Genomic DNA, 55,920 nt, shown 5'->3' with positions numbered 1-55,920 from the left:
GCAAGCTCACCGCCCGCCTGGACGCCGACCCCGAGTTCGCCGCCCTGTGGGAGGCCATCACCGCCCGGCGCAACACCCTGCGCCTGACCTGGCCGCAGTTCACCCCCGGCGCCTCGGTGGCCACGCGCAAGGCCTGGGGCGCGGCGCTGAACGAGATCATGCACCAGCTCCCGCTGCTGGCGGGCGGCTCCGCCGACCTGGACCCCTCCAACCAGACCGTGAAATTCCGCGAGACGGTGGGCGTGTTCGGGCCGGACAACCCCGGCGGGCGCAACCTGTCCTTCGGCGTGCGCGAATTCCCCATGGGCGCCGTGCTCAACGGCATGGCCCTGCACGGCGGGGTCGTGCCCTTCGGCGCCACGTTCCTGACCTTCTCGGACTACGAGCGCAACGCCCTGCGCATGTCCGCGCTGCAAAAGCTGCCGGTGCTGCACGTCTTCACCCACGATTCGTTCTACGTGGGCGAGGACGGGCCGACCCACCAGCCCATCGAGCACGTCAGCTCCCTGCGGCTGATCCCCGACATGCTCGTGCTGCGCCCGGCGGACGCCAACGAGACCAACGCCTGCCTGAACATCGCCCTGACCCAGACCGCGCGGCCCACCTGCCTGATGCTCACCCGCCAGGGCCTGCCGGTCATCGACCCTGCGGCGCATCCGGCGGTGCTGGACGGCCCGGCCCGGGGCGGCTACGTGCTGGCCGACTGCCAGGGCGAGCCCGAGGTGGTCCTGCTGGCCTCGGGCTCCGAGGTCCAGCTGGCCATGCGCGCGGCGGCCCTGCTTACGGGCCTGCGCTGCCGGGTGGTCAGCGTGCCGAGTTTCGAGCTGTTCGACGAGCAGCCCGCGGCGTACCGCGCCGCCGTACTGCCCGCCGGGGCGCTCAAGGTGGCCGTGGAAGCGGGCCGCCCCGATCTGTGGTACAAGTACGTCGGAACCGACGGCATCGCCTTCGGCATCAGCCACTTCGGGGCCTCGGCCCCGGGCAAGGTGCTCGAGGAGCGCTACGGGTTCACCCCCGAGAACATCGCGGGCCTGGTCCGCGCGCGCCTCGGGTAGCTTCACGCACAGCAAGCAAAGGAGTCCCACCGTGGAAGCCCCGGAAAGAAACCTCGCACTGGACCTGGTGCGCGTTACGGAAGCCGCCGCCCTGGCCTCGGGCCGCTGGCTCGGCAGGGGGAACAAGGACGCGGGCGACAAGGCCGCCGTGGACGCCATGCGCCTGTCCTTCAACGCCCTGGACATCAAGGGCCACGTAGTCATCGGCGAGGGCGAAAAGGACGAGGCGCCCATGCTCTTCAACGGCGAGAAGCTCGGCACCGGCCAGGGCCCCGCCGTGGACGTGGCCGTGGACCCCGTGGAAGGCACCAATCTGCTGGCCTTCGGGCGGCCCAACGCCATCTCCGTGGTCGGCGTGGCCCCGGCGGGGACGATGTACGACCCCGGGCCCAGCTTCTACATGCAAAAGCTCGTGGTGCCCGCCGAGGCCAAGGATGTTGTCCACCTCGACGCCCCGGTGAAGGAAAACCTGACGCGCATCGCCAAGGCCCTGGACAAGGACGTGGACGACCTGGTGGTCTTCGTGCTCGACAAGCCGCGCCACAAGCAGCTCATCCAGGAAATCCGCGAGGCCGGGGCGCGCATTGAGCTGCACACCGACGGCGACGTGGCCGGTTCGCTCATGGCCATCGACCCGCGCTCCAAGGTGGACGTGATGATGGGCACCGGCGGCACCCCCGAGGGAGTGCTCTCGGCCTGCGCCATCCGCGCCATGGGCGGCGAGATCCTGGCCCGCCTGGACCCGCGCTCCAAGAAGGAGGAGCACGCGCTCATCGACGCCGGGCGCGACCTGCGCGAAATCCTCACCGTCAAGACCCTGGTGCGCACCGACGACGTGTACTTCGCGGCCACGGGCATCTCGGGCGGCACCTTCCTGGCTGGCGTGCGCTACACCGGCCACGGCGCCACCACCCACTCGCTGGTCATGCGCGGCAAGACCGGCAGCATCCGCTACGTCGAGGCGCGCCACGCCTTCGACAAGCTGATGCAGTTCTCCTCCGTGAAGTACGACTAGCGGGCACCGGGCCCAACCGGGCCCCCGCCCCGGGCGCGAAAAGGCCGCGTCCTGCTTCGGCAGGGCGCGGCCTTTCACATGGCGCGCCCAGCGGCGCCCCCGGCCCTGCATGCGGTACGAACATGACGCCCCCGCCGCCGCCCGCTGCCCGAAGCGCCGGACTGCGCCGCCCGCGCCGCCCAACACCCGTCCGCCGCGCGCCCTGCCGAAACACGGGCCTGGGCCCCCCTTGCGAAAAACCGGGTTTCGGATTATGCGTATAGAATGGCGCAAAAACCCCAACGACGGGAGGGGGATACCATGCGCGCAACCCTTGCGGCCAGCCTGCTGGGTCTGGCCCTGCTGCTGGCGGCCTGCCAGCCCGCCAGCACCATCACCACCCTGCACGGCGTGACCACCGAGAGCAACGCCCTGGGCCCAAGGTTCAGCAGGGTGTTCTGGGGCACGCAGTGGGAGTCCGTTTCGCTGCTGGGGCTCCTACCCGCGCGCCAGCCCGGCGCCCTGCACTGCTACAACCCCCGGCACGGGCCCAATGCGGCCATCGGCGTCAGCCAGGGCCAAAGCTACATCCTTACGCGCACCGTGGGCGACGACGTGACCCTGGAGGAGGTGCTGGCCCTGCGCGATGCCCTGCTCCAGGCCCAGGACAGCGCCCTGGACGCCGCCCGGGCCCGGCTGGGGGCCTTGCGCACGGCCCTGACCGCGCGCGGGGCTGCGCAGGCGGACGGCGCCAGCCCGCAGGCCGCGCCCGGCGCCCTGGCCGAACAGGCCACCCAAGGCGCGCGCAAGGCCGACCGCCAGCTCGACCAGGCCGAGCGCGACGTGCGCATGGCCCTGCGCAGGCCCGGGCTGCTCGTGGTGCGCTGGTCCATGGCCCGCGAGTCGGAGCACGGCGCCAGCGTGGGCGAGGCCGCCAGCGTCTCGGGTGGCTCCGGGGCGACGCGCTCGGGGCTGGCCGTGCTGGGCGGCATCCGCGTCTCGCGGCTCTACCTGGGCGACGATATCCTGGGCCAATGGTCCGGCGTGCGCAACATCGGCGCCTTCACCCACTGGCCGCAGGTGACCACCCTGCTCATCCAGGCCCGGCATGTGGCCTTCCTGTCCGACGTGGGCATGGAGCGCGTGTTCCGGGCGGAGCTGGAAATCGACGCCCGGGACGCGGCCCTGGCCGCCACGGACTGGAAGGCCCTGGCCAGCCTGGAGCTGGCCGCCTACCGCGCGCGGGTGGAGAACCTCGGCGGCATGGGCCTGCTGGGCGACGGCGGCAGCGTGACCCTGGCCCCGCCGCCCTGGGCAACCCAGGGCGCGGGCACCGCCCCCGATGACTGGCACACCCTCTACCAGGTGACCACGCCCCTCAAGGCGCTGCGCGAGATGTGGACGCAGTAGCCGCAGGCGGCCCCAGGCGGCCAAGGGCCGAAGCGAAGGCCGGGGATCAAGGCAGCCAAGGGCCGGGCGAACGCCCTACCCCAGGACGCCCACCAGCAGTTCGTAGGGCACGTCCAGGCTCGACAGGGGGAAGGCGCGGGTTTCCAGGGCGAAGCCGGCCTGCGCGAACAGCCGCGCCCAGGTCGCCCGGGGGAAGAGCCCCGTCACGTGCCGGTCCAGCTCCACGCGCGTTCCGGACCGGTCGGTGACGAACAGGGCGATGAGCGTTTCCACGCTCGTGTCGGCGGGGTCGGGGTCGTGGGTGTATTCCGTGTAGTGGACGAGTATGCCGTCCGCGTGGCGCGTGATGGCGTGGCTCTGCGGGGGCTGGAAGGTCTCCGCGAAGCGGTCCGGGGCGGCGACCAGCACGCCCCCGGGCTCCAGGTGGGCCGCCGCCGTTTCCAGGGTCCGCAGCAGGTCGTGCTCCGTGATCATGTAGCTGATGGCGTCGTGGATGAGCACCGCCCGGAAGGTCCGCCCCAGGCGCACGGAGCGCATGTCGCCCTGGTGCAGCTCCACCCCGGGGTTCAGCCTGCGGCACAGCGCCAGCATATCCGGCGAAAGGTCCACGGCAGTGGCGCGAAACTCGTTCGCGAGGTGGGACAGGTTGTGCCCGCCGCCCACGCCCAGCTCCAGCACTGCGTGGCGCCCGGGCCCCAGCCGCTCCCGCAGCACGGAGCGCCAGCAGACGGCTTCCTCGGCGTAATCTTCCGGCGGGGTGAACAGCGGCAGCAGCCAGGCCAGCTCGCCATACAGCCGCCCCGGGGCGATGTCTTCGGATCGCATGGGCTCCTCCTGTGCGCTGCCGCCGGGCGCCCTAGCCCGCCGCCTGCGGGAACCGGTCCAGAAAGCGGCGCTCGGAGGCCGAGGTGCCGATGAGGATCAGCTCGTCGCCCGCAGCCAGGACGCGCGCCGGGTCGGGGTTGATTTCCAGGCCCTGGGCCGAGCCCACGGCCACCACGCTGCACCCCGTCGCGGCGCGGATGTCGCTGCCCATGAGCGTCGTGCCTTCGAGCTGCGGCGGCAGGGGCATGCGGAAGATGTTCAGCCCCTCGGTGAGCATGAGCACCTTGCCCGGCGAGAGCAGGTTGACCACCGTGTTGGCCACCAGCGAGGCGTGGGAGATGACCAGATCCGCCCCGGCGCTGTGCAGGATGCCGATGTTGCGGTCCAGGGTGGCGCGGCTGATGATCTGGATGTCCGGGCGCAGCCTGCGGCAGTAGATGGTCAGGTAGGTGTTCATGTCGTCGTCGTGGGTGGTGATGAACACCGAGGGCGCCTCGCGGATGCCCGCGCGCTCGAGCACGTCCAGGTCCGCCGCGTTGCCCGCCACGAGGTGCTCCCCGTCGCCGGTCTGGCGGGGCTTCTTTTCCACCACGCGGTAGGCCAGGCCCAGCCGGTGGAGCTGCTCCGCCGCCGCCTGGCCCACCCGGCCCCCGCCCAGGATGACCACCGGCCCGTCCTTGGTGGAGGTCACGCCCGCGAAGCTGTCGAAGGTCTCGATCTGCCCCAGGGTGCCTGCCAGCACCAGGACCATGGCCCCGGTCAGCGGCAGGTCGGGATCGGGCAGGGTGAAGCGCCCGCGCTCCCACACGCCGACCACGTTCACGCCCACGGCCTCGCGCAGGCCGCACTGGCGCAGGGTGCGGCCCACGAGGTTGGAGCGCATCACCGGCGTCTCGGCCACCATCAGCTCGTCGAAACGGCCGATGATGCCCGAGCGCATGTTGGCGCCCAGGGTCCGCCGGGCCAGAGTCTGGCCGAGCATGCGCGTGAATTGGAAGACATGCGTGCTGCCCGCCAGGGTCAGGATGTCCACGGACTCCTCCTGGTCGGCCTTGGCCACGATGGGCACTGCGGCGCACGCCTCGCGCACGGTGAAGGTGATGCTCGTGTTGCGCACGTCGCTGTCCAGAGCCACGACCATGGCCGCGCCTTCCACGCGCAGCTTGCGGTAGGTCTGGGAGTCATCGTGGTCGCCCACGGCCACGCTGTAGCCCTGGTCGTGCAGGGCCAGGGCCGTCTGGGCGTCGGGGCACAGCAGCACATGCTCGTGGCCGTACTGGCGCAGGCGCTGGGCCAGGTTCAGGGCCGTGGAGTCCGGCCCGATGATGATGACGTGGCCGTGCGTGCCCGGAGGCAGCTCGCGCGGGGCCAGGGCCTTGTTCTGGGCCTCCAGCCAGGGGGCGTAGAAGAACTGGATGAAGGTGAACGGCAGCATCACCAGAAGGAAAATGATGCCCGACATCAGCACGACGATGGAGAACACGCGCCCCAGGTCGCCGCTGAAGGTGATGTCGCCAAAGCCCAGGGTGGACATGACGGTGAGCGTCCAATAGACGCCGGTGATCCACGAATGCGCCTGGCCCTCCTGCTCCATGATGAAATGGAACAGCACGCTGTACAGGGCGATCACGCCCACGAGCAGCAGCACGAACTTGAGCAGGAAGCCGATGTTGCGCCGGGCGGTGCGGTCCTGGAGCAGGTAGGTGATCTGGGCGGCGAGGAACTTCACGCAAGGCCTTTCCCGGCTGGCCGGGCGCTAGAAGGTGATGACCTCGTATCCGCGGTCCAGATAGTCGCCCATGGCCGGGTGCCCGCTCATGGAGCCGATGAGCGTGATGCCCTCGGCGCGCAGGGCGTCGGCCACGCCGAGCTTGGTCGCGCAGGCCTTGCAGGCCCCGTCCAGCACGCCCGAGGCCTTGAGCCGGACGTACAGGCCGTGGAAGGCGTTGCCCGGGGCGGCCAGCTCCGGCACCAGCGTCACCGAGGCGCCCTCGAGCACCAGGTGCACGTCATGACCGCGCTCCTGCATGTCCAGGGCGTTGAGCATCACGTGGACGAAGCACAGGGCCTCGCCGCGAAACGGAAACAGCACGATCTTCTTCATGGCTCCCCCTCCTGCGGCTGGTGCGGCGCCCGGGCCGGGCGCAAAAACGGGCACCGCCCGGGTCCGGCCCGGACGGTGCCCCTGTCGTATCAGAGCCCTGCGGGCTAGGCAAACGCTTCCAGGACCCGGGCCACGGCCGCCAGATCGCGCCCGCGCGCGGCCAGGGGCGGCCCGGCAAGCTGCGGCAGGCGGGTCTCGAAGCCCGGCTTGTCCTCGCGGTAGATGACGCCCACGGGGATCTCCTCGCCAAAGGTGGCCGCCGTGGTCATGGCCGTCTGCCAGTCCGTGGGGTCGTAGCTCTCGGGCAGCGGGCGGCAGCGCTCCTTGTACCAGGCGTAGGTGTTGACCTTGTTGAAGGACACGCAGGGCTGGAGGATGTCCACCAGGGCGAAGCCCTCGTGCTGCATGGCGGCCACGATGAGCCCGGCCAGGTGCTCCTTGTCGCCCGCAAAACCCCGGGCCACGAAGCCGCAGCGCATGGCCACGGCCACGGCCACGGGGTTGAAGGCCGCCGAGGGCGCGCCCAGGGGCTGGGCCTTGGTCACATGGCCCTGCATGGTGGTCGGGCTGGCCTGGCCCTTGGTCAGGCCGTAGATCTGGTTGTCGTGGGCCAGCAGCGTGATGTTCACGTTGCGCCGGATGGCCGCCAGGAAGTGGTTGCCGCCCTCGCCGTAGCTGCATCCGTCGCCGCTGGACACCAGCACCGGCAGGCCCGTGTTGGCCAGGCGGATGGCCTGGGCCGCAGGCAGGGAACGGCCATGCAGGCCGTTGAAGCCATTGCAGCGGATGTAGTGCGGGGCCTTGGCCGCCTGGCCGATGCCCGAGACGTACACGAACTGGTGCGGGGCGATGCCCTGGCGCGACAGCGCCGCGCGCACGGCGTCCATGATGCCGAAGTTGCCGCAGCCCGGGCACCAGGAGGTGTTGAACTCGCCGTATTCCTTGATGTCGATCATGGCAGTGGCCTCCCTATGCCAGCCCGAGGGCGCCAAGGGCCCGCAGGATGTATTCCGGGGTGAATGTCCGGCCGTCGTACTTGCGGATGTGCCCGTCCATGCGCAGGCAGCTCTGCTGGCGCAGGAGCTGCTCGAACTGCCCGGTGCTGTTGCCCTCGACGCAGACCACGCGCCCGGCGGCCTGGAAATAGCCCAGATACTGCTCCTCGTTGAGCGGCCAGACCTGGCTGAAATGCAAGACGCCCACGGCCCGGCCCTGCCCGCGCAGGTCGCGCGCGGCATCCAGGGCCGCGCCCCGGGTGGAGCCCCAGCACACGAGCATGAGCTCCGGGGCCTGCGGCCCGTCCCAGGTCGGCGCCACGGCCTCGGCCAGCAGGCCCGCGCCCTTGCGCAGGCGCTTGTCCTGCATGGTGTTGCGCACCTCAATGGCCTCGCTCATGTGCCCGCTTTCCACGTGCTCGTGGGAGTCGGCCAGCACCAATTGGTCCGTGAATCCGGGCAGCAGGCGCGGCGACACGCCGCTGTCGGTCACGGCGTAGCGCGCGTAGGGCTCTTTGCCCGTCCACTGGCGCAGCGGCGCGGCGGGCTCGGGCAGCGCCTCCAGGTCGAAAGGCGCCACGCTGCGGTAGGAATTGGCCATGTACTGGTCCGAGAGCACGAACACTGGGGACTGGAAGCGCTCGGCCAGGTCAAAGGCGCGGTGGGTCAGGTGGAAGAATTCCTCCACCGTGCCCGGGGCGAAGACCGCCCGGGGGAACTCGCCGTGCCCGGCGTGGAGCACGAGGTTCAGGTCGGCCTGCTCGGTGCGCGTGGCCAGCCCCGTGGCCGGGCCGGGCCGCTGGGCCACGGCGCAGACGATGGGCGTTTCCGTGACCCCGGCCAGGCTCACGGCCTCGGTCATCAGCGCGAAGCCGCCGCCTGCGGTGGGCACCAGGGCGCGCGCCCCCGCATAGGCCGCGCCCAGGCCCATGTTCATGGCCGCGATCTCGTCCTCGGCCTGCTCCACCACCACCCCCAGGGCGCGGCCATGGGCCACCAGGGTCTGGGCGATGGAAGTGCCCGGGGTCATGGGGTAGTAGGAGCAGAAATTGACCCCGGCGGCCAGGGCGCCCAGGGCCAGGGCCTCGTTGCCCGTGAGCATCAGCCGCCGGGGCGGGTCGGCCACGGGCGGCAGCGGGTCCACGGGCATTTTTTCGCCGCGCACCCAGGCGTAGGCCGCGTCCAGCACCTCGTGGTTCTGGGCCACCACGGCCTGACCCTTCTTGGCGAAGGTCTCGCCCAGCAGGGCCTTGGGGATGGCGGGGTCCAGGCCCAGGGCGCCCGCCAGCACGCCCAGGGCGGCCACGTTGTTGAAAATGGGCTTGGGCGCCAGCTCGGCGAAGGGCACGCCCCGGCCCGGCGCGCCCCGCCGGTCCAGCCCGGCGTCGGCGAACACCGCCCCGCCCGGGGCCAGCTCGCCCAGGTGCAGGTCCACGCTCTCCTGGTTCAGGGCCATGAGCAGGTCCACGGCCTCGCGCGGGGCGTCCAGGGGAAAGGTGGCGGCGCGGATGAGGAAGGTGTTGTGCCCGCCGCGCACGCGGGACATGAAATCCTGGCGCACCAGGACCTCGTAGCCGCCGCGCACCAGGCTTTTGGCCAGCAGCTGGCCCACGGTGGACAGCCCCTGGCCTGCGGCGCCGCCGATCATCAGATTGACACAGTGTTCTGGCATGACTGGACTCTCCTTGCCCTGGCAATGGGGAGGGGTTGGGGCCTGCGCACGAACGCGGCGGGCATCGGCCCGCCGGGCCGCAGGACGCGAGGCATGAACCATCCTTACACGAAAACAGCCCGGGAATAAACCGCAAATCCCCCGGGCCCGGGCATATTTCCCACCATGACAGGAGGGACTTGCCCGGGCGGATGAAATGGGGCATTATCCGGCGGCGCGGCGCCCCCCGCCCCGCCGCTTCCGCCAATCGACAACCCGGAGGGCTTCCCCCACCATGTGGAACACACCCACCCTGTTCGGCGGGCCCCGCCAGGCCGACGCCAGGATGGCCTGCAAAGAGTGCCAGGGCTCCCTGCGCGTGATCCGCTCCTGCCGGGAGGTCTACCTCTTCTGCGGCCAGTGCGGCGGCAAGTTCCAGCTCGACGCCTACGCCGAATACCTCGACCAGATCGAGGAATTCATGCTCAACATCCCCTGCGACCGCATCTAGCCCAGCCCTCCCCGCCTTCCGTCCAGCCCGCACCGGGCGCCGCCCCGGCCCCGTTTTTTGCCGCCCGCCCGGCCCCGCCGCCCCGGCCCGCGCACAGCGCGTGCGGGGTGTAAAGGATTTCCCCGCGCCGGCCGATAGGACCCGCAGAAGCATCCTCGCAACGCCCTCCGGGGAGAGAATCATGCGCATCGCACCCCTGCTGACCGCCCTGCTGGCCGCCCTGCTGGCCCTGCCCGCCCTGCCCGCCGGGGCCGACGACGCCACCGCCGCCCGCCTGGCCCGGCGCAACGCCGACGCCGCAGGCCAGCAGGCCACCTTCGACCCCGGCGCCGGAACCACGGCCACGCCCATGGGCAAGGCCCATGTGGACGGCGCGCGCCGCCCCATCTACGGCACCCCCGGCGTCAACGCGGGCGTCCTGGCGCCCGACGGCGCCGGAGGCTACGTCTGGGTCGGCACCAGCGCGCCCGTGCCCATGCCCGCCGAGGAGCACGCCGCCGCCCGCGAAATCCGCCTGCAGATCCGCGAGATGGCCGCCCAGCTCTTCGAGCGCGGCACCCAGGGCCTGGGCGGCGGCGTGGCCCTGCCCGCGTCCTTCGTGAACCAGGACAACCTGGACAGCTCGTCGGCCTTCGGGCGCTACATCGCCGAGCAGATGTTCTACGAGCTGAACCAGCTGGGCGTCCCGGTACGCGAATACCGCACCATGGCGCACATCAAGACCCGCCCCGAGGAGGGCGAGTTCGTCATGACGCGCGACATGGCCCAGGCCGCGCGCCCGCGCCCCTCGGGGCTGGCCCTGTCGGGCACCTACTATTTCGACAAGCACAACGTGTTCGTCAACGCGCGGCTGTTCCGCACCCAGGACGGGCTGGTCCTGCGCACGGCCAACATGGTCTTCCCCCAGACGCCGGTGACCAAGGCCATGCTGGCCCGGGGCACCGGGATGCGCCTGCGGGCCGCCCAGACCGACGTCAAGGCCCTGGCCGACGTGAAGGACGACACCAGCCTGCAGTTCATGTTCCAGCAGAACACGCTCCACTAGGCCCACGCCAAGGACGCCCCATGCGCACCAAGACCGCAACCACCGCCCTGGCCGCCCTGCTGGCCGCCCTCTTGCTCGCGAGCTGCTCCCTGTGGCCCGGGCTGGGCTCCGGCCCGCGCAGCGCCCCGCACCCGGTGCCCTACAACGAGCACTCCCTGCGCTGCCTGGCCCTGGGCCGCCAGTACCAGGCCCAGGGGCGCTTCGAGCTGGCGCGCGAGACCTTCATGCACGGTCTGGCCGCAGCCCGCGACGACGACATGCGCGAATCCCTGGCCCAGGAGCTGGAAGCCACGGACCGCATCATCCTGAGCAACAGGTAGGAGACCGCCATGCCCAAGGCGTCAACGCCCCTCGTGACCCTGGCCCCCGTTCTGGTTCTGGCCCTGACCCTGACCCTGGCCCTGGGCACCCCGGCCCGGGCCAGCCAGAGCGTGCCCGAAACCGCCGCCGGAATCGCCGCGCAGCTCGACGCCCAGCTCGTGGATCGCCTGCAACTGGTGGAAGGCCCGGCCCGGGGCACCTCGCTCATCCTCTCCACCCCCGTGGACCTGGGCGACCTGGAAAAAAGCTCGCCCCTGGCCCGGCTCATGGGCGAAGAGCTGGCGGCCTGGTTCGTGGCCAACGGCTACCGCGTGCAGGAGGTGCGCAAGGCCAAGAGCCTGATGCTCGACCCCGCCACCGGCGAGCTGGCCCTGTCGCGCGACGTGCGCCTGCTGGACAGCCGCTCCCAGCAGAGCGAAGTCACCCTCACCGGCACCTACAGCCAGACCTCGCGCAACGTGCGCTTCAACATCCGCCTGCTGCACGCGCCCACGGGCGAGGTGCTGGCCATGGCCGCAGGCACCGTCCGCCTGACGCCGGAGACCAGCGAGCTGCTGGACACGGACGCCCGGGCCCAGGCCGCGCGAATCCGCCCCAGCGTGGACACCGCCTGGGTGCCGCGCACGGCCCAGACCCTGGGCATGTCCCAGTGGAGCCTGCCCGCGCCGGTGCGCGCCATGACCCCCCCGGTCCAGGACCCGATGGTCCTCGACTTCACGGAATAGCCCGCGCCCCTGCGGGCCCGCCGCCGGGCCCCGGCGAAGGACGCAGGACGCAAGAAAGGCCGGAGCGCATCGCGCCCCGGCCTTTTCGTTTGCTTGTGCGGCGGTGCCGCTGGCCGGCCCGCCCTAGTGGGTCGGGCCCTCCACGGCTTCCTTGGCCAGGGAGGCCGCCACGGGGCACAGGTCCGCCCCGCGGCCGGAGAAGATCTTCTCCGGGTCCGCGCAGACCAGGGCGTGGGCGAGCACCTCGTCCATGTTGGCGACCTCGACGATGGTCAGGTCGCGCAGGATGGCGGCGGGCACGTCCTTCAGGTCCTTGGCGTTCTCCTTGGGGATGAGCACCTTCTTGATCAGCCCCCGGTGGGCGGCCAGCAGCTTCTCGCGCAGGCCGCCGATGGGCAGCACGCGCCCGCGCAGGGTGATCTCGCCGGTCATGGCCAGCTCGTTGTCCACGGGCAGGTTGAGCAGCGCCGAGGCCAGGGTGGTGGCCAGGGTGATGCCCGCGCTGGGCCCGTCCTTGGGGATGGCGCCCTCGGGCACGTGGACGTGGATGTCGATCTCCTTGTGGAAGTCGCGCTTGAGGCCGAAGAGGTCCGAACGCGAGCGGATGTAGGACAGGGCGGCCTTGGCCGACTCCTGCATCACCTCGCCGAGCTTGCCGGTGATCTCCACCCGCCCGGTGCCGGGCATGAGCGCGGTTTCCACCAGCAGCAGTTCGCCGCCCAGCTCGGTGTAGGCCAGCCCGGTGGTCACGCCCACCTGCGGGGCGTCCTCCTTCTCGCCGTAGCTGTGCTTGGGCACGCCGAGCAGCTGCGGCAGCTGCTGCTTGGTGATCTTGACCGTCCGCTCCATGTCGCCCTCTTCCACCAGCTTCATGGCCGACTTGCGGCACACGGCGGCCACCTCGCGCTCCAGGCTACGCACGCCCGCCTCGCGGGTGTAGCGGCGGATGATCTCCGTCACGGCGCTGTCGGAGAACGAAAGGTTCTCGGGCTTGAGGCCGTGCTCGCGGATCTGCTTGGGCACCAGGAAGTTGCGGGCGATCTGCATCTTCTCCGTCTCCAGGTAGCCGGGCAGCTTGATGATCTCCATGCGGTCCTGCAACGGCAGGGGGATGGAGTGCAGGCTGTTGGCCGTGGTGATGAAGAAGACCTTGGACAGGTCGTAGTCCATGTCCAGGTAGTGGTCGTTGAAGGTGGAGTTCTGCTCGGGGTCCAGGACTTCGAGCAGCGCCGCCGACGGGTCGCCCCGGAAATCCATGGACATCTTGTCCACTTCGTCCAGGCAGAACACGGGGTTGTTGAACTTCACGCGCTTCAAGGCCTGGATGATCTTGCCGGGCAGCGCGCCCACGTAGGTGCGCCGGTGGCCGCGAATCTCGGCCTCGTCGCGCACCCCGCCCAGGGACAGGCGCACGAATTCGCGCCCCGTGGCGCGCGCCACGGACTTGGAGATGGAGGTCTTGCCCACGCCGGGAGGGCCCACCAGGCACAGGATGGGGCCCTTCATGGTCTCCACCAGGCTCTGCACGGCCAGATATTCGAGGATGCGCTCCTTGGGCTTTTCCAGGCCGTAGTGGTCCTCGTCGAGGATGGTCCGGGCCTGCTCGATGTTCAGGTCCGTTTCCTTGTGGACGTTCCAGGGCAGGTCGAGGATCCAGTCCACATAATTGCGCACCACGGTGTATTCCGCCGAGGACGGCGGAATCTGCTTGAGCTTTTTCAGCTCGCGCAGGGCCTTCTCGCGGTTCTCGTCGGGCATGACCTTCTCGGCCAGGCGCTTTTCCAGCTCGGCGACCTCGACGTTGGGGTCATCCTCGCGGCCCATCTCCTTGTTGATGGCCTTAAGCTGCTCGTTCAGGTAGTACTCGCGCTGGTTGCGCTCCATCTGGTCCTTGACGCGCGACTTGATCTTCTTTTCCAGCGAGGCGATCTCGATCTCGCTTTGCAGCAGCGCGTAGGTCTCTTCCAGGCGGCGCAGGGGGTCGGCCTGCTCGAGGATCTCCTGCTTGCGGGTGTAGTCCACCTTGAGATGAGGCATCACCGCGTCGGCCAGCCGGCCCGCGTTGGTCAGCGACGAGATGGCCACGATGGTCTCGGCGGCCATTTTCTTGTTGACCTTGCCGTACTCCTCCAGGGCCTCGTGGGTGGCGCGCACCAGGGCCTCGGCGTCGGCGGAGTCGGCCTCGAAGTCGGGCACGCGGCGCACCACGGCCATGGGGAACTCGGCCTTGGCGTCCTTGGGGCCCTTGAGGTCCAGGGGCACCAGGCCCTCGGCGGGCGTCCAGCGCGCGCGGTACAGGCCCTCGAAGAGCACCTTGATGGTGCCGTCGGGCAGGCGCAGGAGCTGGAGAATCTTGCTGACGGTGCCAATATCGAAGAGGTCGTCGGGGGTGGGGCGCTCCTGCTCGGGGCTGCGCTGGGCGACGAGGAAGATCTTCTTGTTGAAGTTGGCCAGGGCGGTCTCAATGGCCTTCACCGAGGCCTCACGTCCCACGAAGAGCGGGACGATGGACCGCGGGAACATGACCACCTCGCGCAGGGACATGAGCGGCAGGCGCAGCTCTTCGGAGCGGGGGTCGTTGTCCACCATGACGAAATTCGACATCTATTCCTCCGGGAATGGGTGAGGGGGGCGGCCCCGGGCGGCCCGGGGGCCCGGACTCCGACAAGCTATGACCGCCGGAGCGAAAGTCAACGCCTGCAAGTCAAAGGCGCGCCGGGGCGGCCCCCGGCGCGCCCCCGGCCTAGGCGGACTTGACCTCGGAGTGGAAGATCAAAAGCGGTTCCTGGGCGTTTTCCACCACGGCGCTGTTGATGACGCACTCCTTGACGCCCTCCAGGGAAGGCAGGCGGTACATGATGTCGAGCATCACGCCTTCGAGCACGCTGCGCAGGCCGCGCGCGCCGGTCTTGCGCGCCAGGGCCTTCTTGGCCACCGCCGCCAGGGCGTTGGTGGTGAAGCGCAGGCGCACGTCGTCGAGCTCGAAGAGCTTCTGGTACTGCTTGGTCAGGGCGTTGCGCGGCTCGGTGAGGATGCGCACCAGGTCTTCCTCGGTCAGCTCGTCCAGGCTGGCGACCACGGGGATGCGGCCCACGAACTCGGGGATCAGCCCGAACTTGACCAGATCGTCGGGGCTGACGTTGCGGATGAGCTCGTCGGTGCGGGCCTCCTGGGTCTTGCGCAGCTCCGCGCCGAAGCCCAGCCCGCTGCCCTCGCGCCGGCTCTGGACGATCTTCTCCAGGCCGATGAACGCCCCGCCCAGGATGAACAGGATGTTCGAGGTGTTCATGCGGATGAACTCCTGCTGCGGGTGCTTGCGCCCGCCCTTGGGCGGGATGTTGGCCTCGGTGCCCTCGATGATCTTGAGCAGGGCCTGCTGCACGCCCTCGCCGGACACGTCGCGGGTGATGGACGGGCTGTCGCCCTTGCGGGCGATCTTGTCGATCTCGTCCACGTAGATGATGCCCCGCGAGGCGGCCTCGATGTCGTAGTCGGCGTTCTGCAAGAGTTGGACGAGGATGTTCTCCACGTCCTCGCCGACATAGCCCGCCTCGGTCAGGGTCGTGGCGTCGGCGATGGCGAAGGGCACCTTGAGCACGCGGGCCAGGGTCTGGGCCAGCAGGGTCTTGCCCGAGCCTGTGGGGCCGATGAGCAGGATGTTGCTCTTGTCCAGCTCCACGTCGTTCTTGGCCTTGCCCGCGTAGAACACGCGCTTGTAGTGGTTGTGCACGGCCACGGCCAGGGTCTTCTTGGGGTTGGACTGGCCGATGACGTACTCGTCCAGGAGCTTCTTGATCTCCTCGGGGGTGAGCAGGCGGCCTTCCTCGACCTCCTCGGAGACGCTTTCCTGGGCGATGATCTCGTTGCACAGGCCGACGCATTCGTCGCAGATATAGACTTCGGGCCCGGCGATGAGCCGCTGCACCTCGTCCTGCCCCTTGCCGCAGAACGAGCAGCTCAGCTCGGGGGGCAGGCCCATCTTCTTGTCGGACATGTGCCTTCTACTCCTTGGCTTGTTCCGGCAGTTCCTTGCGCGATACCAGAATCTTGTCGATGATGCCGTAGTCCTTGGCCTCCTGGGGGCCCATGAAGTAGTCGCGCTCGGTGTCCTCGGCGATCTTCTTGAGCTTCTTGCCGGTGTGCTGGGCCAGGATGCCGTTCAACATCTCGCGCATGCGCAGGATTTCGCGGGCGTGGATGTCGATGTCCGTGGCCTGGCCCTGCATCCCGCCCAGGGGCTGGTGGATGAGGATGCGCGCGTGAGGCAAAGCAAAACGCATACCAGGTTCGCCCGCCGCAAGCAGCACGGCGCCCATGCTCGACGCCTGGCCGATGCACACCGTGGACACGGGGGCGGAAATGTACTGCATGGTGTCGTAGATGGCCATGCCTGCCGTGACCACCCCGCCCGGGGAATTGACGTACAGGTTGATGGGTTTTTCCGGGTTTTCGGATTCCAGGAACAACAGCTGCGCGCAGACCAGGCTGGCCACATGGTCGTCGATGGCCGTGCCCAGCAGGATGATGCGGTCGCGCAGAAGGCGCGAATAGATGTCGTAGGCACGCTCGGTGCGCCCGGTGGTTTCGATGACTATCGGCACGGTGGGCATGTCGGAAATCCCCCTTTCTTGCTGGTGAACGGGCCGCCGGACGCGCTGCGGCCCATGGTCGAACATACGTCAAGGGCCCTTGGCGCGTCCAGCTTCAAAAACGCGCGCGCCCGCAGGACGCGGGCAGGGCCGGGACGGCAGGCCGCCCGGAAGGACAGGGGCGGGGCTCCGGCACCGGAACCCCGCCCCGCGTGTCGGCTACTCGTCGGCCTTGTCCGCCTTGGGGGCGGATTTTTTTGCCGGGGCCTTCTTTTCCGCGCCGTCCTTCTTGGCCTTGGCGGCGGGCTTCTTCGCGGCCTCGGGGGCGTCGGCGTCCTTGGGGGCGGCCTTCTTGGCCGGGGCCTTGCGGGCGGGCTTGGCCTCGCCGCCCTCCTGGGCCGGGGCCGCCGGGGCCACCTCGGTGACCTTGGCGCTGGCGTAGATCTTCTCCACGGCCTTGTCGGCCAGCAGGCGGTCCTTGAGGGCGAACATCAGGTTGTGCTCCTCGTAGTACCGGCGCACGGTCTCGGGGTCCTGCTTGGTGCGGATGGCCTCCTGGAGCAGGTGGCGGTCCACCTCCTCGTTGGTCACGGCCATGCCCTCCTTGGCCGCCACGGCCAGGAGCAGCATCTGGGTGCGCACCATCTCCTCGGCCTTGGGCCGGAACTGGCCGCGCAGCTCCTCGGGGGTCTTGCCCAGGGCTTCCAGACGGCGGCCCTGGCTCTCCACGCGCTGCTTGAAATCGCCCAGCAGCTGGTCCACATGCTCCTCGACCACCATGGGCGGCAGGGGGAAGTCCACCTTGGCCAGCAGCTGGTCCACCAGCTTCTTCTGGGCGTCAGCGCGCACCAGGTTGCGGCGCGACTCGAGATAGGAGTTCTCGATGGCCTCGCGCAGCATGGCCATGTCCTTGAAGCCGCCGGCCTTCTTGGCAAAGGTGTCGTCCAGCTCGGGCATCACCTTGGCCTTGATCTCGTGCAGCTTCACGCGCAGGGTCACGGTGCGACCCGCGAAATCGCGGTTGATGAAGTCCTCAGGGAAGGTGATGTCGTCCTCGCCGTTCTCCCCGGGCTTGAGCTTCTTCACGATGGCCTCGAACTCGGGCAGCGACTGGTTGTCGCCCAGGACCATCTGGAAGCCGTTGGCCTTGATCTCGTCCACGGCCTTGCCGTCCTGCCAGGCCGAGAAATCCACCACCACCACGTCGCCGTCGCGGGCGGTGCGGTCCTCGGTGACGGTCTGCATCTCGGCCAGGTTCTCGCGGATGCGATCCACCACGGCCTGGATCTCGGCGGGATCGACCTCGGGCTTCTCCTGCTCCACTTCGAGGCCCATGTACTCGGGCACCTCGAAGGTCGGGGCGACCTCGAACTTCACGCTGTAGGTGAAGGCTTCGCCGCGCGCCAGCAGCCCGGCGTCCACGTCCAGGCGCGACATGGGCTGCACGCCCAGCTCGCCCATGATCTCGTTCAGGTGGACGTTGACCAGGTCCGTGGTGGCCTCCTCGCAGATCTGCTGGCGGAAGCGGCCCTCCACCAGCTGGGACGGCACCTTGCCCTTGCGGAAGCCCTTGATGTCCACCGTGGTGCGATACACGGACACGGTGGCCTGGATGGCGGCGTCCACCTCTTCAACGGGGACGGTGACAACCACCTTGCGCTCGACGGGGGACAGCTCTTCGACCTTGTATTCCATGTGTTCGGCTCCTTGTGCGTCTGCCTCGTTTTCAGAGGAAATCGTTGGCGGCCAGTGCGGGCGTCGTGGTGCAGGGGGAGGGACTCGAACCCTCAAGCCTTGCGGCACTGGCTCCTAAGACCAGCGTGTTTACCAATTCCACCACCCCTGCGTGGCGCGTGCCCGCCCGGCGTCAGGCGCTGCGGGGCGGCGACCCCGGTCGGCAAAAAAAGATTCCGGAAAGACGAAAACGGCCCCGTGCGGGCACGGCGCCCCACCGGCGCGGCCCGTGCCGCCCGAAACCCGCGGCGGCCAGAGGCGCGGGCGCTGGCCCGCGCGGCCCGGACACCCCGCAAAAGGCTAATGCATTAGCCACGCGGGGCTGGGGTGTCAATCCCCCCACGGTGCGCAGGCTAGAAACCCTATTTGTTCCGCCGTGTCAAGCCCGCGGCGCCCGGCCCAGGCCCCGGTGCGCCCCTCAGCCCCGGCCCCGGCGCCCGACCCCGGCGTCCAGGGCGGCGTCCAGGGGATCGCGCCCGGCGGCCAGCAGGTCCAGGGGCGCGCCGTGGGCGGGCGGCCCCGCGCCCCGGCCCGGGGCGAAGCCGTGGCGCAGGCCCAGGTTCAGGTAGCGCTGGGCGCGGACCACGGCCTCGCGCAGCCCCAGGCCCTGGCCCAGGCCGGTGGCGATGGCCGCCGACAGGGTGCAGCCCGTGCCGTGGGTGTGCGCCGTGTCCACCCGGGGCTGCTCCAGCACCGTGAAGCTGCCGTCGGCCAACCCCAGCAGGTCGGCCATGCGGTCCTGCCCGGAGCCGTCCAGGTGCTCGCCCCGGAAGTGCCCGCCCTTGAGCAGCACGGCCCGCGCCCCCAGGCCCAGCAGCCGCCCCACGGCCTCGCGCGCGGCGCCGGGGCTGTCGATGACCATGCCCGCCAGCAGCTCGGCCTCGGGCCCATTGGGCGTGAGCAGGTCGGCCAGGGGCAGCATCCGCCGCCGCAGGGCGTCCACGGCGTTCTCCTCCAGCAGGCGGTGCCCGCTCTGGCTGACGCAGACCGGGTCCACCACCAGCGGGAAGGCCTTGTCCGCCAGGGTGTCGGCCACAGCCTCGATGATGGGCGCCGAAAAGAGCATCCCGGTCTTGGCCGCCGCCACGCGGAAGTCCGTGAGCACCGTGGTCAGCTGCAGGGCCACGAACCCGGGCGTGGGGGCCTCGATGCCCGTGACGCCCAGGGAATTCTGGGCCGTGAGCGCCGTGATGACGCTCATGCCGTAGCCGCCAAGCATGGCGATGGTCTTCAGGTCGGCCTGGATACCCGCCCCGCCGCCGGAGTCCGACCCGGCGATGGTCAAAATCTGCGCGGGCCCGCGCGTGGGCTCAGGCATGGCTCGCCTCCGTGGCCCCGGCGCCCGCGCGCAGCGCCCCCAGCCCCAGGCCCGAGCGCAACAGCAGCGCCAGGGCCAGGGCCGTGGTCGGCACGAACAGCAGCACGTGGTAGAACACCCCCAGGGCCAGGGCCTGTTCCCGGGGCACCCCGAACACCGCCAGGGCGGCGACCATCACCGCCTCGTAGACCCCCACCCCGCCCGGGGTGGACGGCAGGGCCAGGCCCCCGGCGGCCATGACGAACACCGCCAGCATCTGCCCGGCGTCCAGGTCCAGCCCGCCCGTCAGGCGCAGCAGCACGACATACTGAAGATAATACACCGCCCAGGTGATCAGGGAGAACAGGGCCACACGGCCCAGGAAGGCACCGCGCAGCTCCCCGCCCAGGTGCCCGGCCAGTTCGCGCACCAGCCGCTTGAGCCCGGCCAGGGGCATGAGCCGCTCGGCCAGGGCCGCCAGCCGGGGCCAGCGCGCCAGGGCTGCCAGGGCCGCCCACAGGCCCAGCACCAGCGCCGCCAGCGGCCAGGCCAGCATCCCGCCGCCCACCAGGGCCACCGCCGCCAGGGCCGCCAGCAACAGCATGTTCAGGTCGCCGAAGCGCTCCCAGAACACCCAGCCCAGGCCCCGGGCCGCCCCGGCCCGGCCCGCGCGGGCCAGGTACAGGGCCTTGGCCGCCTCGCCGAGCTTGGCGGGCAGGATGTTGTTCAGCCCGATGCCCACGCAGCCCGCGCCCACGGCGGCCCCGAGGCCCACACGCCCCCCGGAGATGACCCGCAGCCGCAGCCCGACCGCGACCAGGTCCACGGCCAGCACCACGGCGCACAGGGCCATGCCCGCCAGGGGCAGCGCCCCCAGGGAACGGCCCAGGGCCACAGGGTCGATGCCCCACACGGCGTAAAGCAGGCAGCCCCCGGCCAGGGTCACGCGCAGCGCGGGCCCGGCCACGGCGCGCAGCCCCGCCCCCGCCGCGCCGCCCTGCTCCGCCTCGCGGCGCAACGCGGGCAGCAGGCCGACGGCCAGGGCCGTCAGCAGCACGAACAGCGGCTCCAGGGGCAGGCGGTAGCGCGCGTAGCCCACAGGCCCGTTCACGGCCAGGAAATAGCCCACCACCATCAGCCCGCCCAGGGCCATGCCGGGCCGGGCGCGCACAAGCCGCCACGCCCCGGCGAGCTGCACCACGCGCAAGACCAGGGTCAGCACCAGCCCGGCAACGGCGAAGGCCGGGTTGTAGGTCAGGAAATTCCACAGCCGTTCCAGGGCGTTGTCCCCCGGGCTCTCGTAGTAGCCGCGCCAGTCCAGGGCCAGCATGTTGACCACGCCCATGCTCGACGGGCTGAGGATGTTCTTGGACGCACCCCAGACCCAGGCCTTGGCCACCGACAGCGGCGACACCGTGCGCAGGTAGTCCGCGAACCAGGCCTTGGCCGCCGCGTCGCGGGCGAAGGGATCGGCGCGGACCTCCTCGGGCAGGGTCGTAAGGTGTTCCTTCCACAGCCGGGAATACTTGGCCTTGCCCGCCTTGGCCGGGGACAACCCCTCCTCGAACAGGGCGATGCCCGGCACCACCCATTCCGTGAGGTGGCGCACGCCCTGGGAGGTCATGGCCACATGGCCGTGGAGCACGGCGTTGCGCGCCAGCCAGGGCGCCACCAGCGCCGCGAAGACCACGGCGAACAGCGCCGCCCGGCGCAGACGCACCCAGACGCCGTCACGGCACCACTCCACCAGCAGGTAGCCGACCATGAACAGCGGCAGGTACATGGTCACGGTGCGCACCATGGTGCACACCCCCAGCATGGCGGCGGCCAGGGCCAGGTCGCGGCCCGCGCGGCTGACGTGGTAGCGCAGGAAGAAATAGAGCATCACCGCAAACAGCGGATAGAACAGCGATTCCGTGAGCACCTGGTTGGAATACACGACCATGTTCAGGTTCAGCGCGGCGAACCCGCCCGCGAGGTTGGCCGTGGTCTGGTCGAACAGGGCCCCGGTGCGGTGCATGGTGTAGACCACCGAGAAGCCCGCCAGGTTCTGGAGCACCATGGCCAGCAGCAGGGCGTTGGTGCCCACCACCCCTTCCAGGATTTCGCCCCCCGGGGCCAGGACGGCGCACAGCGCCAGGAACATCCCGTACCCGGGCACGCGCTCGGTGTCGAAGGCGGGGCTGAAGCCCTGGTCCAACAGCAGGTTGGCCATTTCGATGTAGATGAAATGGTCGCCGTCGCCGCGCACCATGGTGTGTGGGGAATCCCAGAGCAGCAGCCCGGCCGCCAGGCGCATGAGCAGCCCCAGGCCCAGGGCCACGGTGAAGAATCGCAGGCTCGCGCTCGGTTTCATGCTTTTTCCAGGATGATGAAGGTGCGAAAGGCCAGCAGCGGGTCCAGCAGGCCCAGGCGGGCTTCGGCGCGCTCCAGCCAGGCGATGGCGGCGTCCGGCAGCAGCGCCCGGCCCCCGAAGCCCCCGGTGAGCGGATAGGACAGCTGCGCCAGGCGGCGGCGCTGCACCACGCGCAATTGCGGGAAGGCGCGCGCGAAGCGCTCCGGCTGGCGGAAGAACAGCACCGTGGCCACGGCCTGGTTGGAGTCGAAGGGCCGGTCCGAACACAGGCAGGCCTCGCCCAGGGGGTCGCAGCCCAGGTCCACGGGCTCGGGGTGCAGCCAGCGGTATACGGGATACGAGGCCGGGGAGACGTAGGGGTCCATGATCAGCACCCGCCCCCCGGGCCGCAGGGCGCGCAGGGCCTCGGCGAAGAACAGCGCCGGGCGCGGCAGGTGGTGCAGCACGTCGAAAAGCACGATGCTGGCCAGGGCCCCGTCGCGCACGGGCAGCCGCTGGGCGTCGCCCACCATGTCCGTCCAGGGCGTGCGCTCGATGTCCAGGGTCAGCACCCCGGGCACATGCTCCTTGAACTTGCCGATGCCCGCGCCGACCTCCAGGGCCGGGCCCGGGGGCATCTCGCGGCGCATGGCCTCGAACCAGCCCCGGTACATGCGCCGCACGCAGGGCTTGCGCTCCCAGGCGGCAAGCTGTTCCCTCAGGATGCGCTCGGACATCGGCCTTCCCTCCCCGCCCCGCGCGGGCCTAGACGAACTTGAGCTTGCGCATGGCGAACCAGCACATGCGCAGCAGGAGCAACCCGTGGCGGAAGCGGCTGATCTGGGTTTCGCCGTATTCGCGGGCCCGGTAGCGGATGGGCACCTCGACGATCTTCAGGTTCAGCTTGGAGGCCCCGAAGAGCAGGTCGAAGTCGCCGAAGGGGTCGAAGTCGCCGAAATAGGCCCGCCCGGCCACCAGCCGCTCGTAGTCCTTGCGCGAGAGCACCTTGGTGCCGCACAGGGTGTCCTTGAGGCGCTGGTTGAGCAGCCAGGAGAAGGCCAGGCTGAAGAACTTGTTGCCCAGCAGGTTCAAGAAGCGCATGGCCTCGTCCTGCATGGGGTAGACCAACCGCGTGCCGTTGATGAACTCGCCCTTGCCCGAGGCGATGGCCCGGTAGAACTTGGGCAGGTCTTCGGGAGGCATGGTCAGGTCGGCGTCCAGGATCATCAGCACGTCGCCGCTGGCGGCGGCGAAGCCCTTGCGCACGGCGTCGCCCTTGCCCTTGCCGTCCTGGACCAGGAACTTGATGTCCTTGTCGGGGTTGGCGGCCATGACCCGGCGGATCTCCTCGGGGGTGCCGTCCTGGGAGTGGCCGTCCACGAAAATGATCTCGGTGTGGCTGCCCAGCTCGGGGGTGCGGCGCACGGCGGGCTCGATATTGCCGCGCTCGTTGCGGCAGGGGATGAGCACCGTCACGCTCAGGTCGTCGTCCACCTCGGCGCGCTCGCGCATGCGGGCCACCACCCAGTCGGACAGGCACAGGCGGTTGACCAGCGGCAGGCTGCCCAGGGCCTCGGCCAGGGGCGAAAGCAGCGGCACGCGCCTGGGCAACAGCAGCTTGCGGTCGGTCTTCACGGTCTCGAAGTCCGCCAGGTACAGCAGGTTCTTGATGTCCAGGGGCGAGAGCCAGTTGCCCATGCGCTGGGGCATCTTGGCGCCCACGCGCTCGGCCAGCTCCAGCAGCGGCTCCCACAGGAAATTGTAGTAGCCGACGATGACGCGCGTTTCGGGGGTGCAAAAGGGGCGCAGGTTCTCGAAGCAGGCCTGCACGTCCTCCAGGTGGCCCACCAGGTCGGAGACCACGATGAAGTCGAAGGTGCCCTCCACCCCGCAGGCCGCAAGGTTCTCGGCGTCGCCGGTGAGGAAGGTCAGCCCCGGAAAGGCTTCGGCGGCCAACTCCGTCATGCGCGGCGAGAGGTCCACGCCCACGCCCAGGGACGGCTCCAGGGCCGCCAGCAGCTCGCCCGTGCCGCAGCCCAGCTCCAGCACGCGCCGCCCCGGGGGCACGACGAAGCGCAGGTAGGCGGCCTGGGCGTCGTAGTAGGCGGCGTTTTTCGCCCGCCACATGCGCCGCTCGGGGGCCAGGGCGTCGAACGTCTCGCGGATCTTCTGCTTGTAGGCGGAAAGCTGCATGGTCGGGGTCCTCTCTGGGTGCGCGTCCTTGTGGCGTGGCCCGGGTCATACCCCAACCCCGGGCCGATGCCAAGACGCCGCGATGCGCCAGGCGCGAAGGGCTAGTGGTTGAAGGCCGCCTGGAGGCGGTATTGCAGGTGGGTGTTGCGCTTGCGGCTGGTGGCCCGGGCCAGGCCGATGGACATGGCCCGCGCGGGGCCGATGAGCACGGCCAGCCGCCGGGCGCGGGTCAGGCCCGTATAGATCAGGTTGCGTTCGAGCATGATGTAGTGCTGCGGCACCACGGGCATAATCACCGCCGGGTACTCGCTGCCCTGGGACTTGTGCACCGACACGGCGTAGGCCGGGGCCAGCTCGTCCAGCTCGTGGGCCTCGTAGGGCACCTCGCGGCCGTCGAACTCCACCACCAGCTCGCCCTCGGCGGGGTCCACCGCCGCGATCCAGCCCAGGTCGCCGTTGAACACGTCCTTGTCGTAGTCGTTGCGCAGCTGGAGCACGCGGTCGCCCTGGCGGAAGACGGTCTCGCCGCGCCGCAGCTCGCGGCCCACGGGGTTCAGTCGTTCCTGGAGCAGGCGGTTCAGGGCCTGGGTGCCCAGGGGACCCTTGTGGATGGGCGTGAGCACCTGGATGTCGCGGCGCGGGTCCAGCCCGTAGGCCTTGGGGATGCGCTCGGTGGCCAGATGCAGGATGTAGTCGCGGATGTCGCCGGGGTCCGAACGGCGGACCCAGAAGAAGTCGTCCGCCGGGCCCGGGGGCTCGTTGTTCTCGGGCAGCTGGCCCGCGTTGATGCGGTGGGCGTTGGTGACGATAAGGCTCTCGCGGGCCTGGCGGAAGATGCGCGTGAGCACGGCGTGGGGCACGGCCTGGCTGGCCAGGATATCGCCCAGGATATTGCCCGGGCCCACGGAAGGCAGCTGGTTCACGTCGCCGATGAGCACCAGGCGGCAGGTCAGGGGCAGGGCCCGCAGCAGCGCCAGGAACAGCGCCTCGTCGAGCATGGAGGCCTCGTCCACCACCACGGCGGCGGCCTCGATCTTGTTGTCCTCCCCCAGCTGGAAGCCGCCCTCGGGGGAGTATTGCAGCAGCCGGTGCAAGGTGGAGGCCGTGTGGCCGGTGGCCTCGGCCAGGCGCTTGGCGGCCCGGCCCGTGGGCGCGGCCAGCTTGACCTTGAACTTCAGCGCCGCCAGCACGTTGACCAGGGTGCGGGTGATGGTCGTCTTGCCCGTGCCCGGCCCGCCGGTAATGACGAAGACCTTGTTCTCGCACCCGGCCAGCACGGCCTGGCGCTGCTCGGCGGACAACTCCACCTGCGCCGCGGCCTCGATGCCGGGTATGACCCTGCGGATGGCCGCCAGGTCCATGGGCGTGGGGTGCTCGATCAGGTGGTACAGGCGCTTGGCCGTCTCGGTCTCGTGGCGGTAGAAATGCATGAGGAACACCGCGCGCGGCACGCCCTGGGCCGAAAGGTCCTCCACCACCACGCGCTTGCGGTGCTCCAGGGCAGCCACGGCGGCGCGCACATGGTCCGGGCCCGGGCCGCCTTCCGCGTCGGCGTACTGCGGGTCGGCGTCGTAGTCCACCCCGGCCCAGGGCGGCGGGCCGTCGGGGTCGGCAGGGTCCGGCGAGCCCTCGGGCCCGCCAGCACCCGGCCCGGCCAGCACGCGCTCCCAGCCCGCCAGCAGCTCCAGCACATGGCGCACCAGCTCGTCCTCGGGCAGGAACAGGTGGCCCTTCTCGCTGGCGGCGAACAGGGCATAAATCACCCCGGCCTCCACGCGCTGGGGCGCATCGGGCGAAAAACCCAGGCGCAGGGCCATGCCGTCGGCGGTGCGAAAGCCCACGCCGCGAATCTCGTAGGCCAGCTCGTAGGGGTTCTCGCGCAGCTTGGCCTCAGCCCCGCTGCCGTAGCGCTGCCAGATGCGCGCCGCGTGGGTGGGCGACACCTGATGCGACTGCAAAAAGATCATCAGGTTGCGCACCTCGTGCTGCCCGGCCCACGACTCGCGGATGGCCGCGAGCTTCTTGCGGCCCAGGCCCTCGACCTCCAGCAGCCGTTCGGGTTCCTGGTCGAGCACGTCGAGCACGGCGGCGCCGAAGTGGTCCACCAGCCGCGCGGCCAGCACGGGGCCGATGCCGCGCACGTTGCCCGAGGCGAGGTAGCGGCGGATGCCGTTGATGGTGGCGGGCATGGCCTGCTGGGCCACATGGACTTCGAACTGGCGCCCGAACTTGGGGTGCTCCACCCACTGGCCGGTGAGGTCAAGCATCTCGCCGGGGCGCACCTGGGCCATGGTGCCGACCACGGTCACGTCGCCCACCTCGCCCCGCGCGCGGACCCGGGCCACGGTATAGCCGTTGGCCGGGTTGTGGTAGACCACGCTTTTGACTTCGGCCTTCAGGGTTTCGGGCATGGCCCCGCCTTGGTGCGATGCGCCGGACGCACGGCGCTCAGAGGTCCTGGCGGAACCGCAGCGACTGGCGCAGGGTCTCGCGGTCCACGAACTTGACCTCGGCGCCCAGGGGGATGCCCTGGGCCAGGCGGCTGACGCGCATCCCGGGGTGCGCGCGGGCCACGAGATCCTTGATGAAGCTGGCGGTGGTCTCGGCCTCCAGGGTCGTGCCCAGGGCCAGGATGACCTCCGCCACCCGGCCCTCGGCCAGCCGCGCCCGCAGCCGGGGCACCTCCAGGTTCTGGGAGGTGACGTTCTCCAGCGGAGCCAGCAGGCCGCCCAGCACGAGGTAGCGGCCCTTGTAGAACCCGCCGTCCTCGATGGCCAGCAGGCTGTCCCACTCGGCCACGACCATGAGCTGCGAACCGTCGCGGGCCGGGTCGGAGCAGATGCAGCAGGGGTTGCAGTCCGACAGGCTGGCGCAGCGCTCGCAGAAGAACAGCCGCTCGCGCAGTTCCAGGATGCTCTGGCCCAGGGCCTGGGCCTTGGGCAGGGGCCATTTGAGCAGCTCCAGGGCCGCCCGCAGGGCCGACTTGGGGCCCAGGCCGGGCAGCCGCGAGAGCTGGTCCACCACCGCCCGGAGCGGCTCGGGAAGTTGCTGCACGCAGGGCTCCTAGAACAGGCCGGGGATGTTGACGCCGCCGGTGATGGCCTTCATCTCGGTCTCGGCGGTCTCCTTGCCCTTCTTCACGGCCTCGTTGACGGCGGCCAGCACCAGGTCCTGAAGCATTTCCACGTCCTGCGGGTCCACACAGGCCGGGTCGATGCGGATGGCCTTGATCTCGCCCGCGCAGGTGGCCCTGACGCTGACCATGCCACCCCCGGCGGCGGCCTCCACCTCGCGGTCCTTGAGCTCCGCCTGGAGCTTCTCCATCTTCTTCTGCATCATCTGCGCCTGGCGCATCAAATCGTTCATGCCACGCATGGGCTTGTCTCCGGTGCTTTTCGTGTCGGGGAAGGGAATCCGTCAGCCATTGCCCTCATCCGCCGGGCGGGCGTCCACGAATCCGGCGTCGAAGGCCTGCATCACGGACTGGACCAGGGGATGGGCCCGGGCCCGGGCCTCCAGCTCCTTGTGCGTCGCCTGCTGGCGCTCGGGCACATGGAAGCCGATGGCCGTGTCCGGACCGAAATATTCGCCCACCAGGGCCGTCAGGGCCGCGAAAGCCTCGCCGCGGCGGATCTGGGTGCAGTGCATCTGGTTCTGGCACTCCAGGGTCAGGGTGCCCTCCTCGAAGCGCGCCCCGGCCTGCATCAGGCCGTTGATGCCCCGGCCCGTGGCCTCCTGCACGGCGCGGGCGAACTCCTTGAAGCCTTCCCAGGTGCGCGGGCCCCCGGGCAGGGGCACGCCGTGGCCAGCCACCGTGGGCGGGGCCGCGCGGCGCGCGGCGCGCGGCGGCGCCGGGTCGTGGGGCTCTTCGGGCGCCGGAGGCTGCGGGTCGGCAAACGCCGAAGCGGGCCCGGCCACCTCGGCGCGCCAGGCGTCGGGGTCCGGCTCCGGGTCGGAGTCCGGGGCAGGCCCGGGCTCCGGCTCGGGCTCCGGGCCAGGCTCCGGGCCAAGCTCCGGGGTGGCGGAGGCGACGGGAACGTCCTGCGGGGCACGGGCCGGGGCACGGGCCGGGGCGGGGGCCGCAGCAGCGGGGGCGGCGTCAGGGTCCGCGTCGTCGGCCTCGGCGTCTTCCGGGGCGCTGGCGGCGGACGCCGCGCCCCCGGCCTCGCGGCCCCGGGCGGCGGCGCGCGGCGCGCCTGCGGGCCGGGGCGGGGCCTGGGGCGCCGGGCCGCCCTGCCCTGCCGGGGCTCCGGGCGCGGGCGGCGCCGCCGGGGCCGCGCCGGTGCGGGCGACATCGCCCAGGGGCAACAGCCGGGGCAGGCAGGCCAGGTTGAGCAGCAGCAGCTCCAGGGCCAGGGCGGGCTCCAGGCTGCCCTTGACCCGCTGCTGGCCCTCCAGGGTCAACTGCCAGCAGGCGTGGACGTGGGCGGGGTCGAAGCGCCGGGTCCATTCCAGCCACTGCGGGGCCTCGTCGGCGGAAATATCCAGCACCCCCAGGGCCGCCTCGCCCGACTGCCCCAGCAGGAACAGCGTGCGCCAGCACTCGGTCAGCTCGCGCAGGAAGAAGCCCAGGTCCAGCCCCTGGTCAAGGATCTCGCGCAGGATGGTGGACACCCCCAGGCAGTCGCGCCCGTGGATGGCCGCCAGCAGGCGGAACATGATCTCGCGCCCGGCCAGGCCCAGGACCTGGCGCACGTCGGCGCTGGTCAGCTTTTCTCCGCCCAGGGCCAGCACCTGCCCCAGCAGCGACATGGCGTCGCGCACGCTGCCCGCCCCGCGCCGGGCCAGCAGGGCCACGGCGTCGGCGTCGAAGGCCAGATGCTCGGCGTCCAGCAGGAAGGTCAGGTGCGCTTCGATTTCCTTCTGTCCCAGGCGCTGGAAGGTGTAGTGCTGGCAGCGGCTGATGATGGTGGCCGGAAACTTGTGCGGCTCCGTCGTGGCCATGATGAAGGTGGCGTGGGCCGGGGGCTCTTCCAGGGTCTTGAGCAGGGCGTTGAAGGCGCCCTTGGAGAGCATGTGCGCCTCGTCGATGATGAAGACCTTGTAGCGGCAGTCGATGGGCGCGAAGCCCACGTCCTCCTTGAGGGAGCGCACGTTGTCCACGCCGGTGTGCGAGGCGCCGTCGATCTCCATCACGTCCACGGCGGCACCGGCCTGGATCTGGCGGCAATGGGCGCACTGGTTGCAGGGCTCGGCGGCGGGGCCGCGCTCGCAGTTGAGCGCCTTGGCGAAGATGCGCGCGATGGTCGTCTTGCCCACGCCGCGCGTGCCGCTGAACAGATAAGCCGGGGCCACGGCGCCCGTGGCCGCCGCGCGCGAGAGGATGGACTTGATGACCGCTTGCCCGGCGACTTCGGAAAAGCGCTGGGGGCGGTACTTGTGGGTCAGGTGGGTCTGGCTCATGGGGCGCCTTGCCCCGCGCCGGGCCCGGGCGGGGCAAGGCGCGGGGCGGATGCGGGTCTAGATGTCGTACTTGTCGAGCCAGGCGTCGTACTTGGGGTTCTCGCCCTTGACGATCTTGAAGTACTCGCGCTGGATGTGCTTGGCCACGGCGCCGGCCTTGCCCTCGCCGATGGTCCTGCGGTCCACCTCGCGGATGGGCGTGACCTCGGCGGCGGTGCCGCAGAAGAAGGCCTCGTCGGCGCTGTAGAGCTCGTCGCGGGTGAAGCGCTCCTCGATCACCTCGTAGCCCAGGTCGCGGGCCAGGGCGATGAGGGTGTTGCGGGTCAGCCCGTCGAGGATCGAGGTCAGCGGCGTGGTCTTGATCCGCCCGCCGCGCACGATGAAGATGTTCTCGCCCGAGGCCTCGGACACATAGCCCTCGGTGTCGAGCATCAATGCCTCGTGGTAGCCGTCGGCCAGGGCCTCGCGCTTGGCGAGGATGGAATTGCAGTAGTTGCCCACGGTCTTGGCCTTGGTCATCATCACGTTGACGTGGTGGCGGGTGAAGGTCGAGGTCTTCACGCGGATGCCCTTCTCCAGGGCTTCGTCGCCCAGGTAGGCGCCCCAGGGCCAGGTGGCGATGATGGTCTGGATGGGGTTGTCGCCGGGGAACACGCCCATGGCGCCCGCGCCGATGAAGGACAGGGGCCGGATGTAGCCCTCGGCCAGCTTGTTGGCCTTGAGGGTGGCGATGACCGCGTCGCAGATTTCCGCCTCGGTGAAGGGAATCTTCATCTCCATGATCTTCGCCGAATTGAAATGGCGGTGGATGTGCTCCTTCAGGCGGTAGACGGCGGAGCCGCCCCCGGTGAGCCTGTAGGCGCGGATGCCCTCGAACACGCCGCACCCGTAGTGCAGGGTGTGGGTCAGGACGTGGACCTGGGCCTGGTCCCACGGCACGAGCTTGCCGTCGAACCAGATGCTTTCGGCTTTCTGGACCATGGTGAGACTCCCTCGGGGGTGCAAAAGGTTGAGCGCCAAGGCGGCCCGGGCCCGCCCCGGACAGAGCGCGGCGCGGGCGCGACACGGGCGCCGCGCGGGCGCGGTGTGACAGGCGAAGGTAAGAAAAACCCCGGGCGAGGTCAAGGCGCCAAGGCGACGACGGGCGCCCGCGCGCCGGGCCCCGGCTCGCAGCCGCGCCAATCCACCGGCCCGGGGGGCGCCGGGCACCGCGCGCGGGACACCGGACGCCACTGGCGATGTGGGCGTGACCCTCTACCGGGGCACCTTGCGCCCGCGCGCCGGGCACCGGCCAGGGGGCCGGGGCGCGGGGCGAATCAGTAATGATAGCGGCATTGCAGCACGACCAGGGTGTCCGCCGCGCCGTCGAATGTGTACACCAGCCGGTGTTCGTGGTCGATGCGCCGCGACCAGCAGCCCGCGAGGTCGAAGCGCAGGGCCTCGGGCTTGCCCAGGCCCTCGAAGGGCGCACGCGCCCCGGGCGCGAGCGCCCTACCCGCGCCCGCCTTTGGCGCCGCCCTTGCCCGCTCCGGCCTTGCGCGCGCCGGATTTGCCGCCGCCGGGCTTGCGGGCGATGCCCTTGGCCGGGGCGCGGCCCTTGGGCTTGGCGGGCCGGGGGGCGTCGCCCTTGCCCCTGCCCTTGGGGGCCTCGCCCTTGCCCTTGCCCTTGGGAGCTTCAGCCTTGCCCTTGGGGGCTCCCGCCTTGCCCTTGGGGGCCTCGGGCTTGCCTTTGCCCTTGGGGGTGGGCGCCGGGGCGCCCTGCTCCGCCGGGGCCTCGGCCTTGGGCGCGGGGCCGAGCTTGGTGGACTTCTGGCGCGGCTTGGCCGGGCGCCGGGGCTCGGGGGCCGGGCGCCGGGGCTTGGTCGTCGGGGCGGGCTTCTTGTCGTGGCTGGCGCGGAAATGCACGGCCATGGGCGCCATGGTCAGGCCCACGAGCTTGCGCAGCTGCTTTTCCAGGTAGCGCTGGTACGACTCCTTGACCAGCTCGGGGTCGTTGACGAAGAACACGAAGGTCGGCGGCAGGGTCCCGGCCTGGGTCAGGTAGTAGAACTTGGCCCGGCGGCGCTTGATGAGCGGCGGCTGATGGCGGTCGATGGCTTCCTGCATGATGCGGTTCAGCTCGCCGGTGCCCACGCGCAGGGAGCATTCGGCCCAGATCTTCTCGGCCAGGGGCAGCAGCCCGCCCAGGCCCGCGCGGGTCAGGGCGCTGGTGTAGACGATGGGCACGTGCCCGACCATGGACAGCTCCTTGGCGTAGTGCTCGCGCAGGGCGGCCATGGCGTCCTTGGGCAGCAGGTCGGTCTTGTTCACGGCCACGATGAAGGGCGTCTTCTCGCGGTCCAGGAATTCGATAAGCCGCTTGTCCTGGTGCGAGAGGGCTTCCAGCCCGTCCACCACCAGCACGGCCACCTCGGCCTTGGCGCTGCTTTTGAGACTCTTGAGCACCGAGAAGCGTTCCAGTTCGTCCTCGATACGCGTGCGGCGCCGGACCCCGGCGGTGTCCACGAAGGTGTAGGTACGCCCGCCGCGCTCGAAGGTCACGTCCACGCTGTCGCGGGTGGTGCCCGCTTCGGAGGAGACGATGAGCCGCCGCTCGCCCAGGATGGCGTTGATGATGGACGACTTGCCCGCGTTGGGCCGCCCGAGCATGGCGACGCGCAGGCCCCGGGCCTCGGGGTCCACCTCGGGCTCGACGGAGGCGATGCCGTGCTCGTCCAGGAAGCGCTCCAGGCGCTCCAACAGCCCGGGCACGCCGTGGCCGTGCTCGGCGCTGACGCAGACCATCTCCAGGCCCAGGGAGTGGAACTCGGCGGCCACGCTCTCCTGCTCGCGGCCATCGACCTTATTGGCCACCAGCAGCACGGGCCGCCCGCTCTGGCGCAGGTCGCGCGCCACCTGGGCGTCCACGGGGGTCACGCCCTCACGGGCGTCCACCACGAAAAGCACGGCCTGGGCCTCGGCCAGGGCCTCGGCGGCCTGCTCCTCGATGGCCCGCTCGATGTCCACGTTGGACTCAGGCACGAGCCCCCCGGTGTCCACCAGGGTGAAGGGCCGCCCCTCCTGGGGCCGCACCACGCCATGGATACGGTCGCGCGTGACCCCGGGCATGTCGTGGGTGATGGCCTTGTTGCGGCGCAAAAGGCGGTTGAACAGCGTGGACTTGCCGACGTTGGGCCGTCCGATGAGAGCGATGGTTGCGAGCATGAGTGTCCGTATAGCGCAGATTTGCAGGGAGTGGAACAGGAAGGAAAGGCCGCCCCAAGTGAATTACACTTGGGGCGGTCGGGAAGCATACTCTGTTTCTTAAACTAAATCAAACAGAAACATACAAGATCAGATCATGTATTTTATTTTTTCGGGAGGTTATCATACATCCGAGACATAAAAAAGATTGAAAGAGTAGCGGATATACCAAGCAAAATAGAATAAATAAACATCAGTGTTCCCAAAAAATTCAACACTGGATTCGCTAAGTTAGCGGAAGAGCAGCAGACAGAAAATAAAAGGGTAATTATTTGAACTAAAACAAAATGCGCCATTGTCGCACTAATCCGCAGATAGGGAGAAGAAGTCCCGTCAGAACATTTCCCTCGGACGGCGTCTTGGAAACGTCTATCACCAAAAGCCAACATGACTGCGTAACCACCGAGCGAAAACCCTATTAGATCGGGCAAAACAGAAAGTGCTTGGTTGTACCATACCCATTCATTCGACCTAAAAAAACAAACAAGCAGCGCAAATAGCACGGATAGAACCAAGTATGGAGACTCAACAAAGTCTTTAACCCCGCCATAGGCGCTCCAATAGCTCTTAACTTCTGTTTTTAAAGACTCCCACTGGTCCAATTTTTTATTATTTCCCATCTCCAGGACGACCACCCTTCAGTCTAGACACAAGCGAATTCGCCAACTCACCAAAAGCGTTCCAATAGGTACCGACATCGACATATTTGGACGCTTTCAGAGGATAATCTTTCGTCGACATAACAACGCGCTTATGGCTCTCATCCCTCCCAGACACAGTAGCAAATCCGTTTTGACTTGCTATTTTCATTTTTGCATCAATCTCTTTATCCACTTTTAAATCCATTCCAGACAGCGCCGTATACGTTTGTTCAGTCGAACCCAAATCCATTTCTCTATATCGTCTCAATATATCTTCCTCCAAGAGCGAAGGCACGTCCCCATTGGGCATCGAAAACTTAATGTAAATCTTCCTTTTATTCGGAACAGCAAGGATTTTATCTATCGCATCATGCTCTGGCTCTATTGTTACATTAACAGGACCGAACTCATTGGCAATAAATGGATCGCTAAATATCCCCATCAAACCCTTCAAGAATCCACCGGGCGAGATATTTCGAACATCAAACACAACTCTATGCCCGTCTAACATAAATATAAAGTTGACCTGTTTCAAGTTAGGGCCAATGCCTTCCCTCACTTGAGGAACAGGCTGTCCTTTTTCATTCAAAATTGCTTTTCGATTGCGCGAATCCCACCAAGGAGAACCGGGATCAATATAAGTAAACCTAGCAAAAGCACCTGAAACCACAGCATCATGTGAAGCGTAATAATCAAGCATCAACCGCGAATCACCACCTATTTTACCTGCAATAGGTTTTTCTTTCGAAATCACAGCTTCAATCAATTGGAAATAGCGTTCAGGACTATGAGGTGGTTCAAGCGTAACATTGGCCACGGCAACAGTAAGCTTTTTCTTTTTAGCCATAGCGCCCTCCCCGTACTGGGCCTTAAAAATTTAAAAAACTATACGCCACTACGCCCCTCGTGTCACGCAATAGTACAAACTATTCAGCGCCAAATGCCTTGAGGATGCTCTCCCCGTACGGCGGCCGCAAAATCCCCACCTCGGTGATGATGCCCGCGATGAGCGCCGCCGGGGTCGGGTCGAAGGCCATGTTGTAGACCTCCACCCCGTCGGGCACGATCTGCGTGGCGCCTACGTGGGTCACTTCGCGCGGGGTGCGGTCCTCGATGGGGATGGCGTCGCCGTCGGGGGTGGCGGGGTCGATGGTGGACAGCGGGGCCGCCACGTAGAACGGCACGCCGAAATGCTGCGCCAGGATGGCCACGCCCAGGGTGCCGATCTTGTTGGCCGCGTCGCCGTTGGCCGCGATGCGGTCCGCGCCGACCACGACCTTCTGGACCAGGCCCTTTTTCATCAGCAGGGCGCAGGCGTTGTCGCAGGCGACCTTGACGGGGATGCCGTCCTTGGCCAGCTCCCAGGCCGTGAGCCGCGCGCCCTGGAGGAAGGGCCGCGTCTCGTTGGCGATGACGCGGATGTTGCGCTTGCCCGCGTCCCACGCGCCGCGGATGACGCCCAGGGCCGTGCCGTAGTCCGCCGTGGCCAGGGCGCCCGCGTTGCAGTGGGTCATCACCGTGTCGCCGTCGTCGATGACCGCGGCGCCCACGGCGCCCAGGCGGCGGCAGAAGCGCTTGTCCTCGTCGTGAATTTCCTTGGCCAGGGCCAGCCAGGAGGCGCACAGGGCGTCCAGGCCCTGCTCCGGGCCCCAGGCCGCGCGCATGCGCCGCACGGCCCAGGCCAGGTTCACCGCCGTGGGCCGGGCGTTTTCCAGGTCCGTCAGCAGGGCGTCCAGGCACGGGCGCCAGTCCTCTTCCGCCGGGCCCGCCGTGGCCCCGGCCTCGCGCGCCGCCAGCCAGCAGCCGTAGGCCGCCGTCACGCCGATGGCCGGGGCCCCGCGCACGACCATGGTTTGCAGGGCGTAGATGGTGCTGGCCGTGTCCGTGCAGTAGAACCAGTCCTCACGCACGGGGAGAAAGCGCTGGTCCAGCAGTTCCAGGCGGCCCTGGGCGTCGTCGAAGCGGATATGCCAATCCACGGGAACCTCGGTGCGGTTGGGGTCAGCCCAGGCGGGCGGCCAGAATCTCGTTCAGCAGCTTGGCGTTGGCCTGGCCCTTGGTGGCGCGCATGATCTGGCCCACGAAAAAGCCCATCAGCTTGGTCTTGCCCGCGCGGTAGGCCTCGACCTCCGCCGGGTTGGCGGCCAGCACGGCGTCCACGGCGGCCTCCAGGGCCCCGCTGTCCGACACCTGGGCCAGGCCGTGCTCGCGGGCGTAGGCCTCGGGGTCGCCGCCCGCGCTGAACAGCGCCGCGAACATGTCGCGCCCGCTCTTCTGGCTCACGGCGCCCTGCTCCACCATGCGCACGATGGCCGCGAAGCCCTCGGGAGCCAGGGCGCAGTCGGCCACGGTGGCCCCGGTGTCGTTCAGGCGGCGCAGCATCTCGGAGAGCATCCAGTTGGCGACCTTGCGCGGCTCGGCGTAGGCCGCCACGGCGGCCTCGAAATAGTCCGACAGGGCGCGCTCGGCGGTCAGCGCGGCGGCGGCCTCGGCGGGCAGGCCCAGGGCGGTCTCGAAGCGCGCCCGCCGCGCGGCGGGCAGCTCGGGCAGGGCCGCGCCCAGGGCGTCGATCATGGCCTGGGGAATCTCCACCGGCAACAGGTCCGGGTCGGGATAATAGCGGTAGTCGTGGGCCTCCTCCTTGCCGCGCATGGCGTGGGTCACGCCCTTGTCGGCGTCGAACAGCCGCGTCTGCTGCACCACGGCCCCGCCGTCGGCCAGCAGGTCTTCCTGGCGGGCGATCTCGTAGGCGATGGCCCGGCGCACGTTGCGAAAGGAGTTCATGTTCTTGAGCTCCGTGCGCGTGCCCAGCTCCTGCTGCCCCACGGGGCGGATGGAGACGTTGGCATCGCAGCGGAAGGAACCCTCCTCCATGTTGCCGTCGCAGATGCCCAGCCAGGTCACGATGCCGTGCAGGGCGCGCAGGTAGGCCTCGGCCTCCTCGGGGCTGCGCATGTCCGGCTCGCTGACGATCTCGATGAGCGGGGTGCCCGCGCGGTTCAGGTCCACGAAGGAGGCGTTGTCGGCCTGGGAGTGGATGCTCTTGCCCGCGTCGTTCTCCATGTGGATGCGCGTGATGCCCACGGTCCTCGGCCCGGCGCCCGCGTCGATGGTCACGGCGCCGCCCTCGGCCAGGGGCAGGTCGAACTGCGATATCTGGTAGCCCAGGGGCAGGTCGGGGTAGAAATAGTTCTTGCGCGCGAAAACGTTGCGGTTGTTCACGCGGCAGCCCACGGCCAGGGCCATGGTGGCGGCCAGCTCCACGGCCCGGGCGTTGAGCACGGGCAGCGTGCCGGGCATGCCGGTGCACACCGGGCAGACGTTGGTGTTCGGCTCCTGGCCGAAGCGCGTGGAGCAGGCGCAAAAGAGCTTGGACTCGGTGCGCAACTGGGCGTGGACTTCCAGGCCGATGACGGCTTCGTAGACGGGCATGGCGGCGCTTCCTTGCCGCCCTAGGCGCCCCGGCGGGCGTACAGGGCGGGGTTCAGGGCGGGGTCGTTGTACATCTTGAACTGGTAATAGACCTTGGGCCTGCGCAGGCCCCGGGCGTAGTCGTCCAGAAGCTCCAGCACGGCCCGGGCCAGGTCGTCGCGCTGCTCGTGCAGTACGGCCAGCTTGCGGGCGCAGGCCTCGCGGTGGGCTGCGTCCGCGTCCTCGCGCCGGGCCTGCTCGTCCATGTGGAAGATCTTCAGGGCGATGATGGACAGCCGGTCCAGGGCCATGCCCACGGTCTCGGTGTTGTGGCGCGCCGGGGTTCCCTCGGGGATGAATGGTGTTACCAAAGCCACGAGGCAGGCGTCCACCCTTTCGATGAGGTCGTTGCGGCGCTGGTTCAGGCCGTCGATGCGCCGCTTGCAGTGGGCGATGACCTCGGGGCCCACGTCGGTGCGCCGGGCCTCGTCCTCCACATGCCACAGCCGGAAGTTGGCCAGATGCTGCCCGGCGGCCAGGGCGCGCAGCACGGCGAGGTCCGCCGCCGGGGCGGGCTCGGCGCCGGGCCCGGCGTCGGGCGGTTCAAAGCTGTGCCAGTCGGCCACCAGCGGGCCCTGGGCGTCGATGAGCGCCCGCACGCAGGCCGTGAGCGTGGCAAAGTCCGCCGCCGGGCCCGGGCCGGGGGCGCAGGCGGCGCAGGGCGTGGAGCCAGGGGAAGTCGGGGTCATGGCAGCACCTCGCGGCTGACGAGCAGATGGACGGTGGCCGGGTCCTTGATGTGCCCGGCCAGGAATTCCACCTCGGGGCCGTCGCCGCAGTAGTAGTCGAGCCGGTGGCCCTTGATGGCGCCGCCGGTATCCTGGGCCAGGGCCAGCCCGGCCACGCGCAGGGCCGGGCCGCCGGGGGCCTCGGGCGGCAGCGTGGCCTCCAGGGCCAGCACCGCGCCCAGGGGCACGAGCCCCGGGTCTGTAGCCACGCTCACGCGCGGCGTCAACAGTTTGCCCATGGCCCCGTAGGGCCCGGAGTCGCCCAGGCGGAAGAAGACGTAGCTCGGGTTGGTGCCCAGCAGCTCGGGCACCTGCTCCGGGTGCGCCGCGAGGTACTCGCGGATGACCTTCATGCTCATGCCCTGGGCGGGCGCCAGCCCGCGCTCGATGAGCACCTTGCCCAGGCTCACGTACTGGTGGCCGTTCTTGCCGTCGTAGAGCACGTGGCGCACGCTGCCGTCGGGCAGGCGCAGGATGCCCGAGCCCTGGATGTGCAGGAAGAACACGTCCACGGGGTCGTGGACCCAGGCCAGCTCCAGGCCGCGCCCGGCCAGGGCCCCGCCCTGGTCGATGGCCGCGCGCGCGGGCAGCGGCGCCACCCGCCCGTCCACGATGCGGTAGGTCAGGCGCTGCCCGGCCCAGCGCGGGTGGAACTGCCCGAGGTCCACCTCCTGAAGCTCCGGCGGGCGGGCGTAGAGCGGATGGATGTGGCGCTCGTCGGCCACGGGGCTGGCGTCCAGGTGCGGGGCGTAGTAGCCGGTCATGAGCGGCTGGGGCCCCAGGCGCAGCCAGACGAAGCGCCGGGCCAGCAGCCCGGGGTCGGCGTCCAGCTCGGGCAGGCTGGCCAGCAGGGTTTCCAGGGTCCGGCCCAGGTCGCCCCAGGTCAGGGCCAGCTCGTCCTGGCGCACAACCACTGCGTCCTGCGGCTTAACGCGCACGTAGCCCAGGCTGCGCTCCAGGGCCGGGGCCAGCTCCGTCCAGGAGCCCAGGCCCTGGGAGGCGGGCGACAGGCCCAGCGCCGCGCTGCGCGCGGTGCCGTCGCCCAGGCGGGTCCAGGTCCGGGTCGGGGCCGGGGCGCAGGCGGCCAGGGCCGCCAGCAGGGCGACGAGCCCGAGGATCGTGGCGGTGCGGCGCAGGGTCATGGGTCCATCCGGGTGTTGCGGTTTGGCGGGAGCCGGGCCGGGCGCGGCTATTCGATGATGCCCTTGGCCCGCAGGCGCGAGACGTAGGTGGTCAGCCCGGCGTCCACGAGCTTCAGGCCCGCCGGGGCGCGGCGCACGAAGACCTCGTCCCCGGCGGCCAGGGCCACGACGCCCTGCCCGTCCAGGGTCAGGAAGGCCTCGGTGCCCGCGTCCTCGACGACCACGCGCAGCTCCGCCGTGCCGGGCAGAACCATGGGTTTGAAATTGCTCAAGAAGGCACAGATGGGCGTCACGGTGAAGACATCCAGCCCCGGGTGGACGATGGGCCCGCCCGAGGAAATGGAATAGGCCGTGGAGCCCGTGGGCGTGGCCAGCACCAGCCCGTCGGCCCGCAGCCGCCCCAGGTCTTCGCCGTCCAGGGCCAGGGCCAGGTGCAGCAGCCGGGCCAGGGCGCCCCGGTTGACCACCAGATCGTTGACCACGGCCCCCGAGGCCACGGGCTGCCCGGCGCGGCGCACCTCCCAGGCCAGGCCCAGGCGCTCGCACCAGCGCACGCCCTGCTCCAGCACCCGGGCCAGGGGCTCCTGCCAGCCATCGGCGGGCAGCTCGGTGAGAAACCCCAGGCGCCCGAGGTTCAGCCCGAGCAGCGGCGCGCGCCCGGCCACCTCGCGGGCCACGCTGATCATCGTCCCGTCGCCGCCCAGCACCAGCACGAGGTCGCAGCCGTCCACGGGCAGGCCCGGGCCGCCGCCCGCCCCGTGCTCGGCCACGCGCGCGGCCACGCCCCTGGCGCGCAGCCAGCCGGCGATGGTTCCGGCCAGGGCCGGGGCCTGGGGGTGCCCGGCCTTGGTGACGAGCAGGACGTTGCGGGGTATCGTGGTCATGGGCCTTTTTCTCTAGCCCATGGCGGGGCGCAATTCAAGGAACTTCACGCCCCGCGGGGGGGCAGGCGGCCGGATGACGGCTGGCTCCAGAGGCTTTTGGCCAACGCACCCCGGGGCGGAAATATTGCTTGCGCACCCTAAAGAAACCCGCCGCCCCAACCGATAAGCATCGTGAGAGGGAACCGTTTTGAGTGCAGCACGCCCGTTGGAAACGCAGAGGATGCTCCGGACCTACGCTCGCCAGCTCACGAGCGCGCGCCGCCTGGCGCGATTTCGGCGCTCCCTGCCCGGGGCCGACGACGAGGCGACCGTCTCGCGCCAGGTCAAGCGGCGGCTGCTCGTGGAACAGGTTTCCCGCGAAATCGTCGAAAACCTTGTAGTCACCGGGAGTGAAAACCAGACCGTCCAGTCCATCCTGACAGCCCTGGACAGCGAATTCGGGGAGCAGCTCCAATTCCAATATCCGCCCGCTGCGATTGACCTGCAAGTGTTCAGGATGACGGACCAGGGGCCCGTGGAAGTCACGGGGCCAGAAAAACAGACCGTGTTCAAGCGGCTGTGGGAGATCACCCTCGAAAAGGTGGACGACACGATGCTCTGAGGAATCGGGGCAGGGGAGAACACCGATGGCAATGGAAATCACGGGGCTCATCGGCAGCCTCAAGGGCTACGGGCGGGTGGATCGGCCCGAACCTGCAACGCGCAAGGACAAGGGCTCCAGGCCCTCGTCCGGACAGGGCGACTCCGTCAGCCTGTCCGGCGAGGCCAAGCTCTTCGGCAGCGCCATGAGCGCCGCCCAGCAGACGCCCGAGGTGCGCCGCCAGAAGGTCGAGGATCTCAAGGCTCTCGTGGAATCGGGCCAGTACCAGCCCGATATCCGCAAGACTGCCGCCAAGCTCGTCGAAGAGGACCTGGAACTGCTGCTGTAGCCGGGCCCGGCCCGGCCACGGCTTTGCGGAAGCCGCCTAGCCCCCCGCCTCGCTGGCCAGGGGCTCGGCGGTTTCCTGCTGTCTGACCATGCTGCCCACCAGGAACCGGCTGGGATGCTTGGAATCCACCTGCGGCACCTGCAAGCCGATGCGCGCCTCGTGGTTGACCAGGATGGGCCCCATGAGGTTCAGCGCCGTCTCTTCGGGCCGGCCCTTGGGGATGCTCACCGTGACCAGCACCGCCAGCTGGCGGATGTTGTCCAGCCGCAGGATTTTCTGTTCCGCCGTGCCCAGCTTGACGTTGTAGTCGGTGATGAAACAGAAGGGATCGGCCACCATGAGGCCCAGCTCCGGGCGGGTCAGGCTCTGCAGGATGAGGAAGGGGGAGTCCTGGCGCAATTGCAGCAGGGTGAACTCCTTGCAGTCCTCGAAGCCGATGAGCCCGCGGGGAAAGCGGATCGTGCGGGCCATGTCCACAGCCAGATTGCCCAGGCGGGTCTGCACCGTCTGCGTTACTTCTCTTTTTGCCATAACTGTGTCGCCGCCAGGAGATCCTGGTCCGTGAGTTGAAGGGCCAGCTTGTTCTGCTCCTGCACGCGCAGGTAGACCTCCTCCCGGTACACGGGCATGTCGTCGGGCACTTCCAGCCCGATCTTGATCTGCTTGCCCTGTACCGAGAGCACCGTGAGTTTTATGTCGTCGCCGAGGTAGATGCTCTCCCCGGGCCGCCTTGTCAGTATGAGCATCGCGCGTCCGTCGCCTTCCTGCTGTTTCGCCCCCGCGTCCCTGCGGAGGATTGTTGCGCCCGCGTCCTGCGGGCGCGCCGCCCTAGATGAAGTTCGCCAGACTCAGGCGCATGACCATGGACGAGGACCGCAGCACGGTCTCGTAGACGATCTGCTGGTTGGCGAGCTTGGTCATGAGTTCGCTCAGGTCCGCGTCCTCCACCTCGGACATGCGTTCCTTCGCGTTGAGCTGCATGGTTTCCAGAACGCCGTCGGCCACCACCAGCCTGTTCTCCGACGCGCCCACCCGGGCCGCGTGGTTCATCAGGTGCTGCCCGATGGGCGTGATGGCCGCCAGGACCTCCTGGCAGCCCTGCTGGTTGTTGGTTTCCAGGTAGGCCACCAGCTTGCCGATCTCGTCGAACATGTTCACGCCCGCAGGCAGGCCGGGGGCCAGGGTCTTCTGCCCGGTCGCGGGGTCGGCGTAGATGCCGCCGAAGATGTCCTTGCCGATGTTGTTGATCTGGATGCTCTCGCCCGGGGCGATCTCCAGGCTGATCTTGGCTGTGCGCGGGCGGATGACGAACTGCTCGCCTGCGGTCAGGGCGTTGCCGCCGCCGGAGTCGGACAGGGTCAGGGTGCCGCCGGGCACCACCAGGGTCAGGTTGTTCGGGTCGGCCGAGCCGTCGGTGGACAGGCCGGTGACCCAGTTGGCCCCGCCGTCCAGGCTGTAGGAATAGCGCACCGGGTTGCCGCCCAGGGTGGTGGTGTTGTCGATGCGCACGGTGATGTTCTTCTCGAACAGGCCGCTGGCCGTGGCGTTCAGGGTGCTGGGCCCGAGCTTGTCCACGCTCAGGGCGTCGTTGTCGTCGCCCTGGTAGATGGCCGTGGGCCGGACCCAGAGCCAGGTGCCGTTGCCCGCGCTGCCGCTCACGGTGGGGTCGTGCTGGGTCACGGCCACCCCGGCCTCCAGGCCAAGCTGCACCCCGCCCAGGTTGAGCTGGGTGGCGCCTGCGGCCAGGGTGCCGTTGGTGAAGGTCTTGCCGCCGTCGGCGGAGTATTCGTAGGTCAGGGCATCGGTGCCCACGGTGCCCGCCGAGGTGAAGCGCACCAGCACCGTCTTTTCCGCGGCGCCGGTGATGGTGAAGGCCGTGCCCGCCGTGGAGCCGTCGTTGTCGCTGAGCCACAGGGCCTTCTCGTAGGCCTTGGTGTCGGTCTTGTGGCCCGAGAAAATGTACTTGTCCTCGTACTGGGTGTTGGCCAGCACGATGAGCTCCTCGTAAAGCTGGCGGCCCTCGTAGCTGATCTGCTCGCGGTTGTCGGCGCTCACGGTGCCCGTGGCGGCCTGCTCGGCCAGCTCGCGCATGCGGGTCAGGATCTCCTCCATGCGCGTCAGCTTGTTGTCGGCCAGCCCCAGCCAGCCCTTGGCCGTGCTCACGTTCTCGCGGTACTGCCCCAGGGAGGCCAGGGTGTCGCGGTGGCCGAGCACGCGGGCCATGCCCACGGGGTTGTCCGAGGGCTTGTTGATGACCTTCTGGGTGGCGGCCTGGATGTTCAGGTCCATCAGGTCCGACAGGGTGCCGTTCAGGTTCCCGATGAACAGGTTGAAGCGGTTGGAATGGGTGACGCGCATCGGTGCTCCCCCTAGTTCTTGATGGCCAGAAGCGTCTGGAGCATGCGGTCCGCCGCCGAGATGAGCTTGGCCGCCGCCGTGTAGGAATGCTGGAACTTGATGAGGTTGCTCATCTCCTCGTCCAGGCTCACGCCCGCCGTCTCCTGCTGGCGCGACTCCAGGTCCGCAGCCAGGGCCGCATTGTACTGGTAGTTGAACTTGGCCGAGGAGGTGTCGCCGCCCACGGTGGTCACGATACTGTTGAAATACTTGGCCAGGGTCTGGCTGGTGGGCCTCTCGGTGTGGACGTTGATGAGCACGGCCTTGTCCTTGAGCTCGGCGATGGCCTTGGCCGCCGTGTTGTCGCCCACGTTGATCTCGCCCGCGCCGTTGACGTGGCCCGAGGCGATGAAGTCCAGGTCGGACTTGACCATGGTGGTCAGTTCCATATCCAGGGCCGTGGTGCCCTCGAAGAACGTGTTCATGCCCAGCGCCGCCGCCAGGCCCGAGGTGTCCGTGCCGAAGGCGAACTCGTAGCCGCTGTTGGCCGACAGTTGCAGGCGGTTGTTGACGATGCTGGCGGTGACGAAGGTGCCCCAGGTACCGTTGACGGCGTCGCGCACGTCCTGCAGGGAGTGCACCGAGGGGTCGAACATGGCCCCGCCGCCGAAGTCCAGCGCGCCGAAGGACGCCCCCGAGGCCAGGGCCCCGCTGCTGGCGTCGTAGAAGAACAGCTGCATGTTGCCCTGCTCCAGGCGGTCGGCCCACACCAGGCCGGAGCTGTTGCTGCCCAGGGGCGCGGTGGTCGAGTCCACGGAGTAGGAGCCGATGATATTGGTGTGGTTCTGGGTGCCCGCGCCCTGGCTGTGCAGGCGGTTGACCTCCCAGATGAACGACTTGGCGAAGCCGTCGAGCTTGTCCACGTAGCTGCCGATGTTCTCGTCGCGGAACTGGAAATAGCCCGCCAGGCTGCCGCCGGTGAGGCGGCGGGTGTTGTCGGCCCCGTTGGCGTACTGCTGCGGGGTGATGTTCATGGCCGTGGAGGTCGTCTTGTACCAGTACAGGCCCTTCTTGGGCACGATGGTGAAGCTGTCGCCCACGACCATGTTCCCGGTGGGGTCGGCGGTGGCGTCGGCCTTGTCGCCGAACCAGATGCTCAGGTCGCCGATGCGCATCCGCCCCTCGTCAGGGCGCGCGGCGAAGTGCAGCTCGTTGCCCTGGTCGTCGGTCATCCAGGTCTTGCCGCCGTCCAGCGACACGCGGAACTGCGCCGCCGAGCCGCCCAGGGCCACGTCGCCGGCCTGGATGACTTCCAGCTTGTACTCGAAATCGTCGCCGCCCTCGAAATAGACGTCGCCGTCGAAGGTCGAGGTGCTGGTCAGCTCCTGGGAGGTCTTGGCGTTCTCGAAGGCCAGGCGGAAGGTCTCCACGCCGTCCACCAGCACGTGCCCGGCCTTGGTCATGACCGTGAAGTTGCCGCCGCCGTTGTCCACGTAGCTCACGTCGAGGTAGCCCGCCATCTCGCGCACGAGCTGGTCGCGCCGGTCGTAGAGGCTGTTGGCGTTGTTCTGCCCGGGCACGTCGGAGGTCTGGATCTGGAGGTTGATCTCGGCGATCTGCTTGATGATGTCGTTGGCCGCGTCCACCTCCTGGGCGATGAACTCGTCCATCTGGACCTGCATGCGGCGCATGTCCTCGGCCACGGTATGGATGGCCGAGAGCAGGGTCTGGGAGTTGCCCAGAAGCGCCTCGCGCGAGGCGTTGAGCTCGGGGTGGGTGGCCAGGTCCTGCCAGTCCTGCCAGAACTGGGCGATGGAGGCGTTGATGCCTGCGGTCTGGCTTTCGTTGAACAGGCTGTCCAGGGCGCGCATGTTCTGGTAGACGGCGTCCCAGCGGCGCTCGCTGGACACCTTGTCCACGTACTGCTGCTCCACGAAGGAGTTGAAATAGCGGAAGACCTCGACGGTCTTGACCCCGGTGCCGATCTGGCCCGGGGTGGTGTTGATGGCGTACTGTTCCTCGAGGCGCACGGCCTGGCGCGCATAGCCGGGCGTGTTGACGTTGGCGATGTTGTTGCCCGCGACGCTGATGGCCGTCTGCGAGGCGAACAGCGCCCCCTTGCCGATGTCGAGGATGGTGTTCAGCCCGGCCATCTACGATCTCCCGCGGAACAGGGCGGCCTCGGGGTGGCTGGAGGACACGCGGCCCCGCTGCGAATACGTTGCGTTGCCCTTGGGCTGGATCTGCTTGTGCATGAAGTCGAGCATGTTGCGGCTCTGCTCGGCCAGGGCCAGGGCCAGGTGGGAGTTCTTCTCGGCCTGCACGGCGCAGCGCTGCTCCAGGGCGTCCACGCGGGCCATGGCCTCGTCCAGGGGCACCCCGGCCTCGCCCAGGGTCTGGCGCAGGTCCTTCAGGGTCCGTGCGCCGGGGTCCAGGGCCCTGACATGGCCGCGCAGGGCCACGCGCTCGGCGGCCAGCTGGCGCAAAAGCTCCTGGATGGAGAACTCGCAGCCCGTCACGGCCTTGGGGTCGCGCCCGGTCAGCAGGGAAAATTCTTCCTCAAGCAGACCGAGGAGCACCATCAGCCCCTTTTCCTGTCGCCCCACGTTCTCCATGAGCCTATCGAGCATCGCCCCTACTCCGACATGCTGGCGGTTGTCCCGGAAAGCCCGGCCTGCAATCGTTCCATGACCTCAAGGGGATTCTCCGCCCTGTCCTCGCGCCTGACTTCGAAGTGCAGGTGGGCATCCGAGGTCCTTCCCGTCGCCCCCAGTTCTGCAATTTTGCTGCCAGCGCTGACCACGTCGCCCTCGGAAACCAGGTTGGCCCGGTTGTGGCCGTAGTAGCTGCGCCATCCGCCGGGGTGCTCGAGCACCACCAGGTTGCCGAAACGGCCCCGCTGTCCGGCAAAAATTACCTTGCCGTCCCAGCAGGCAGCCACGGGGTCGCCCTCGGTCCCGGCGATGTCCAAGCCCGAATGCCACTGCTGGGCGCCGGTGACCGCATCGGTGCGCCAGCCGTAGCCGGAAACGACCTCACCCCGGGCGGGCCAGTGCATGGCGCCGGGGGCCTGGGCCGCGGCCTGGGCCTGCGGCGTGGAAGCGGCCGGGGCCACGGAGGCCGCCGGGGCCACGGGGGCGGCCTGGGGCGCGGCTTCAGGCGCCTGGGCCTGCGGTGCGGAAGCTGCCGGGGCCACGGGGGCGGCCTCGGCCTGGGCCTGCTGCATGGAGGCCGCCGGGGCCTGCTGCGCCGCGTCCTGGGCCACGGCCTGGGCCGGGGCGCCGCCGGTCTCCAGGCGGATGCGCGTGGCCAGGGCCGTCACGCGCTGCATGATCTCCGGCCCGGCGGCCACGGCGTCGCGCAGGGCGGTGTCGGTGTCCAGCAGGGGGTCGAAGCGCGGCTCGACCCTCGGGGCCAGGGGCCGCAGCTGGTCCTGGGCCTCCAGGGGCCGCAGGGCGCCCGCCTCTTCCAGGGACTTCACGTCCGGCTCGCCGTGCAGGGGCATGGGCCCGGAGTGCAGCGGACCCAGGGCCGCGTCGGGGCGGGTGGCCGAGCCGCCCGCCGAGCGCGCCAACTGCTCCTGCAACTCGCGGAAGAGCATGTCGCCCAGGCCGATGCCTCCGGCCCCGGCCATCTTGCGCGACAGCTCCTCGTCGAACATGGAGAGGTAGGCCTCCTCCTCGCGGCTGTGCAGGTAGCCTTCCTGAGGCACGGTCTGGCGCATCTGCTTCCACAGCTGCTGGATGAACATGGCCTCGAAGCCCTGGGTGGCCTCGCGCAGCTTCTGCTCGTCCTTGGCGGCGGGGGCCAGCCCGGAGCGGACCTTGTCCAGGGCCAGCTTGCGCTGGATCTCCTGGGTCCGGGCCTGGTCCAGGGCGGCCTGGGCGTCGATCTTGGGCGACAGCATACTAAATGACCTCCAGCTCCGCGTGCAGGGCGCCTGCGGCCTTGAGGGACTTGAGGATGGAAATCAGGTCGCGCGGGGTGGCGCCGATGGAGTTCAGCCCGTCGATGAGCTCCTGCAGGGTCGCGCCCTCCATCATCACCAGGCTGTTGTTCTCCTCCTGCACGTTCACGTCGGTCTGCGGGGTGACCACGGTCTGCCCGGCGCCGAAGGGCGCAGGCTGGGACACGTCGGCGCTCTCGCGGATGACGATGTGCAGGTTGCCGTGGGCCACGGCCACGCGCGTCAGGCGCACGTTGCGCCCAAGGACCACGGTGCCCGTCTTCTCGTCCACCACCACCCGGGCCTTGCCGTCGGGGGTCACGTCCAGGTTCTCCAGGGTGGCCATGAGCGGCACCAGGTTGCCCCGGAACTCCTGGGGCACGGTCAGGCGGATGGTGGTGATGTCCTCGGCGCGGGCGAAGTCCTGCCCCAGGGTGCTGTTGATGGAGTCCACCACGCTCATGGTGGTGGTGAAGTCGGCCACGTTCATGCTCAGGGTCAGCTCGTCCTGGGCGTTGTACTGGAAGGGCACGCCCCGCTCCACCGTGGCGCCGTTGGGGATGCTGCCCACGGTGGTGATGTTCTTCTGGGCCGCTGCGGCGGCGCCCTGCACCGACACCCCGCCCAGGGCCAGTGCCCCCTGGGCCAGGGCGTAGACGTTGCCGTCCACCCCGCGCAGGGGCGTGAGCAGGAGCACGCCGCCCAGCAGGCTCTGGGAGTCGCCCAGGGACGAGACGGTCACGTCCAGGGCGGTGCCGGGCCGGGCCGAGACGGGCATCCGGGCCGTGACCATCACCGCCGCCACGTTCTTGGGCTTGAGCTTGGTCTTGTCCACGGCCACGCCCATCTTCTCGAGCATGCTGGCCACGGACTGCACGGTGAACTGCGAGCCGGTCTTGTCGCCGGTGCCCGACAGGCCGACCACCAGCCCGTAGCCCACCAGCTGGTTGGAGCGCACGCCGCCGAAGGTGGCCACGTCCTTGAGGCGCACGGCCCAGGCGCTGGCGGGCAGCAGCACGAGCACGGCCAGGGCCAGGGCCGCCAGGCGGGCCTGGAGGCGGGGGCACGGGACGGCGGGGGCGGAAACAGTGGGCATGTGCCTTCTCCTTCTCGGGGCTAGAACGGCCAGACGTTGTCCAGCAGGCGGGTCATCCAGCCGGGGCGCTGCTTGTCGGCCAGGACGCCCTGGCCGTAGTACTCGATCTTGGCGTCGGCCATGTGCGTGGAGGCGATGGTGTTGGAGGGGCTGATGTCCTGCGAGCGCACCAGCCCGCGCACCACGATGACCTGCGTCTCGTTGTTGACCTTGACCTCGCGCGCGCCCTCGACCTCCATGAGCCCGCCGGGCATCACGCGCACCACGCGCGCGGCCAGGGTCGCCGAGACGTTGGATTCGCGCTTGGTCTCGCCCGTGCCCTCGAAGTTGCTCGACGAGCTGGCGCCGATCATGGGCGTGGTGCCCACCTTGCCCACCAGGCCCAGGCTGGGGCCGAAGGGCAGCAGGCGCGCGTCGTTCTTGTCGAACCAGTTGGTCACACCCATCTCCACACTGGAGGTGCGGTCGGCGGTGGTGTCGGCCTTGTTGGTGGCCTTGGCCACCTCGACGATCTCCACGATGACCACGTCGCCCACGCTCCGCGCGCGGGTGTCGCCGTAGAGGTAGTTGGCGTCAGAGGGGGTGAACAGCGACCCGGGGTTGTCCTGGGGCGCCGGGGCCTCGGCCACGGGCGGGGTCAGCACCGGGGTCGGCATGGGGGTCTTGCTCGACGTGGCGCATCCCGCCAGCAGCACGAGCGCCAGGGCTGCGATGGAAAACTTCATGACATGACTCCTTGGGTGCTAGCGCACCACGACCGTTTCCGCGTCCCGGATCTCGGCCACGATCTCGCGTTTGCTGTCCTTGTTGCGCACGACGATGGTATCGCCCAGTCGGCCGTCGGCCAGGGCCTCCACCTGGGCCATCAGGCGCACATGGCTGCCCTCGTAGACCAGGGTCAGGGTGTCGCCCCGGCTGACCAGGGGCACATCGTCCAGGTTGGCCTTGTAGATGATCTCGCCGGTGCCCATGGGCCGCACGGCGCGCAGGCCGAAGCGCCGCCCGTCCCAGGGCTCGCCGCGCAGGTAGGCGGCGTTCTTGCGCATGAAGGTGACCTTGTCGGGGGTCAGATCCTCGCGCGGGTTGATGGGCCGGGCCGCGCAGGCCACGCTCATCCACTGGTCCAGAAACACGGTGGCCCCGTACTTGCGCACGGTGATCTCGGCGGGGTTGACCTCGCGCAGCAGAAGCGACAGCCGCCCCGGCCCGAAGCCCCCGGCCACGTCCACGGCCAGGGAGTTCTGGGCATCGGCCAGGAAGACCTGCCCGGGCAGGCGGAAATCGCGCAGGGATACCTCGCCCTGCATGCCCGACACGCGCGCCGTCAGCGCCTCGGCCACCAGGGTGCGCAACTCGGCCTCGTCCAGCAGCCGCCCGCCGCGCTGCACCGTGAGCGGCCCCGACACCACGCACAGCTGGGCCAGGTCGCCCAGGTGGAAGCGCAACAGGCTGGCCAGCTTGCCGCGCGCGATGTTCTGCTGCTCGCCCTCGCGGGCGGGGGCGGGCCACAGGGGCGTGGCCGCCAGGGTCTGCCAGTGCTCGGCGGGCAACTCGCCCACGGGCCGGGCGATGTCGCCCAGCAGCACGGTTTCGGCCCGGGCCACGGCGGCGGGGGCCACGGCCAGGCGCCACGAGGCCTGCATGGTTCCCGCCTGGGCCACGGCGGCCAGAAGCGTCGCCAGCAACAGGGCCGCCGAGCCCAGCGCGGCCAGCCCGGGCGCGAAGCGTCCGAGCCTGCCCATTGCCGTGCGGCACCGCGTGCGTGTCATCGATCCGTCCTCCCTGCCTAGCGCTTGAGCTGGGTAGCCGTCTGAAGCATGGCGTCGGAGGTCTGCACGGCCTTGGAGTTGATCTCGTAGGCCCGCTGTCCGACGATCATGGCCACCATCTCGTCCACGATCTCGACGTTGGACATCTCCAGGAAGCCCTGGGCGATGGTTCCGAAATTCTCCTCGCCGGGCACGCCCTCGGTGGCCGCGCCCGAGGCCTCGGTCTCGGTGTAGAGGTTCTTGCCCATGGCCTTGAGGCCCGCGGGGTTGATGAAGGTGTAGGTGGGGATGTCCGTGGCGGCCAGCTCGTCGCCGTTCTTGTCCAGGGCCGCGATGTGCCCGGACTCGGTGACGACCACGTTGGCCGTCTCCACCGGCACGGTGAACTCGGGCTGGAGCACGTAGCCGTTGGCCGTGACCACGCGGCCCTCGTTGTCCAGCTTGAAGGCGCCCGCGCGGGTGTAGGCCATCTCGCCGTTGACATCCACCTGGAAGAACCCGTCGCCCTCGATGACCAGGTCCAGCGGGTTGCCGGTGTTCTGGAAATCGCCCTGGGTGAAGAACTTGTGCACCGTGGTCGGCTTGACGCCCATGCCCACCTGCATGCCGGTGGGGATGAGGTTCCCGGCCTCGGTGGGCGACCCGGCGATCTTCATGCTCTGGTACATGAGGTCCTCGAACTCGGCCCGGCTCTTTTTGAAGCCGATGGTGTTCACGTTGGCCAGGTTGTTGGAAATCACGTCGATATTGAGCTGCTGGGCGACCATGCCCGTGGCGGCGGTCCAAAGGGAGCGCATCATGGCTGGTTGTCCTCCTTACTTACTTGTCGCGGCCCACCTGTTCGGTGGCCTTGGTGTCGATTTCGCGCGTGTTGGTGATGATCTTCTGGTAGGCCTCGAAGGCGCGGTGGGTCTCGATCATATTGACCATCTCGGTGACCACCTCGACGTTGGGCATTTCCAGGTAGCCCTGCTCGACCACGGTTTCCGGCACGGGGATCTCCGCCGCCGCGCCCGGGGTGCGCACCCGGAAATAGGTGTGCCCGACCTTTTCCATGGCCAGCAGGTTGTCCAGCCCGACCACGGTCAGCGTGTCCACCTCCGCACCGTCCACGAAGATCTGCCCCCCGGCGTTGATGGTCACGTCGGCGCCCTGGGGCAGCTCTATGGGCCCGCCCTCGCCCAGCACGGCGTCGCCGTTGCCGTTGACCAGCACGCCCTCGGCGTTGCGGTGGAAGGCTCCGGCGCGGGTGTAGAACTCCTCGCCCTGGAACGTGCGGACCTTGAAGAACCCTTCGCCCGACAGGGCCACGTCCAGGGCGTTGCCCGTCTGCTTCACGCTGCCCTGGTCGAACTCGATCCGGGCCTCGGCAATGCGCGGCTTGGCGTAGTGGTCCGGGTCCGGGAACAAAAGCTCGGACTTCAGGTGCATCGAGGCTTCGCGGATGTCGTCGTGGGCATAGCGGATGAAGACGTCCTTGAAGGCCATCCGGTCGCGCTTGTAGCCCGTGGTGTTCACGTTCGCCAAATTGTTGGCGATGATGTTCAGGCGATGTTCCTGGGTCAAAGCCCCGAACATGGCGCTGTACATGCTTTCCTGCATCGTGTGGACCCTCCGTGGGGGTTTGCTCTGCCGCAAGGGAAGCAAATAGCGCGCCAAGGCCGGGCCGCCCAGGAAACGGCATGTATTCAAGGTTGTTGGAGCGAGAATCCGCCCGGCCCGGGCCCGGGGGGCGCCGTCAGAGGCCCGACCCCGGCTCCGCCCTGCGGCCCGCAGGCGCAACCCCGGCCCTACCTCGGGCCCAGCCCGGGCCTGGACAAAGAAACCCTGCGGACATAAAAGAGTTGACAACCGGGGGCGGTTTGGTAGAGAAGTTCGTTCGCGACGCCGGGGGGCCCCGGCGCGGCACGATGCGGGTGTAACTCAGTGGTAGAGTGTCAGCTTCCCAAGCTGAAGGTCGCGAGTTCGAATCTCGTCGCCCGCTCCAAATCAAAAACCTTTTACCCTCTCGCATCTCCCAGAAGATGATTCGAGTGGACCCCGGGGTCCACTTTTTTATTAAGGATTCCAAGGCATGACTGAAGACAGGATCCGCAAGGCCCTGGAGGAGCTGGCCGCTCCCCTGGCCCAGGCCATGGGCCTGACCCTGTGGGGGGTCGAGCTGTCCGGCGGGCACGGGCGCGGCGTGGTGCGTGTCTACCTCGACAGCGAGGCGGGCGTGACCGTGGACCAGTGCGCCGAGTTCTCGCGCGACCTTTCCGTGGTCCTGGACGTCGAGGACGTCGTGCCCGGCAGCTACTATCTCGAAGTCTCCTCCCCGGGGCTGGACCGGCCCTTCTTCTCCCCGGAGCAGATGCGCGGGCACGAGGGCGGCGAGGTGCAGGTGACCCTGCGCGACGCCGCCCAGGGCCGCCGCCGCTACCTGGGGCGGCTGGAAAGCGTCGAGCCCGACGGCTTCGTCGTGACCGAGGAGAACGGGCAGCCCGTGCGCGTCGCCTGGAGCAACGTGAAAAAGGCCGCCCTGCGCTACCAATTCCCTGCCAAGGGACAGAAGGCATAACGTCGAAGCGACGGCCCGCCCCGGGCTCGGATGCGACTGGAGGCATAACTCATGGGCATGGAACTGAAAAAGGCCATCGACCAGATCAGCAAGGACAAGGGCATCGACCGCGACATGCTGGTGGACACCCTCGAAGAGGCCGTACGTTCCTCCGTGCTGCGCAAGTACGGCGAGGACATGGACGTCGAGGTCAGCTACAACGACGAGCAGGGCGAGATCGAGGTCTACCAGTTCAAGGCCGTGGTGGAGACCGTGGAGAACCCGGCCATCGAGATTTCCCTGGACGACGCCCGCAAGTCCGACCCCGGCGCGCAGATCGACGACGAGCTGGGCTTCCGCCTGAGCATCGAGGACCTGGGGCGCATCGCCGCCCAGTCGGCCAAGCAGGTCATCATCCAGCGCATGCGCGACGCCGAGCAGGAGATCATCTACGAGGAATACAAGGACCGCGTGGGCGAGATCGTCTCCGGCATCATCCAGCGCCGCGACAAGACGGGCTGGATCATCAACCTCGGGCGCACCGAGGCCCTGTTGCCCAAGGAAGAGCAGATCCCCCGCGAGCGCTACAAGCGCGGCGACCGCGTGCAGGCCTACCTCATCGAGGTGCGCCGCGAGGGCCGGGGCCCGCAGGTCATCGTCTCGCGTTCGCACCCCGACTACATGGTCGCCCTGTTCAAGCGCGAGGTGCCCGAGGTTGCCGACGGCACCGTGAGCATCCTGGGCGTGGCCCGCGACCAGGGCAGCCGCGCCAAGGTCGCCGTGACCTCCCACGACCGCGACGTGGACCCCGTGGGCGCCTGCGTGGGCATCCGCGGCTCGCGCATCCAGAACGTGGTCCAGGAGCTGCGCGGCGAGCGCATCGACATCGTGGTCTGGAGCCCGGACGTGGCGACCTACGCCGTCAACGCCCTGTCCCCCGCCGTGATCACCCGCATCACCGTGGACGAGGACGAGAAGATGCTCGAGGTGGTGGTACCCGACAGCCAGCTGACCCTGGCCATCGGGCGCAAGGGCCAGAACGTCAAGCTGGCCTCCAAGCTGCTGGGCTGGAAAATCGACATTTTCACCGAAAGCCGCTACGGCGAACTGCACGCCGAGCTGCAAACCCTGGAGCAGATCGCCAGCGTGGCCGAGATCTCCGTGGACCGGCTGCTTTCCTCGGGCTACGACACCATGGAGAAGCTGGACAACGCCACCGACGAGGAACTCCTGGAAATCGAATCCATTACAGAAGACCGCATCGGCGACATCCGCTCGGCCATCAACCTGCTGCGCTCCTTCCGGGCCAGCGAGGCGGGCGCCGCCGACCAGGATGAGGACCAGGACGAGGACCAGGACCAGGACGAAACCCAGGACGCCCCCGAGGCCGGGACCCCGGACCGGGGCGAAGCCTAGGCCCGCAGGTCGGGCAGGGGCATGGCGCAGGACGACAAGGGCCAGGGGCCGATCCGCAGGTGCGTGATCTGCGGGGCCAGGCTGCCCAAGCGCGACATGACGCGCTACGTCTGCCCCGGTGGCGGCCAGGAGCCGACCCCGGACCCGACCCAGACCATGCCGGGACGCGGCTTCTACTGCTGCCCGGCGCCGACATGCATACGACAGTTAGGGAAATACAAGGGCTGGCGGAAGAAATGCCAAGGGGAAAAACGTGGTAGAAAGCAAGCTTCGGGTTAAGGACATCGCTGTGGAACTCGGGATCGGCAACAAGGACGTCATGCAGGCGTGCCGCGATCTCGATATCCCGGTCAAGAGCCATATGAGCACCCTCGAGGACGACGAGGCCGACCAGGTCCGCGCCCATGTGAAGAAGGGCGCCAAGGCCACCGAGGTCGTGCTCAAGGAAGTGCAGCCCGGCATGGTCGTCCGCCGCCGCCGCAAGGCCGTGCGCCCCGGCGAGGCTCCCGCCGCCGCCGACGAGGACGCAGGCGACGACGAGACCCAGGACCACGAGCCCGAGGATGAACCCCGGGCCGAGGCCCCCTGCGCCCCCGAAGCCAGCGCCGACGACGACGCCCAGGCCGAGCCCCCCGCGCCCAGGCCCGCCCGCAAGGCCCGCGTGGTCCGCGAGACGCCCAAGGCCCGCATCATCTCCGCTGCCGACCTGCACACGCCCGACGCCCCCCCGGCGCCCGGGGCCGACACCGCCGTGCCCGAGGCCCAGGCGCCCGAAGCCGCCCAGGCCCCCGAGGCCGCTGCCCCGGCGCCCGAGGCCCAGGCCGAGGCTCCGGCTCCCGAAGCCCCGCAGGCGCAGGACCAGCCCGAGGCCCCCGTGCAGGCCGAGACCCCCGGCCAGGATGTGGCCGACGAGCCCGGCGAGGAGGCCCCCGCCCGGAGCGAGGCCGCCGACGAGCCCGTGGCCGAGGGCGCCGAAGGCGCCGAGGACGGCGAGGGCGCGCTGAAGAAGAAGAAAAAGAAGAAGATCGTCATCACGCCCAAGGTGCGTGTCATTTCCCGGCCCGATCCGGCCCTGATGCCCGCGGCCATGGAAGAGCCGCAGCAGGAGCGCCAGAAGCCGGTGCTGCGCCTGCGCGGCCAGGGCCCTGCGCCGAGCGGCCCCGGCGGCCCCGGCGGGCCTTCCCGCCCCGGCGGCTATGGTGGCCCCGGCGGCCCTGGCGGCCCGGCCCGGCCCGGTGGCTACGGCGGTCCGCCCCGTTCCGGCGGCTTTGCCGGGCCCGGGGCCGGCCCTGCCCCCGGCGAGGCCCCTGCGGGCGACTCCGGCGACGCCAGCAAGAAGCGCCGCAAGAAGGACCGCCGCGTGGTGGATTTCTCCTACAAGGAGGACGTGCCCAAGGGCTTCGACCGCGGCAAGAAGGGCAAGAAGACCCGCCGCGACCGGCGCGGCTTCGAGATTCCCGAGCCGCAGGGCACCCAGCCCATCAAGGCCGCCAAGCGCAAGGTGCGCGTGGAAGACGCCATCCGCCTGGCCGATCTGGCCAAGAGCATGGGCATCAAGGCCCAGGCGCTGATCAAGGTGCTCTTCGCCCAGTTCGGGCTGATGGCCACCATCAACCAGTCCCTGGACTACGACACCGCCACCCTGGTGGCCGCCGAGTTCGGCTACGAGCTGGAAAAGGTGGGCTTCTCCGAGGACGAATACCTGGTGCCCAAGGAGCAGGACAGCCCCGAGACCCTGGTCTCCCGCGCTCCGGTGGTCACCATCATGGGCCACGTGGACCACGGCAAGACCTCGCTGCTGGACGCCATCCGCAAGTCCAAGATCGCCTCGGGCGAGGCTGGCGGCATCACCCAGCACATCGGCGCCTACGACGTGACCACCCCGCGCGGCAAGATCGTGTTCCTGGACACCCCGGGCCACGCGGCCTTTACGGCCATGCGCGCCCGCGGCGCCCAGGTCACGGACATCGTCATCCTGGTGGTGGCTGCCGACGACGGCGTCATGGAGCAGACCCGCGAGGCCATCAGCCACTCCAAGGCCGCAGGCGTGCCGATCATCGTGGCCGTGAACAAGATGGACAAGCCCGAGGCCAACCCCGAGCGCGTCATGCGCGAGCTGGCCGAACAGGGCCTGTCGTCCGAGGAATGGGGCGGCGAGACCATCTTCGTCAACGTGTCGGCCAAGGCCGGGACGAACCTGGACACCCTGCTGGAAATGGTCCTGCTCCAGGCCGAGGTGCTCGAGCTCAAGGCCAACCCCGACAAGCCCGCCCAGGGCCATATCGTCGAGGCGCGGCTGGACAAGGGCCGCGGCCCGGTGGCCACGGTGCTCATCACCGCAGGCACCCTGCGCCAGGGCGACAGCTTCGTGTGCGGCACGCAGAACGGCAAGGTCCGCGCCATGTTCAACGACCAGGGCCGCAAGCTCAAGGAGGCCGGACCGGCCACCCCGGTGGAGGTCCAGGGCTTCGACGGCATCCCCCAGGCGGGCGACCTGTTCGTGTGCGTGGACGACGAGAAGGTGGCCCGGCGCATCGCGGGCAACCGCCAGCTCAAGGAGCGCGAGCGCACCCTGGCCCGCGAGTCCAAGGT

At 69.3% G+C, this 55,920-nt stretch carries 50 protein-coding genes, 2 tRNA genes and 1 pseudogene (2 of these 53 only partly in view); 14 read left to right on the top strand and 39 right to left on the bottom strand.

Going from position 1 to position 55,920, the window contains the following annotated elements:
* The 3 genes from tkt to G495_RS17740 all read left to right on the top strand — a co-directional run.
* Positions 1–1,055, top strand: the 3' portion of a protein-coding gene (gene tkt, locus G495_RS0105030) for a transketolase (RefSeq protein ID WP_028586903.1). The gene continues 934 nt to the left of window position 1, outside the view; the window shows 1,055 of its 1,989 coding nt (coding positions 935–1,989); the start codon falls outside the window, past its left edge; it ends in the stop codon at positions 1,053–1,055.
* Between the two features lie 31 nt (positions 1,056–1,086).
* Positions 1,087–2,070: a class II fructose-bisphosphatase gene (gene glpX / locus G495_RS0105025; RefSeq protein ID WP_028586902.1), complete on the top strand. Its 984-nt coding sequence runs from the start codon at positions 1,087–1,089 to the stop codon at positions 2,068–2,070.
* Between the two features lie 300 nt (positions 2,071–2,370).
* Positions 2,371–3,459, top strand: a complete 1,089-nt coding sequence (locus G495_RS17740) for a hypothetical protein (protein ID WP_035250928.1) — start codon at positions 2,371–2,373, stop codon at positions 3,457–3,459.
* 75 nt (positions 3,460–3,534) lie between these two features.
* Here the strand turns inward: G495_RS17740 and G495_RS17735 are convergent, their stop codons facing one another.
* The 5 genes from G495_RS17735 to G495_RS0104995 form a co-directional block, all read right to left on the bottom strand.
* Positions 3,535–4,284, bottom strand: a complete 750-nt coding sequence (locus tag G495_RS17735; protein WP_051445077.1) for a class I SAM-dependent methyltransferase — start codon at positions 4,282–4,284, stop codon at positions 3,535–3,537.
* Positions 4,285–4,315: 31 nt separating this feature from the next.
* Positions 4,316–6,013 (bottom strand): potassium channel family protein, encoded by a 1,698-nt coding sequence (locus tag G495_RS0105010; protein ID WP_028586901.1) that lies wholly within the window; start codon positions 6,011–6,013, stop codon positions 4,316–4,318.
* A gap of 27 nt (positions 6,014–6,040) precedes the next feature.
* Positions 6,041–6,388: a DsrE family protein gene (locus G495_RS0105005; RefSeq protein ID WP_028586900.1), complete on the bottom strand. Its 348-nt coding sequence runs from the start codon at positions 6,386–6,388 to the stop codon at positions 6,041–6,043.
* Between the two features lie 104 nt (positions 6,389–6,492).
* Positions 6,493–7,344 carry a 2-oxoacid:ferredoxin oxidoreductase subunit beta gene (locus G495_RS0105000; protein ID WP_028586899.1) on the bottom strand — a complete coding sequence of 284 codons (852 nt, stop codon included), beginning with the start codon at positions 7,342–7,344 and terminating at the stop codon, positions 6,493–6,495.
* A 13-nt stretch (positions 7,345–7,357) separates the two neighbouring features.
* Positions 7,358–9,055: a 2-oxoacid:acceptor oxidoreductase subunit alpha gene (locus G495_RS0104995; RefSeq protein WP_028586898.1), complete on the bottom strand. Its 1,698-nt coding sequence runs from the start codon at positions 9,053–9,055 to the stop codon at positions 7,358–7,360.
* A 274-nt stretch (positions 9,056–9,329) separates the two neighbouring features.
* On the opposite strand from G495_RS0104995, the gene G495_RS0104990 reads away from it, so the two are divergent.
* From G495_RS0104990 to G495_RS17725, 4 genes are all read left to right on the top strand, one after another.
* Positions 9,330–9,545, top strand: coding sequence for a dual CXXC motif small (seleno)protein (locus G495_RS0104990; RefSeq protein ID WP_028586897.1), 216 nt, complete (start codon positions 9,330–9,332; stop codon positions 9,543–9,545).
* Positions 9,546–9,726: 181 nt separating this feature from the next.
* Complete coding sequence (locus G495_RS22765) at positions 9,727–10,590, top strand: FlgO family outer membrane protein (protein WP_051445076.1); 864 nt, start codon at positions 9,727–9,729, stop codon at positions 10,588–10,590.
* 20 nt (positions 10,591–10,610) lie between these two features.
* The gene (locus G495_RS0104980) at positions 10,611–10,910 is read left to right on the top strand and encodes a hypothetical protein (RefSeq protein WP_035250926.1); all 300 of its coding nucleotides are present in this window, start codon (positions 10,611–10,613) and stop codon (positions 10,908–10,910) included.
* 9 nt (positions 10,911–10,919) lie between these two features.
* Entirely contained in the window at positions 10,920–11,636 is a 717-nt protein-coding gene (locus tag G495_RS17725) for a FlgO family outer membrane protein (protein ID WP_169734352.1), read from the top strand.
* 123 nt (positions 11,637–11,759) lie between these two features.
* Here G495_RS17725 and lon read toward each other — a convergent pair whose 3' ends face one another.
* From lon to G495_RS0104875, 23 genes and pseudogenes are all read right to left on the bottom strand, one after another.
* Complete coding sequence (lon, locus tag G495_RS0104970; RefSeq protein WP_028586895.1) at positions 11,760–14,240, bottom strand: endopeptidase La; 2,481 nt, start codon at positions 14,238–14,240, stop codon at positions 11,760–11,762.
* Positions 14,241–14,379: 139 nt separating this feature from the next.
* On the bottom strand, positions 14,380–15,630 hold the full coding sequence (gene clpX / locus G495_RS0104965; protein WP_028586894.1) for an ATP-dependent Clp protease ATP-binding subunit ClpX: 1,251 nt from the start codon (positions 15,628–15,630) through the stop codon (positions 14,380–14,382).
* A 7-nt stretch (positions 15,631–15,637) separates the two neighbouring features.
* Positions 15,638–16,246, bottom strand: coding sequence for an ATP-dependent Clp endopeptidase proteolytic subunit ClpP (gene clpP / locus G495_RS0104960; RefSeq protein WP_028586893.1), 609 nt, complete (start codon positions 16,244–16,246; stop codon positions 15,638–15,640).
* A gap of 198 nt (positions 16,247–16,444) precedes the next feature.
* Positions 16,445–17,920: a trigger factor gene (gene tig / locus G495_RS0104955; protein ID WP_028586892.1), complete on the bottom strand. Its 1,476-nt coding sequence runs from the start codon at positions 17,918–17,920 to the stop codon at positions 16,445–16,447.
* A 66-nt stretch (positions 17,921–17,986) separates the two neighbouring features.
* Positions 17,987–18,071, bottom strand: a tRNA-Leu gene (locus G495_RS0104950).
* A 306-nt stretch (positions 18,072–18,377) separates the two neighbouring features.
* Positions 18,378–19,277, bottom strand: coding sequence for a bifunctional hydroxymethylpyrimidine kinase/phosphomethylpyrimidine kinase (gene thiD, locus G495_RS17720; RefSeq protein ID WP_084457865.1), 900 nt, complete (start codon positions 19,275–19,277; stop codon positions 18,378–18,380).
* Complete coding sequence (locus tag G495_RS20925) at positions 19,270–21,612, bottom strand: lysylphosphatidylglycerol synthase domain-containing protein (protein WP_084457863.1); 2,343 nt, start codon at positions 21,610–21,612, stop codon at positions 19,270–19,272. The genes thiD and G495_RS20925 overlap by 8 nt, the downstream gene beginning before the upstream one ends.
* A complete protein-coding gene (locus tag G495_RS0104935) occupies positions 21,609–22,328 on the bottom strand; it encodes a class I SAM-dependent methyltransferase (protein WP_028586891.1) in 720 nt (239 codons plus the stop codon). Before G495_RS0104935 ends, G495_RS20925 begins: the two co-directional genes overlap by 4 nt.
* Positions 22,329–22,356: 28 nt before the next feature.
* A complete protein-coding gene (locus G495_RS0104930) occupies positions 22,357–23,784 on the bottom strand; it encodes a bifunctional class I SAM-dependent methyltransferase/glycosyltransferase family 2 protein (RefSeq protein ID WP_028586890.1) in 1,428 nt (475 codons plus the stop codon).
* A gap of 101 nt (positions 23,785–23,885) precedes the next feature.
* Complete coding sequence (recD2, locus tag G495_RS22385; RefSeq protein ID WP_028586889.1) at positions 23,886–26,195, bottom strand: SF1B family DNA helicase RecD2; 2,310 nt, start codon at positions 26,193–26,195, stop codon at positions 23,886–23,888.
* Positions 26,196–26,232: 37 nt separating this feature from the next.
* On the bottom strand, positions 26,233–26,838 hold the full coding sequence (gene recR / locus G495_RS0104920; protein ID WP_028586888.1) for a recombination mediator RecR: 606 nt from the start codon (positions 26,836–26,838) through the stop codon (positions 26,233–26,235).
* Positions 26,839–26,847: 9 nt separating this feature from the next.
* Complete coding sequence (locus G495_RS0104915; protein ID WP_028586887.1) at positions 26,848–27,159, bottom strand: YbaB/EbfC family nucleoid-associated protein; 312 nt, start codon at positions 27,157–27,159, stop codon at positions 26,848–26,850.
* Positions 27,160–27,201: 42 nt separating this feature from the next.
* A complete protein-coding gene (gene dnaX / locus G495_RS0104910; RefSeq protein ID WP_028586886.1) occupies positions 27,202–29,187 on the bottom strand; it encodes a DNA polymerase III subunit gamma/tau in 1,986 nt (661 codons plus the stop codon).
* 57 nt (positions 29,188–29,244) lie between these two features.
* The gene (locus G495_RS0104905) at positions 29,245–30,168 is read right to left on the bottom strand and encodes a branched-chain amino acid transaminase (RefSeq protein ID WP_028586885.1); all 924 of its coding nucleotides are present in this window, start codon (positions 30,166–30,168) and stop codon (positions 29,245–29,247) included.
* 335 nt (positions 30,169–30,503) lie between these two features.
* A pseudogene (locus tag G495_RS22935) lies at positions 30,504–30,650 on the bottom strand (Txe/YoeB family addiction module toxin); the annotation flags it as partial.
* Positions 30,651–30,678: 28 nt separating this feature from the next.
* Positions 30,679–32,391 (bottom strand): ribosome biogenesis GTPase Der, encoded by a 1,713-nt coding sequence (gene der / locus G495_RS17710; RefSeq protein WP_084457857.1) that lies wholly within the window; start codon positions 32,389–32,391, stop codon positions 30,679–30,681.
* Between the two features lie 143 nt (positions 32,392–32,534).
* Positions 32,535–33,065, bottom strand: coding sequence for a hypothetical protein (locus G495_RS21615; RefSeq protein ID WP_156939580.1), 531 nt, complete (start codon positions 33,063–33,065; stop codon positions 32,535–32,537).
* Positions 33,040–33,918, bottom strand: coding sequence for a DUF4747 family protein (locus G495_RS20915; protein WP_084457856.1), 879 nt, complete (start codon positions 33,916–33,918; stop codon positions 33,040–33,042). The genes G495_RS21615 and G495_RS20915 overlap by 26 nt, the downstream gene beginning before the upstream one ends.
* Before the next feature lie 79 nt (positions 33,919–33,997).
* Complete coding sequence (gene mtnA / locus G495_RS0104895; protein WP_028586884.1) at positions 33,998–35,050, bottom strand: S-methyl-5-thioribose-1-phosphate isomerase; 1,053 nt, start codon at positions 35,048–35,050, stop codon at positions 33,998–34,000.
* 22 nt (positions 35,051–35,072) lie between these two features.
* Positions 35,073–36,503, bottom strand: coding sequence for an Asp-tRNA(Asn)/Glu-tRNA(Gln) amidotransferase subunit GatB (gene gatB, locus G495_RS0104890; protein WP_028586883.1), 1,431 nt, complete (start codon positions 36,501–36,503; stop codon positions 35,073–35,075).
* 20 nt (positions 36,504–36,523) lie between these two features.
* Positions 36,524–37,231: a DUF4254 domain-containing protein gene (locus G495_RS0104885; RefSeq protein WP_084457855.1), complete on the bottom strand. Its 708-nt coding sequence runs from the start codon at positions 37,229–37,231 to the stop codon at positions 36,524–36,526.
* Positions 37,228–38,412, bottom strand: a complete 1,185-nt coding sequence (gene mltA / locus G495_RS0104880) for a murein transglycosylase A (protein ID WP_028586881.1) — start codon at positions 38,410–38,412, stop codon at positions 37,228–37,230. The genes G495_RS0104885 and mltA overlap by 4 nt, the downstream gene beginning before the upstream one ends.
* 47 nt (positions 38,413–38,459) lie before the next feature.
* Positions 38,460–39,296, bottom strand: a complete 837-nt coding sequence (locus G495_RS0104875) for an NAD(+)/NADH kinase (RefSeq protein ID WP_028586880.1) — start codon at positions 39,294–39,296, stop codon at positions 38,460–38,462.
* Between the two features lie 205 nt (positions 39,297–39,501).
* Here G495_RS0104875 and G495_RS0104870 point away from each other — a divergent pair, with 205 nt between their 5' ends.
* Entirely contained in the window at positions 39,502–39,897 is a 396-nt protein-coding gene (locus G495_RS0104870) for a DVU0524 family FlgM-associated protein (RefSeq protein ID WP_245588368.1), read from the top strand.
* A gap of 25 nt (positions 39,898–39,922) precedes the next feature.
* Positions 39,923–40,225 carry a flagellar biosynthesis anti-sigma factor FlgM gene (flgM, locus tag G495_RS0104865; RefSeq protein WP_084457854.1) on the top strand — a complete coding sequence of 101 codons (303 nt, stop codon included), beginning with the start codon at positions 39,923–39,925 and terminating at the stop codon, positions 40,223–40,225.
* Between the two features lie 36 nt (positions 40,226–40,261).
* Here flgM and fliW read toward each other — a convergent pair whose 3' ends face one another.
* The 11 genes from fliW to flgF all read right to left on the bottom strand — a co-directional run bounded on the left by fliW (position 40,262) and on the right by flgF (position 50,975).
* Complete coding sequence (gene fliW, locus G495_RS0104860) at positions 40,262–40,756, bottom strand: flagellar assembly protein FliW (protein ID WP_028586877.1); 495 nt, start codon at positions 40,754–40,756, stop codon at positions 40,262–40,264.
* Complete coding sequence (gene csrA / locus G495_RS0104855) at positions 40,738–40,971, bottom strand: carbon storage regulator CsrA (protein WP_028586876.1); 234 nt, start codon at positions 40,969–40,971, stop codon at positions 40,738–40,740. Before csrA ends, fliW begins: the two co-directional genes overlap by 19 nt.
* Before the next feature lie 82 nt (positions 40,972–41,053).
* Positions 41,054–42,583, bottom strand: coding sequence for a flagellar hook-associated protein FlgL (flgL, locus tag G495_RS0104850; RefSeq protein ID WP_028586875.1), 1,530 nt, complete (start codon positions 42,581–42,583; stop codon positions 41,054–41,056).
* 11 nt (positions 42,584–42,594) lie between these two features.
* A complete protein-coding gene (gene flgK / locus G495_RS0104845) occupies positions 42,595–44,715 on the bottom strand; it encodes a flagellar hook-associated protein FlgK (protein ID WP_028586874.1) in 2,121 nt (706 codons plus the stop codon).
* Positions 44,716–45,192, bottom strand: a complete 477-nt coding sequence (locus G495_RS0104840) for a flagellar protein FlgN (protein ID WP_028586873.1) — start codon at positions 45,190–45,192, stop codon at positions 44,716–44,718. It lies immediately after the preceding gene.
* Positions 45,193–45,197: 5 nt separating this feature from the next.
* Complete coding sequence (locus tag G495_RS22755; protein ID WP_051445074.1) at positions 45,198–46,469, bottom strand: peptidoglycan DD-metalloendopeptidase family protein; 1,272 nt, start codon at positions 46,467–46,469, stop codon at positions 45,198–45,200.
* 1 nt (position 46,470) lies between these two features.
* A complete protein-coding gene (locus G495_RS0104830; protein WP_035250922.1) occupies positions 46,471–47,604 on the bottom strand; it encodes a flagellar basal body P-ring protein FlgI in 1,134 nt (377 codons plus the stop codon).
* 20 nt (positions 47,605–47,624) lie between these two features.
* Complete coding sequence (locus tag G495_RS0104825; protein ID WP_028586871.1) at positions 47,625–48,329, bottom strand: flagellar basal body L-ring protein FlgH; 705 nt, start codon at positions 48,327–48,329, stop codon at positions 47,625–47,627.
* Between the two features lie 18 nt (positions 48,330–48,347).
* Positions 48,348–49,373, bottom strand: coding sequence for a flagellar basal body P-ring formation chaperone FlgA (flgA, locus tag G495_RS0104820; protein ID WP_084457853.1), 1,026 nt, complete (start codon positions 49,371–49,373; stop codon positions 48,348–48,350).
* Positions 49,374–49,390: 17 nt separating this feature from the next.
* On the bottom strand, positions 49,391–50,173 hold the full coding sequence (flgG, locus tag G495_RS0104815; protein ID WP_028586869.1) for a flagellar basal-body rod protein FlgG: 783 nt from the start codon (positions 50,171–50,173) through the stop codon (positions 49,391–49,393).
* Positions 50,174–50,192: 19 nt separating this feature from the next.
* On the bottom strand, positions 50,193–50,975 hold the full coding sequence (gene flgF, locus G495_RS0104810) for a flagellar basal-body rod protein FlgF (protein ID WP_028586868.1): 783 nt from the start codon (positions 50,973–50,975) through the stop codon (positions 50,193–50,195).
* 310 nt (positions 50,976–51,285) lie between these two features.
* Here flgF and G495_RS0104805 point away from each other — a divergent pair.
* The 5 genes from G495_RS0104805 to infB all read left to right on the top strand — a co-directional run.
* A tRNA-Gly gene (locus tag G495_RS0104805) sits at positions 51,286–51,360 on the top strand.
* 87 nt (positions 51,361–51,447) lie between these two features.
* Entirely contained in the window at positions 51,448–51,933 is a 486-nt protein-coding gene (locus G495_RS0104800; RefSeq protein ID WP_028586867.1) for a ribosome maturation factor RimP, read from the top strand.
* 51 nt (positions 51,934–51,984) lie between these two features.
* Positions 51,985–53,328: a transcription termination factor NusA gene (gene nusA, locus G495_RS17700; RefSeq protein WP_035250920.1), complete on the top strand. Its 1,344-nt coding sequence runs from the start codon at positions 51,985–51,987 to the stop codon at positions 53,326–53,328.
* Between the two features lie 96 nt (positions 53,329–53,424).
* Positions 53,425–53,607: a DUF448 domain-containing protein gene (locus G495_RS20910; protein WP_245588367.1), complete on the top strand. Its 183-nt coding sequence runs from the start codon at positions 53,425–53,427 to the stop codon at positions 53,605–53,607.
* Positions 53,582–55,920, top strand: partial view of a translation initiation factor IF-2 gene (gene infB / locus G495_RS0104785; RefSeq protein ID WP_028586866.1) — the 5' portion only. 658 nt of this gene lie beyond the right edge of the window; the window shows 2,339 of its 2,997 coding nt (coding positions 1–2,339); the start codon lies at positions 53,582–53,584; its stop codon lies beyond the right edge, outside the window. The genes G495_RS20910 and infB overlap by 26 nt, the downstream gene beginning before the upstream one ends.

Source organism: Desulfocurvus vexinensis DSM 17965, assembly GCF_000519125.1.
GTDB classification, from domain to species: domain Bacteria; phylum Desulfobacterota; class Desulfovibrionia; order Desulfovibrionales; family Desulfovibrionaceae; genus Desulfocurvus; species Desulfocurvus vexinensis.
The sequence above is the reverse complement of the archived record's forward strand: the minus strand, read 5'-3'. Positions and strand labels throughout refer to the sequence as shown.

What these genes read in the sequence shown, in the direction of transcription:
- G495_RS17740 (WP_035250928.1), top strand. Translation starts at nt 2,371, where the DNA reads ATGCGCGCAACCCTTGCGGCCAGCCTGCTGGGTCTGGCCCTGCTGCTG.
- G495_RS17735 (WP_051445077.1), bottom strand. Translation starts at nt 4,284, where the DNA reads ATGCGATCCGAAGACATCGCCCCGGGGCGGCTGTATGGCGAGCTGGCC.
- G495_RS0105005 (WP_028586900.1), bottom strand. Translation starts at nt 6,388, where the DNA reads ATGAAGAAGATCGTGCTGTTTCCGTTTCGCGGCGAGGCCCTGTGCTTC.
- G495_RS0105000 (WP_028586899.1), bottom strand. Translation starts at nt 7,344, where the DNA reads ATGATCGACATCAAGGAATACGGCGAGTTCAACACCTCCTGGTGCCCG.
- G495_RS0104995 (WP_028586898.1), bottom strand. Translation starts at nt 9,055, where the DNA reads ATGCCAGAACACTGTGTCAATCTGATGATCGGCGGCGCCGCAGGCCAG.
- G495_RS0104990 (WP_028586897.1), top strand. Translation starts at nt 9,330, where the DNA reads ATGTGGAACACACCCACCCTGTTCGGCGGGCCCCGCCAGGCCGACGCC.
- G495_RS22765 (WP_051445076.1), top strand. Translation starts at nt 9,727, where the DNA reads ATGCGCATCGCACCCCTGCTGACCGCCCTGCTGGCCGCCCTGCTGGCC.
- G495_RS0104980 (WP_035250926.1), top strand. Translation starts at nt 10,611, where the DNA reads ATGCGCACCAAGACCGCAACCACCGCCCTGGCCGCCCTGCTGGCCGCC.
- G495_RS17725 (WP_169734352.1), top strand. Translation starts at nt 10,920, where the DNA reads ATGCCCAAGGCGTCAACGCCCCTCGTGACCCTGGCCCCCGTTCTGGTT.
- lon (WP_028586895.1), bottom strand. Translation starts at nt 14,240, where the DNA reads ATGTCGAATTTCGTCATGGTGGACAACGACCCCCGCTCCGAAGAGCTG.
- clpX (WP_028586894.1), bottom strand. Translation starts at nt 15,630, where the DNA reads ATGTCCGACAAGAAGATGGGCCTGCCCCCCGAGCTGAGCTGCTCGTTC.
- clpP (WP_028586893.1), bottom strand. Translation starts at nt 16,246, where the DNA reads ATGCCCACCGTGCCGATAGTCATCGAAACCACCGGGCGCACCGAGCGT.
- tig (WP_028586892.1), bottom strand. Translation starts at nt 17,920, where the DNA reads ATGGAATACAAGGTCGAAGAGCTGTCCCCCGTCGAGCGCAAGGTGGTT.
- thiD (WP_084457865.1), bottom strand. Translation starts at nt 19,277, where the DNA reads ATGCCTGAGCCCACGCGCGGGCCCGCGCAGATTTTGACCATCGCCGGG.
- G495_RS20925 (WP_084457863.1), bottom strand. Translation starts at nt 21,612, where the DNA reads ATGAAACCGAGCGCGAGCCTGCGATTCTTCACCGTGGCCCTGGGCCTG.
- G495_RS0104935 (WP_028586891.1), bottom strand. Translation starts at nt 22,328, where the DNA reads ATGTCCGAGCGCATCCTGAGGGAACAGCTTGCCGCCTGGGAGCGCAAG.
- G495_RS0104930 (WP_028586890.1), bottom strand. Translation starts at nt 23,784, where the DNA reads ATGCAGCTTTCCGCCTACAAGCAGAAGATCCGCGAGACGTTCGACGCC.
- recD2 (WP_028586889.1), bottom strand. Translation starts at nt 26,195, where the DNA reads ATGCCCGAAACCCTGAAGGCCGAAGTCAAAAGCGTGGTCTACCACAAC.
- G495_RS0104915 (WP_028586887.1), bottom strand. Translation starts at nt 27,159, where the DNA reads ATGCGTGGCATGAACGATTTGATGCGCCAGGCGCAGATGATGCAGAAG.
- dnaX (WP_028586886.1), bottom strand. Translation starts at nt 29,187, where the DNA reads ATGAGCCAGACCCACCTGACCCACAAGTACCGCCCCCAGCGCTTTTCC.
- G495_RS0104905 (WP_028586885.1), bottom strand. Translation starts at nt 30,168, where the DNA reads ATGGTCCAGAAAGCCGAAAGCATCTGGTTCGACGGCAAGCTCGTGCCG.
- der (WP_084457857.1), bottom strand. Translation starts at nt 32,391, where the DNA reads ATGCTCGCAACCATCGCTCTCATCGGACGGCCCAACGTCGGCAAGTCC.
- G495_RS20915 (WP_084457856.1), bottom strand. Translation starts at nt 33,918, where the DNA reads ATGGCTAAAAAGAAAAAGCTTACTGTTGCCGTGGCCAATGTTACGCTT.
- gatB (WP_028586883.1), bottom strand. Translation starts at nt 36,503, where the DNA reads ATGCCCGTCTACGAAGCCGTCATCGGCCTGGAAGTCCACGCCCAGTTG.
- G495_RS0104885 (WP_084457855.1), bottom strand. Translation starts at nt 37,231, where the DNA reads ATGACCCCGACTTCCCCTGGCTCCACGCCCTGCGCCGCCTGCGCCCCC.
- mltA (WP_028586881.1), bottom strand. Translation starts at nt 38,412, where the DNA reads ATGACCCTGCGCCGCACCGCCACGATCCTCGGGCTCGTCGCCCTGCTG.
- G495_RS0104875 (WP_028586880.1), bottom strand. Translation starts at nt 39,296, where the DNA reads ATGACCACGATACCCCGCAACGTCCTGCTCGTCACCAAGGCCGGGCAC.
- flgM (WP_084457854.1), top strand. Translation starts at nt 39,923, where the DNA reads ATGGCAATGGAAATCACGGGGCTCATCGGCAGCCTCAAGGGCTACGGG.
- fliW (WP_028586877.1), bottom strand. Translation starts at nt 40,756, where the DNA reads ATGGCAAAAAGAGAAGTAACGCAGACGGTGCAGACCCGCCTGGGCAAT.
- csrA (WP_028586876.1), bottom strand. Translation starts at nt 40,971, where the DNA reads ATGCTCATACTGACAAGGCGGCCCGGGGAGAGCATCTACCTCGGCGAC.
- flgL (WP_028586875.1), bottom strand. Translation starts at nt 42,583, where the DNA reads ATGCGCGTCACCCATTCCAACCGCTTCAACCTGTTCATCGGGAACCTG.
- flgK (WP_028586874.1), bottom strand. Translation starts at nt 44,715, where the DNA reads ATGGCCGGGCTGAACACCATCCTCGACATCGGCAAGGGGGCGCTGTTC.
- G495_RS0104840 (WP_028586873.1), bottom strand. Translation starts at nt 45,192, where the DNA reads ATGCTCGATAGGCTCATGGAGAACGTGGGGCGACAGGAAAAGGGGCTG.
- G495_RS22755 (WP_051445074.1), bottom strand. Translation starts at nt 46,469, where the DNA reads ATGCTGTCGCCCAAGATCGACGCCCAGGCCGCCCTGGACCAGGCCCGG.
- G495_RS0104830 (WP_035250922.1), bottom strand. Translation starts at nt 47,604, where the DNA reads ATGCCCACTGTTTCCGCCCCCGCCGTCCCGTGCCCCCGCCTCCAGGCC.
- G495_RS0104825 (WP_028586871.1), bottom strand. Translation starts at nt 48,329, where the DNA reads ATGAAGTTTTCCATCGCAGCCCTGGCGCTCGTGCTGCTGGCGGGATGC.
- flgA (WP_084457853.1), bottom strand. Translation starts at nt 49,373, where the DNA reads ATGACACGCACGCGGTGCCGCACGGCAATGGGCAGGCTCGGACGCTTC.
- flgG (WP_028586869.1), bottom strand. Translation starts at nt 50,173, where the DNA reads ATGATGCGCTCCCTTTGGACCGCCGCCACGGGCATGGTCGCCCAGCAG.
- flgF (WP_028586868.1), bottom strand. Translation starts at nt 50,975, where the DNA reads ATGCAGGAAAGCATGTACAGCGCCATGTTCGGGGCTTTGACCCAGGAA.
- G495_RS0104800 (WP_028586867.1), top strand. Translation starts at nt 51,448, where the DNA reads ATGACTGAAGACAGGATCCGCAAGGCCCTGGAGGAGCTGGCCGCTCCC.
- nusA (WP_035250920.1), top strand. Translation starts at nt 51,985, where the DNA reads ATGGGCATGGAACTGAAAAAGGCCATCGACCAGATCAGCAAGGACAAG.
- G495_RS20910 (WP_245588367.1), top strand. Translation starts at nt 53,425, where the DNA reads ATGACGCGCTACGTCTGCCCCGGTGGCGGCCAGGAGCCGACCCCGGAC.